The following is a 51,205-nucleotide window of genomic DNA, read 5'->3' as shown; positions in this document are numbered from 1 at the left end:
CTCCAAGGGTCTTTTAGAACCTTAAAATGATGTTTGGAAATCAAAATCAAAAATCAATTCTACATATATCCTGATTCTCAGACATCCCAATTCTACGACCAGCCATATGCAATGTAGCTTTACTAAACACAAAATCCTTCACGTTCCGACTCATGGTGTTTTGATTGAGAATTCCTAATCTGGTAGAACCATACTGCGTGCGGCTCCAAGGGTCTTTTAGAACCTTAAAATGATGTTTGGAAATCAAAATCAAAAATCAATTCTACATATATCCTGATTCTCGGACATCCCAATTCTGCGATAAGCCACATGCAATGTGGCTCTACCAAACACAAAATCCTTCACGTTCCGACTCATGGTGTTTTGATTGAGAATTCCTAATCTGGTAGAGCCGTACTGCGTGCGGCTCCAAGGGCCTGCAAGAACCTTGAAATAATGTTTGATAATCAAAAATCAATTCTACATATATCCTGATTCTCGGACATCCCAATTCTGCGATAAGCATGCAATGTGGCTCTACTAAAACACGGAATCGTTTATGTCCCGGCTAGAGGATTATTCAACTATTCAGTATATCAGCTATTCTTTAAACATCCCGCTGGCAAAAAAAATAGAGCCAGGGCAATGCCCTGGCTCTACGCAGAATCGGATATTAAAAATAACTATTTCTTCCCATCAATCTGCTTCAGCAATTCATCAACCGCTGCTTTCAGTTGGTCATCGGTACCTTTGGCTAGCCAGTCCGGCTGGTTTTCAACAATAATGTCCGGTATGGCAGGCCCTAGTTCCTGATTTTTGTCAGTAGCTTTCGTAAACCACCCACGACCCGGCAGACGCACAAACGAGCCATCCATCAGACTCTTTCCACCTGTTGAAATCACCGAGCCATTGGTTGGCACACCTACCAACTTACCGATACCCAATGATTTATAAGCATGAGAGAAAATCTCGGCATTAGAATAACTACCCTCATTACAAAGCGCAATTGACGGCTTGGTCCAGGCGGCATACACCAGTCGTTCTCCTATCGGATAATAATCCTTAAACTTCAGCTTGTCTTTTTCTAAATTTTCACTGGCACCTCTCGGTATGGTGTAGGCGTGTTGTTTATAGTTCAGTATCGTCATCAGGTAGTCGGTAGTTGAGCCACCACCATTGTAGCGTACATCTATCACCAGCCCGTCTTTTCCAAAACCTGCTGCGGTAAATTCTCTTTCTACCACCTCAAAACTCGGAAAGTCCATACCTTTAATATGAATATACCCCAGGCGACCTTTAGAATATTTCTCTACCAGTTTTCTACGGTTTTCTACCCATTCCTCATACAGGTTATTAAGAATACTGGCCGTCAGGCGAACCACCACTTCTCTGCTATTGCCGTCTGCACCGCGCACATTCAGCAATATTTTTTCGTTCACAAGGCCGTTCAGCAGGTCATAAAAGTTATCGTTATCACTCACGGACCGTCCGTTCACAGCCGTAATTACATCACCTGCATTCAGCTTGCTTTTCTCTTTGTCGGCAGGAGTACCCGGCACCACGTGCGACACCCTCACACCACCACTCACAGGTACCAGTTCAGTACCCAATAGTCCGGTAGCTTCTTTTTGGGTATCGATACGGTCGGTTACGGTCATCCCCATGTGGCTCGAGTTGAGCTCGCCCAGCAAGAGGTTGAACATATCTCTGAAATCGTTGCCCGTGCTGGCGCTGATACTGCGTTCCTTGTATTTGTCATGCAGTTTCACCCAGTCGTTACCATGAAACTGAGGGTCATAGAAACCGTCGCGGATGGTGCGCCAGGCCTCTTCAAATACCTGCGTGCGCTCGGCGTTGTAATCGATTTTCATTTTGGCCTGATAGGGCAGCGCATCAGTTGCACCGGTTTTTATATCTATTCTGCTCAAGGCTCCACCCATACGTGCAAAATACAGGTATTTTCCTTCGCGGTCCATCGTTACACCCGACGGACTGGTGCCGCCTTTGGTAATCTCTTTCAGGTCTTTGCCATCCCATTTAATACTATACAGGTCTCTGCCGCGCGCGGTGTTCGAGTTCGTGGTGTAATAAAACGTTTCACCGTCTTTAGAAATCACCAGGCCACCTTCATCACCGGGAAAACTCGTTACACGCACAATGCGCTCATGAATTTTATCGAAATCAATTTTTATCGGCTTTGGCGCTTTTTTGTCATTAGGTTTGGCGGGTGCCGGTGTTTCAGGTTTATCCTGCTCCTGCCAGTCCTGCGATTCACGCTCCCAGTCTTCTTTTTTCAACCATACAAACCAAATGTCGTCGCTGCGTCCTGCACTGCGACCCGAAATAAATCCGAGTTTAGAACCATCGGCGCTCCAGAACGGACTGTAGTCTGAACGGGGATGCATGGTTACATTCACAGGTTTGGTTGAGTTATCTGCTGCCTGAATGAATATTTCCTCATTAAAGTATAAATCACTGATAGAGTAAGCCAGCCATTTGCTGTCGGGGCTCCAGGCAATGCCACTCGGGCTATCCCAGCTATCGCTCAGTATCTTTTCGTTGCTCAGCTTACCGTCTGCGCTGATATCCGCCACCACAAATGTACCCCGGCCACGCACGTAGGCAATCTTCTTGTTATCAGGCGATACCGTCAGATTCTTTTCATCGCCCGCAGTTTTGGTAATCTGCACGGCACTGTGTTTCATTGATTTAAACAGATTGCGTTGTGTGGTATCAATAGAACGCACCATGTAGATATCAAAATTGCCGTTGGCTCTGTCGCTCGTAAACAACAAGGTAGAGTCGTTCAACCATGTAGGTTCGATGTCTCTGTAGGCATGCTCCGATACATTGATACTCCTCGTTCTTTCTTTATCTGCCTCTTTCAGAAATATCTCTCCTCTTACCGAAAAAGCAAGCAATTTACCATTGGGCGACACCGCAAAACTGGTAGCACCGCTGGTGAAAGTCTTTTGCTCGGTAGCATCCAGACGATCATCGGCACTGATTACCACATTCAGTTTTTGTGCTGAGCCTCTGTCGGTTTTCAAGGTATACAGGTTCATATCTTTTTCAAAAACGATAGAACCGCCATCAGCCGAAACACTGAATGCCCGGATGGACTCATCCTTATAGTTGGTCAGTTTTTCTGGTTTGCCTGTCGCTTTGCCGTTGGTGTCCAGTTTCAGACGATAAATATTATATGTGCCCGACTCACTGCTCAGAAAATACAGGGTACTGCTGTTGCCCCATTGCGGGAAAACATCGTTGGTTTCAAAACCGGGTAACTGATGATACGTTTTGTTTTTGGTATCATAAATCCAGATATCACGATCCGAGCTTCCCTTGTAGGCCTGACGAGCTACCGGGTTAATATCACCACGCACAAAAGCCAGAAAACGACCATCCGGCGACAACACAGGATCGAAACCTACAGCATCCAGCACCCTTGATTCGGTACCTCCTTTCGGGCTGATGCTATACACCTCGGCCGGGCGTTCAATCTGTCTGAACTCCCTGCTGGTCGAAAACAGAATTTTATCGGGCTGGGTCCAGCTTGAAATGTTATCGGCACCTGAGTGGAACGTCAGGCGTTTAGGCATGCTGCCCTCGGCCGACATCACGAAAATATCGTTGTTACCGAAGCGTGCACCCGAAAAGGCAATCTGCTTGCCATCGGGACTAAAAACGGGGTTCGATTCATACGCATCATGAATCGTGAGACGAGTGGCTTTACCACCCGAGGCGGGTACTGTCCAGATATCGCCCTGAAACGAAAAGGCCACCTGTGAGCCATCCTTATTAATGGCCGGCTGACGAAGCAGCAGGCTATTTTGCGCCTGCAGGCATAAAACAGTAAAAAAGGTAATTGTTGAGGTTAAAAGAGTTTTTCTCATGGGCAATAGTTTGCTGATTAATAGTCAGTCAAATTTAATATAAAATGACATTAAGTACCTAAAAATCAGATGATTTCGGTATAAGTGGAGATAAAAGTGGGGAGATGTGGGCAAGAACTCTTACAAGTAACAAAATTATCAATCTTCAAAATCAATTACATATACTATTTGTCCATCAAACTCTGAGCATTGCTAATAGATAGTTACAAACCCTCTCGTGATTATTATTCTTTAGTTTTTGCATGATTTTGAACAGCTTTTGACTGCGTGGTCAGTAATTTCCAAAGGTTATTTGTGCAACATAACCTAATTAATAAAATGTCATATCTATCAATTACCGGAAGGATTTTTTACGGAGCCGGCATTGCCGGTATCGGAATCATGCATTTCTTTTTTAATGGATTCAGGCCATTGTTAGCACCTATTCCTGCTGAAGACACTGAAAGTATACAAGTACTAATTTATGCTATTGGCGTTTATATTATCGCCTCGGGGCTATTGATTATAGCAGGTAAGAGCATCAAAGTCGTAGCAGACTTACTGGGGTTTGTATTTTTTTTGTTTTTTCTACTAGGGCATTTACCAAATCGACTCCGATTCAATCCTGAAATCCTAGGGGCATGGACAGACGCCATCAAGATATTGGCCATCTCAGGTGGTGCATTTATTTTGGCAAATAATGACAATAGTACCAATAACCGCTTGTTTTTACCATTGCATATAGCAGCAAGATCTGGAGTTTACCTTTTTGCTTTCATGCTTGTTGCTTTCGGAATCGACCATTTCCTGTATTCATCATTCGTAAACACACTGGTGCCTGCCTGGATACCTATGCCCGGTTTCTGGACCTACTTTACAGGAGTGGCGCTCATAGTCTCCGGATTCGCCATTGGCTTCAAGTTTCGGGTTCATCTGGTAGCCCGGTTGCTGGCGCTTATGCTATTTCTATGGCTGCTTTTACTTCATATTCCCTATGCCTTTCAACGCCCTCTTAATGGCGGTAATGATATTATCAGTTCCTTTGTATGCCTTGCTTTTTGTGGCATTGCCTTGCTTATAGCCACGCAATCAGAAGATACCGGAATTAAATCTTGAAAAGAATCAGTTCGATGTATACGATGTCTAAGCAGAGTCTCCTGTGTGCGTTTTTGCCTAAACTAAGCAAGGGGCCTCTGCTTCGGCGACAGCCATTCTCCGAACCATAACAAAGTATAATTGGATTAAGAGTACACAGCTATGCTTTACTTAATTCATTTTCATAATTAAGCAGTCCTATTTTTATTTCACCCAACTGAATTTCATCCAATTCATGCCCATAATATTCCTTAATAAGTTCATATTTTAGCTCTGTATCAGAGACATCATTTCCCAAACGCTTTTTTATCCTTTTAATAGCTAATTGGCGGACAAATGACATCATTCCGTCAAAAATTTCAAATCTTTCACGGACACTCTTCGCCTTAATAATCTCAAATTGCTTAGCTGCTATGAATTCCGGTGTATCTGTCATAATTATATTATCTAACGAAAAATAAAACGAGTATTTAAGTATAATTAAGTCCCGTCAGCGTCGGTATATTAGTAGAAAGTAAAGATAAACAAAGAATCTGAGTCCCATCGGGATGGCATACTTAAATATATCGTCCCTACAGGACTCTCGTTTTGCGCTGTTTAAATCTCTACAGATATACCATCACTACGTGATTCAATAACAGATATAGTGGGTTGATGATTTGCAGTCCTGCCAGGGACGATATATCAGTAGAAAGCAAAAATTCGAATGAACTGAGTCCCATCAGGACGGTATATTCAAAATAAGTCTCTCTGAGATTCAATTGAACATTCATTTTTCCCCCAGTTCGGCTGATTCTATAATCAGTCGCTGTGTCAGCCGTTCTCCGAACGGCATTAGTACTTCTACACTTATTATTACAACTATTTAAAGACAGCAAAAACTAAAGCAGAAAAGTATTTTGTTTATTTTTACTTCACTATCTATCAGCCTTCTCAAATAACCGCCATAACAATTACTATGATAAACAATGTAAGAATCGCCGCCGTCTTTAGTTGCATCGTACTGTTCATCGTCTGTGTTTTCGATAATACTACTAACGCGCAGAGCCCCCGTTCGGCTGAATATCTATTCAGTCGGAGTATCAGCCGTTCTCCGAACGGCATTAGTACCTCTGCACTATTATTACAACTATTTAAAGATGGCAAAAGCTAATGCAGAAGCGTATTCCGTTTATTTTTATTTCCCAGTTCGGCTGATTATTCCTCCGCAATGGCCTTGTTAACCAGTGTGTTAGCCTTTCTTAGAAAGGCCAAAAATACTGCGTCATTTGTATTTCTTATACTGCCCCATAAACCAAAAGCCGGAAACAACATTACATATTGTTTCCGGCTTCTGAATTTTCTTTGGCTTAATGCTTTATCAACCCCCTTTAATACGATTCAGTTCATCTTCTGAACCGGTACGACGATTTCTCGCAGCCTTTATTTCATTGCTACCGAAACGGTAAGTGAAGTTGACTCTCAACTGCTGCGACTCCCATTTGAAACGAAGATTAGTGGCCACCCCTGCGTATTCAGAGTGATACCCTCCCCTACCCGTATGCAGCACATCGGTGAAGCTCACTTTCAGAGTGGCGTTGTCTTTCATGAATTTCTTCTGCACACCTGCATCCATGGTTCCCATGCCACTGTTGTAATCAATCCGGCGGTATGGTGAATTATACCAGCCCGATAGTTCTATTGTCCAGTTATTTTTCAATTTAAATGTGCTCTGTGCATTGGCATTGGCGGCAATGGTGCTGTTATTAATCTTCAGGCCATTGTCAAGGTCGCCTCTCCACAAGTTGTTGTATCCGCTCACATTCACATAGATATTCCACCATTTGGTAATATCTGTCGCCAGGCTCATATCCAGACTGAATCCCTGGGTGTAATCCAGGTTTTGAGCGATAAAGTAGGTTCGGCTCGCATCATAAGGCATCCGGAGCCCTACCACCGGGAAGCGCGTACGCCAGTAACCCAATGAAGTAGTCAGTTTGCCTTTGTAAATGTGTGTCAGCTTAAAGTTATTGGCATACTCCGGGCGCAGGAACGGATTCCCTTTCGAATACACCAGCTCATCAACCCTGTATTCAAACGGATTCAGGTTCTGATAACTCGGCCGATTGATACGGCGGCTGTAGTTCAGGTTCAGGTTATGATGCTCCGATACCTTGTAAGAAATCGCCCCACTCGGGAACAAGTTCAGATATGTGGTATCTACCTTGTTCAGGTCATTTTGTTTATAGCTGGTCAGTTCTCCCAACGACTTGGTGCGCTCGGCACGCAGACCCAGTTGTAAATCCCATTTTTTATTCAGCGATACATTATAGTTGGCATACGCTGCATATACACGTTCGGTATACACAAAGTTATTGCTCCTCTCAATGTCTCGTATTTCCACATCGTTCAGCACGTTGAAGAAATCAAAGGTGTTGTCTGATTTCACGTCCGACAGCTTAATCCCATAGCCCAGCTTCCCTTTCTTAAGCGGTTGCTCGTAGTCAACCTTAAACGATTTAATGGTGATATCAGTAGGTGTCTTGCTCACAAAATTACGACTGAACGACGGCCGGTCAGAATTCGGAAACTCGTAGGTATTCGGCTGATAGCTTACCCCGCGTGAGGTAAAAATACCGTAGTCAGCATCTATATTCAACTCGCGTCCGGTAGTGTCGGCATAGCGGTAGTTCAGATTCAGGTTCAGGTTTTTGTTTTTCTCCGGATTCGATGTCCGCGAATTCAAAATCGCTGAATCAGGAACCGCACTGTACCGGTTACCAATCAGGGTCTGGCTTTCGCCGCCTCCGTTGTGGTCGCTTGCTCTGCCGTTGGCGTTAAATCCGATTGTATTTTTTGAATTGATAAAATAGTCCATTCCCACTTTTGCATTGTGAGAAGTATCACGCCAGATACCCCGCCAGGTTTTGTTATAGGCAACCCCATTCAGTATCTGGTCGTCGAGCGTGCGGTTGTGCCACGCACCCTGATTGTAGCTGTAATTACCGAATACATTTACTTTCTTGTCGCGGTGGTTCAGATTCACCGAGCCATTGAATTTAGGCGTAATACCAAACATACTACCCAGACTCACATTGCCGTTGGTACCAATTTTTTTGTTCTTTTTCAAGCGGATGTTGATGATACCCAGGTCTCCTGCGGCATCATACTTGGCTGATGGGTTTGTAATCACCTCAATGGCTTCGATATCAGACGAGTTCATGCTTTTCAGGGTAGATGCCAGATCCCGACCACTCATGGGCGAAGGGCGGCCATCAATAAAGATTCTCACCCCGGCCTTACCTTTCACTAATACGTTTTCGTCTTTGTCAACCTGTACTCCCGGCGATTTTTGCAGCAACTCGAGCGCGTTCTGCCCTGTAGCATTAATACTACCTTCCACATTGAATACAATTTTATCGTTTTGTACCTCAATCAAAGGTTTGGTAGCTACCACCTTTACCTCGCTCAATTGTTTGGTATCTGCCGACAGCGTAAAAGGCTTAAATTCAATATCCTGGTCGATCAGCTCAAATACCGGAGAACTGAACGGACTAAAACCCACGGCGCTTACTTTAACAAAGTATCTGCCTTTTGCCAGATTACCGATTTTAAAACCTCCGTTCTCATCGGCAATATCAGCCTTTGCCAGAGAAGAATCCTTGGCCATGTGAACCGAGATAGTAGCAAACGAAACCACTTCATTCTGTGGATTCTTTACCTGGCCTTTCACCGAAAAAGTTGTATTCTGGGCATGCAGAAGATGCACTACGCCCGTAAGGAGCAATACGAGTAACAGATTTTTCATAATTTTTAAAAATAGCTTTTCAGTAATTTTGTAAATGCCAAAGACACATTGGCTTAATAAACAACATCCGGTTATGCGGTGTGGCTGCAAAGATAAATAATAAAAAAGCAATTTAGAATCACCCAATTTGCGTTTAACATTTTTTTACAATGCTTAACACTTTTTTAACTACGAATAATTTCGTAGCAAATATATTTACCCTTTTCACAATCTCCAAATTAATTACGAAATATTTCGTAGAAGGCACTTTAACATGATAAATGGCTGATGCCCTCTGCCTGAAAACTTCTGTATACAGAAAAGGTTACGGAGAAATCCGGTTATTTTTTTGCCCGCATAAGCAGCTTATCCGAAAGACGATTGAAGAGGTAATACATTACTCCGTAGGGAAGAAACTTTATACCGGTGCCTTCGGCTATGCTCAGGCACCGGAAGTGCTATATCAGATCATTTTATAAACCAGATACCTGATTTTAAGGGTACCGTCTATTTTTCCTAATCCCTGAAAATCGGCTCTTAGTCTGAACGTAACCCAGAATGATTGCTTGTATAAGCCATCAAACAATTCGGGTTGTTCAATTTCCTTCACATCCATAATTTCAACCAACGAATTCGGTACCTCATTAAATAGTTTTACTACTGCGCCATCCTTAGTCTCATATTTCACGGCCACATTCCATTGGTCATGTGTCTGAACACCCACTTTTTTGGTACCCGGCGTTAGATACTCTCTGAATTTGTCAAATCGTTCTGTGATACTAAACTCAGGGTTACCTGAACCTTTCACAAAAAACATTCCCACCAAACCAATATCTATTTTCTTATCTGCGCCATTTAAAACAATAGAATTGGTAATCTTGGTCGACACAAGGTCTGCTTCCGAAAGTACAGTTTTACAATTTTTGTCATTTTCATTGAAATCATACTTTTCGCCCAAAATTGTGCCCTTAAAATAGGCAATGTCTTTCGGAATCGCATTAGTAACTTTTATCGTCTTATGAATCGTTGTAGCCTGCCCGAATTTATCTGTAACCGTTAAAAAAACTGAGTAGTTATCGTTTCTTTCAAAAATAAACTCAGGATTCGCCATACGGCTTCTGTTCTGTGTTTTTGTATCACCCCAATAATATGAGGCAACCGTACCCGGCGATTGATTTTTAAACCTGACTTTACCGTTATCTAACACTTCATATGCAAAATCGGCTACCGGCTCGGGTTCTTTGTTTGAGATTTTCACCTCTGTGTCTACCGAATTGGCTGTTACTGCATTAATAGCCTTAAAAGTGATCTTATAGGTGCCATTAGTAGCATACTTATGCATAAAAGTAAAAACCAGCTTAGCCGAATTCAGCTCCGGATCAAACATTGAGCTTTCAATTTTACCATCGCCCCAGTCTACACTCACTTCAGTTACATGCTTGTACGGAAAAGCCTTTAACGCAATTGATACACTGGCATTTTCGCCATACGCAGTACTTTTGAGCGCCTCAAAAAACGCAGTATTTTCAGGTGAAGGCTCTGTCTGTTTTTTGCATGCAAATGCAATCAAAGACAACGACAGAATAAAAAGTAATTTTTTCATCATAAAAGTAAGTAGTTATAATTCGATACTAAAAATAATGAAAATTGTAAAAAAATAAAAAATTGCACTTTGTTTTTCTTCTTAGCGCTACTTAAGTAACTCCTTTTCCATAAGCACTTTACTCATTTTTCATGCCTCAAGCCCGAAACCAAAACAACCACTCCATCAAACGACAGAATGGTTGCTTCATTTATCTTTACTCTAAGCCAAATCACTAATTCGCTCAATCACTAACTCACTCAATTCTCAAAAATCCGTATTGGCTTCTTTTATGTCAATGCGTTTGATCCAGATGTTGCGGTAAAGCACTTCATGCCCTTCAGCTTGTAGTTTCAGTCCTCCGGGGGTGTCAGTAATCCCTTTGCCACCATCATTACCTCCGTCAATTCCTGAATTAGGCCCACCCCAAACCTGACTGATTTTCTGGTTCACATGCACTTTTTTACCGTTGAAGTACATCGTTACCATCGGTTGCTCTACCAGCTTACCGTCTTTAAAACGGGCAGCTCTGAACACAATATCATACGCATTCCACTTACCGACACCGTTATAGGCATAATAGGGCGACTTCGACTCATTAATCACAGCCGCTAAACCATGTGAGGTTGAGTCACCATCCAGCACCTGAATCTCGTAACGGTTTTGCAGATATACGCCACTATTACCACCGGGCTTGCTGATATAAAATTCCACATGCGCTCTGAAATCACGGAAAGTATCCTTGGTTACAATATCGGCTGCGCCATATTTACCACCGGCACCGGCGGGGTCGTTGGTGTTTACTGCCGTGCCTTTGCCGGCGGGGTCGTCAACTATAAACCATTTAATGGGCAATGTGGCCGCCAGACGCGGGCCTTCCCAGTAAGTCCACTTTTCATCAAGCATTTTGCGGGTGCCATCAAAATAAACCACCGCACCTTTAGGGGCTTTGGTGCCAACACCTGTTTGTGCATTTGCCGTAGTGGCAGCAATAGACAACAAAACAAAAGAACAAACGATACCTTTGTTAATCATACGTTTCATAGAGAGCTGATTTATTATCATTAGGTTGAATACTCCATTTAAATGCCTCAGAAATAACCAGCTCTCTACACACAATCCGTTTACAATCGCTTGATTTCTGATATGTTGATACCGTGGAAACAATCGTCTGCACAGTTATCCGGCACGTAGCCGGCACTCGAAATCATACCGTTATTCTCTGCCTCAAAATATATCGCAGCGCCACTTCTTCTGATAAGCCACTCGGTTCGGGCTATTTCATAAATCTGGTCGAGCGTTCTCACTTCTGCTGCTGAGGTATTCGTAATCTTTCCCAGATTCGCACCCGTTTCTGTCCATCCCAGTGCATCCTCAATCTTTTTACCGAAGTTTTTCTCAAAATCTGCCGCAGATAATTTCATACTGGCCAATATTTTTGCGATGCTCTCTTCGTCCCATCCTCCGTCCGGGCGTCTTACATCATGAAAAGCAGTATACCTGAAACGCCGTTCAGTAACCTGCCCTTTAGTAATCACCAGGTCTGTACTCCAAGACGACCCGATCCATGAACCTTCTGTAACGGTATACTGATATGAGTTGCCGGAAGATTTCTTAAAGTCCTGCCACGCGTCATAGCTTCTGTCGAAATCACGGCCATGCTTTATGTTCAGGTTTTCGCATGCAAATACCGTCAAAAGTAAGATTATACTCAGAATTCTTTTCATTTATTTTAAGTTTTTTTTCTTATTGACTTAGGTAGCCCTCAAATGGTTGTAAGGTTTCAAAAAAATATACGGTCTTTAAATATTATCGCTCACAATACCCTCATTTTAACGATACCGGACCTCAACAGAAAAGTTTTATTGCTTTGCATATATGCCATTTTCTGTCATTTATTTAGTGTCAGTTTTCATTCCGGTTGGTGAAAATTCAAAATAAAGTATAGGTCTTTTAACGAAAATGTTTAATTTTAGTGTATCTTTCCAAATATTCAGGCCTGTTTATGTTGTAACTTTTGTGCCGGAGACAGGATTGATAACGATAGCTAACCCGACTAATAAACTTGAAAACTACATGACTGAACAATATTATCGTATTGCTCTAACCGAAAACGATGAAGGCCTGGAGTTTTTCTTCAAAAAGGAAACCCCCTATTCAATAACACCACTTACGACCGATATTACCCTAAGCGAAACAGAACAGGTATACCGGTTTTCTGATATCCCACCCGCCGACGGTTTCTTCAACATGAGTGAGTTTTTCGAAAAAGCACAGGCAGGTATTGCTGACATGAACCCGGGTGTTGTTTATCTGAACACAGACACAGCAGATCAGAACAAGTGCGTAAACATGGCCAGTGTCAATTCTCCCTTTCAGACCGGAAGCGGGCTGTGTGTTTCGGAGCCTGACACATATCTGAAAATGAGAATTCCGCTGAAGCAGGTTTTTACGCTGCATTACTCAGAATATGAATTGAAAATATATAATCAGGAACTTGTTTTAAAGTATTAAACTTCTGAAGCATGTCTCTAACGAAAGACAAGTCGGCCGAGAACCGTTCTGAAAACCCGGCCTTTAAGCCTGACGCACTGAATTTTATATATTTACCAGCCTATGCTCAATATCTTCTCGACCACAAACTGGAAGATTTCACACAGGCGCTACTTACTATCTCGCGGGAGATAGAAGTACCCCTATTGAGATTCTTCGACAATATGCCGGAAGAAGAACTCATAAAACTGTCGATACAGGGAACGAGCGAATTCCTGAATTACTTTGCTACCAATAAGGTTTCTGAATTTATTGAGTTCTCGCTTAAAAGGTGGACTGAAAACCAGCTGCCGCTGATTCAGAATGATGAAATTGTGGCCCGCGATATATCGACCGTTAATTTTGCCCGTCGAAAAGCCCTCCGGCAATTTCTGTCAGCTTACACTACCGACTTCAACCTGTATGCTGATATTTTAAATGAAGTAGACCTGTTTATATTAACAGTTGAGGACCGGTCGTACAAAACACTGTTCAACCTCAAGCAGCAGCACATAAACGAGCATCTGTACTTTATTGACAAAATCAACAATACGCTGCCGGGTGTTATTTATATATACGACCTGCCAGAACAGAAAGAAATTTATTCAACCAGTAACAATCAGGATATACCGGGTTATGACTCCGGCAAAATTGCCGATATAGATGGGTCAATGTTTACTTCTCAGCTGCACCCAGATGATATCGATAAAAGATTAGACCATCTTCAGAGTTTTGCAAACGCACGCGACGGCGAAATACGGAACATTGAATACCGGATAAAACATAAAAACGGACGTTTCCGTTGGATACGCGCCTACGAAACATTGTTCAAAAGAACAAACGACGGCACTCCCTGGCAGATCATCGGTTTATCTTTAGATGTGCATGATGAAAAGGAATCGACACAGAAACTGCAATTGCGTGAACAACAACTGAGCGAAGCCTACGAAATAGCGGGTCTGGGAAGTTTTGAGTGGGATTTGCAGGGAGGCGAATCGCTTATATCTGACCAGATGATGAAACTATTTGATCTGGAAGAAAGACTTGATTATTTATCATTCCTGAAATATGTACACCCGGCCGACCAGATAAAACTGACAAGCGCCATCAACGAAGCTATAACCGGCGAGGGCAGGTATGAATGTGAATACAGGTATCAGAAAAGTGAAGAGAAAATCATATGGTCGTGCGGGGTGGTTAGTTTCCGCAACGGGAAACCGCTTAAAATGCGGGGCACTGTGATGGATGTAACCGAGAGGCACCTGATGATGCAAAAACTGGAAGAAACCATAGAGTTGCACAAGCAGGCGCAGGCACTGACACACATCGGCAACTGGACCTGGGACATACCCAACAATAAAATTGAATGGAGCGACGAAATGTACAGAATCTACGGGATTGAGCCGCAGTCTGAAGAAATACATTTCGAAAGATTCATCGGCCTGGTGCACCCCGACCACCGCGAACGAAGGCTTGATGAAATCCAGAGGGCTTTGGCTACTCATACAGCCGACGACTACGTTTTACACATCCGGTGGGACGACGGCACTATCAGGATTCTGCAAGGCAAGGGCGAGGTGATAGTAGATGAATTCGGGAATCCCATTAAACTGGCTGGTACCTGCCAGGATGTAACCGAGCAGTTCCATATCAATCAGGAACTGGAGCAAAAGAACATTGAACTGCAACGCCGTAATGAGGAGCTCACGGCATTCAACTACATTGCCAGTCATGATCTGCAGGAGCCCCTGCGTAAAATAAAGCTGTTCAGCAACCGCATTTACGAGAAAGATTTCAACGTTTTACCGCCCACTTCCAAAGAGTTTCTGCCGCGCATTATTTCTTCAGCCGATCAGATGCAAAAGCTTTTCAACGATTTGCTGGCGTTTTCGCGCGCTACGCTTGCTTACAATATCTTTGAAAAAACCAGCCTGAATTATATACTGGACGAGGTGAAGAATTCGCTCAAAGAGAGCATAGAAGAAAAACAGGTCCGTATTGCTTATACAACACTGCCCGAGCTGAACGTGATTCCGTACCAGTTCCGTCAGTTGCTGGAAAACATCATCGGCAATGCCATTAAATACAGCAAGCCCAATGTACCTGTGGAAGTAAAAATTGAATCGCAGACAGTAGCCGGCAAATCCTATTTGAAATTTGGTGCTACCGATGGACAAAAATATCACAAACTAAGTATCAGCGACAACGGCATAGGTTTTGATCAACAATATGCCGACAAGATATTTGAGCTTTTCCAACGCCTGCACAATAAAAACGAGTACTCGGGTACAGGTATAGGTCTAGCCATCTGCAAGAAGATCATTCAGAACCACCAGGGGTTCATGGCCGCCGTCGGAGAACCCGGCAAAGGCGCCACTTTCCATGTTTTTACGCCGGTGGGTTGAAGTCGAAAACATTAGCAGATAAAATAATATAAATAAAGTAGACAGAGCAATGCTCTGTCTCTACCATCAGGAATTCTCTAACCGCACCTACCTACATATCCTAAACCGGAGTCGTCAGAATCACCTCTCTGCTTTCCAGTAGAGGTACAATTTTACCTATAACTATCTCCTGAAAATGCGCCGTGTTACGGTGTTTGGCAACGGCCTCTTCGCCGGTGTATCCTTCAAACAATACAATGATATGCGCATCTGTATTACTCTGATGAACCTGATAAAAGAGATTACCAGTCTCTTCCCTACTTTTTACGGCAACATCTTCAAGCAGATTGAGCACAGTTTCTAACTGGCCTTCTTTTACCTGCCATTTGGCAAATACATGTATGGGTTTTTGGCTCATCTTCTTAATTTTTTTAGATATTATTGATTTTCTGTCAATGTAATCACTGGCCTCTTATGCATATATGCAGAGGCCAGTGATTATTACTATTAAGCTTCTAATATGGCAATCATTTTTTCGGCTACACCCTTGGCCGAAGCCGGGTTCTGGCCAGTTACTATATTACCATCGGCAATACTGTTAGCAGACCACGCAGCAGCTGCATGAAATATAGCTCCCTGATTGGTAAGCGCGGTTTGCAAAAGGAAAGGCACATCTGCGGCAGCATAATTTTCTTCCTCTTCATTGGTGAACGATGCTACGTTTTTACCATTAACGAGGTAAGACCCGTCGCTGAGTTTTACATTCAATAAAGATACCGGACCATGACAAACGGCACCTACCACGCCATTGCGTTCGTATGTTTCAGCAATCACTTTCTTCAAAAGAACATCTTCGGGCATATCTACCATTGGAGCCAGTCCACCCGGTGTAAAAACAGCATCATAAGTGCTTACATCTACGTCTGAAAGTTTGGCCGCTTTTTGCATAGCTGCCCAGCCTCTGCCTGTCAGAAAAGTCAGGTTGTCAGGGTCGTCTGCCAGATGAAGCGCATCCAGATATGGGGTGTCACCGGTTAAACTGGCAAAATCAATTTCATAACCGGCTCTGTCGAATTCAGCATAAGGGTGAGCTACTTCGGGTAAAAATGTACCGGTTCTTCTGTGGTTCGGGCCAATGGCATTGGCGTTTGAAACGATGATTAAAATTCTCTTTTCCATTTTCGTAATTATTTAATAGTAAATGATTTATATTGATTTGATAGAACAAAATTAGTATTGATTACACGATTGGCGAAGGAGCCAAATCACTAAAAAAGTGTGATGCAAATCACAATCAGTGCAGTCCTTTCAGAATACCTCCGTCAGCTTTTATGGCTGCGCCATTGGTTGCAGCAGACCATTCGCTTGACACGAACAGAACCGTAGCGGCCACTTCATCAGGCGTGATGAATCGCTGTAATAAACTATAAGGTCTGGTTTCTGTGAAAAATTGGCGTTCCACCTCTTGGGTTGTAAGGTTTTGCTGTGAGGCAAGGTCTCCGATGAATCTTTCCACGCCTTCAGAGAAGGTCGGCCCCGGTAATATGGAATTAACCGTAACACCTGTGCCTTTGGTCAATTGAGCCAAACCATTGGCAATAGAGAGCTGGGCAGTTTTCGACATGCCGTAGTGAATCATTTCTGTGGGAATCTGAATGGCTGATTCGCTGGAGATAAAAATTACCCGGCCCCAATTTTTCTCAAGCATTTTGGGCATGAAATGGCGGGTCAGGCGAATGCCACTCATCACGTTGACATCAAACATTTTCCACCAGTCGGCATCCTCAGATTCAAAAAAGTTGACTGGTTCAAAAATGCCGAGGTTGTTTATAAGGATATCCACCTCCGGCAGCTCCTGACTCACTTTTTCAAAACCTTCCGCAGTAGCGAGGTCAGCCACAATGCCATGCAACTGCGCCGAGGGGAATTCGGCTTGTATTCTGTTTACGGCAGTTTCAACTTTAGTCGCATCCCGACCGTTCAGGTGTACAACGGCACCTTCTTTGGCAAATCCTTTGGCGATGGCAAAACCGATACCTGCAGTTGAGCCTGATATGAAAACCTGTTTGTTTTTAAGTAGTAAGTCCATGATTGCTGTGTTTTAATTTCTGTTACAAAATTAGAACACAGATGCCCCTCAGGCGAAGGACACAAATCACTATAAACGTGTGATTCAAATCACACGATGGCAGAAGCAGTTCTTATTTTCCGGTAGAATACAAGCGACTGAGTGTCTCACGGCTTACACCCAGATACTCGGCTATAAATTTTTTAGGTATCCGTTGCAACATATCCGGATACAATCTTGAAAACTCTTCGTAACGCTGCTGCGGAGTACTCGAAAGCAGCAGCATGATGCGTTGCTGCAAGGCCACAAAACCATTGGTGAGCTTTACTCTGAAAAAATGCTCCATTTTATGCAAATCAGTTGCCAGCTTCTCTCTTGCATGAAGGTCCATGTAAATCACCTCTCCGTCTTCCATGCATTCAATAAACATTTTGGCCTGCTTTTGTTTGAAATAGGCAGTGTAGTCAGACATCCACCAGTTTTCCTGTGCAAACTGTATGATATGCTCTTTTCCATCACCGTCCACATAAAATACCTTGTATATCCCTTTCAGCACCAGATACTCATATTTTACCGCATCTCCTTCATGCACCAGATACTGATTTTTCCGCACTCGTCTATGCGAGAAAAACGCTTTGATGTAATCAAACTCTTCGTCTGTTAAAGGAGAAATCTCTTCAATGTGTTTACGTAGTCTTTCCATGAATAGCGCAGGTATCTTAATGAATGCATTGCAAGTTTATGAATTAATAGCAAGCAATCAAAGGCTTGGAAAATCAGGAGTAATTTTTAGTCACAATGTACACTAAATGCACAATGGTTCACAATAAGAGTTTCACAGTGAATTAATACCGAGCACCAAAAGAAAAAAATAACAACTAAAATTAAGATACCTTAAAACATCATTTCTTGTCTGAGTACAATTAAAGATTATGCTAAAGACATGAAGACAAGCAGAAGAACATCGAATCTTTAATTGTACGAGTTTAAATGATGCCTGCTTTTTTGGTTACTTTTTTTCAGGAAAAAAAAGTAACAACAGAAGACCAAAAAACTGAAGTAAATCTATTTCAAGAAGATTAGCTACTAAGTAATAAAAAGTATGAAATCATTAAACTAAATCAACCGTTCCTTCATAGCCTTTTCAATAGCTTCAGCTTTCGAATGAACTTCCAGTTTCCAGTAGATATTCTTGATATGCGTGCGCACGGTCTCTTTATCAATAAACAACTCCTCGGCAATATTGCTGTAGCTTTTACCACGCGAAAGTAATTCGAGCACCTCTGTTTCTCTCGATGAAAGCGGAGAATTGTGGTTCTTCTGAAACGAAGCCACCACCAACCGGGCAATGTTGGTACTCATAGGCGCTCCACCATTCATTATCTCCCGTATGGCCTCCACCAATCGCTGCGACGGCATGTTTTTGGTCAGGTACCCTCCTGCCCCGGCACATAGCGCCTTAAACACCAGGTCATCGTTTTCATAGACCGTCACCACGATAATCTGCGCATGCGGATACAGCTTCTTGGTGCGCTCAATGCCTTCAATTCCATTCATACCCGGCAGCTCAATATCCATCAATACCACATTGGGCTTGTCGTTCTGCACATTTTTCAGAAAATCCTCACAGTTATTATAGGCGCTCACCACCTTAAATCCCTGATTTTCGTTTAAAAGCACTACAAATCCTTCCCGAATAATATTATCATCTTCCACCAGGCAGATTCTGATAAGGTTTGTGTTCTGGTAGCTCATTTTCTTATTTTGTTGATGATCAACTGCACAGTTGTTCCTTGGTTGTTTTCTGATACAATCTCTACTTCGGCGCCAATTTTCTCGGCCCTGCTTCTGATATTCCCGAGGCCGTTGCCATTGGTATTCTTGTTGGCTTGTATGCCTATGCCGTTATCCTGCCAGCAGATGCTGATCTGGTTGCTGTCTTCCATAAAACTCAGCTTCACCTCTGTGGCATTGGCATGCTTCAGCGTATTCATAATAGCCTCCTTAAAGAGCATCACCAGATGCCTGCTGGCACCCATCGGTAGTTTTATGGCTTCAAAATCTTCCGATATCCCTTCGCACACAAAGCGTATGTCGCGCTTGTCGAGAATCTCATCACAGAAATCCTTGATTCTGATGGCAATCTCAAACAGATTGTCATGCTCAGGGTTTATGGCCCATATAAAATCTTTGGTTCCCTGATACAAACGCCCGGCGTTATCGCCAATCTTGGCAAGCAATAGCAGGGCTTCATCCTGTTCTGCCTTTTTAAGTTTATTTTTGATTAGCTCTGTGAGCAGCGAAATACGTGTCAATGAATTACCGAACTCATCGTGCATATCCTGTGCGGCTATTTTTCTTACGCGCTCATTTTCTTCCAGTTTCACCCGCTCAATTTCCAGAACGCGGTTTATCCTGATACGATAGAAAGTCATGACCAGAGAACCCAAAACTACTACCGAAAGCAGATAAAACCACCACATTTGCCAGAATGGCGGCGCAATCGAAATCGCTATGCTTAGTATATCCTTTTCGTTCCAGAACCCTTGGCTGTTGGCGCTCTTTACTTTCAGCACATAGTTGCCCGCTTTCAGGTTCGTGAAGTTGATATAACGGCGTGTGCCGTAGTCAATCCAGTCTTTATCAAAGTTCTCCAGCTTATAGGCAATCCGGTTCTTTTCAGGGTTCGTGAAGTCGAGCGAAGCAAAGCGGAAGGCAAAGAAATTCTCATCGTAATCCAGCTTTATATTCCCGTCTTTCATCAGCAGGCTGTCGAGGTTCTGTTCTTTTTCAAACTTCATGAACGAGGTAATCACAGTTTTGGGCAGGTGCCTGTTACTGGTCATCTGCAACGGATTAAAACTGACCAGCACCCCCAGCCCGCCAAAGAAAATCTCGCCCGATTTAGTCTGAAAATAAGCGCCGGAATTAAACTCCCGGTTCGACAGTCCATCGTCCGACGAATAATTCTGAAAGGTTTTAGCCACTGGGTCATAGCATGAAATCCCGTTGTTGGTGCTCATCCACACACGTCCTTTGCCATCGGCCAAAGTGGTATATACAAAACTATTGGGCAGCCCGTCTTTCTCGGTATAATGCACAAAACGCTCTTTGCCGTTTTCTATCACCAGTTTACTCAAACCTTTCGGGCTCCCCACCCATAGCTGATTATTCCTATCGTATAATACCGACAATATCATGTCATTAATCAGGCCTTTGGGTTGGTTCGGGTCACTCTGGTATGTCTTGAAGGTCTCGCTTTTGAGGTTAAACTTTATCAGCCCGTTATAGGTACCAATCCACAGGTTCCCTTTATTATCGGGTTCCAGTGCTGCTACAGACAGAAACAGCCCGTCGGGTGTTTTATCATACTGCTTCAGATTTTTTCCGTTGATGTGCAGCAGATAGCCGCTCGTGCCTATCCAGACCGAACGGTCTTTGTCTTCCATCATTTTCATCACCGCGGGCTCATGCCCCTTCACTTTCGGAATCGGAAAATGGTCAAACTTATCTGTTCTGCGGTTATATCTGAACATGCCCTCGTTGCTCCCCAGCCATAGATTCTTATCCGAATCTTCCAGAATCGCCTGATGGGTATTCATCCGGGTATTAGTCCGGCTTATCGTATACTTCTTATACAGACTGGTATGTGAGTTTATTCTGAACAAGCCATCATAAGTACCCACCCAGATATCGCCATAGCTGTCTTTACATATGCCGAAAACCGAGGTAGACGCAATCGAATTTTCTCTGGCCAGAATCTTATCCCATTGCTTAAAGCTGTTTTTTGAATGACTGAACAAATGCACGCCTGCCTCACGGGTGCCTATCCAGACAATGTCTTCATTTGCCTCTTTGCCTTCATAGATAGAAAAAATGGTGCTGCTCTTCAATCCTTTTTTGCTCAGGCCATCTTCGGCAATGTGTTCAATCAGTGCCAGATTGTTGCCTTTTAAATCGTATCTGAACACTCCCTGGGCAATGGTTCCTACCCAGACGGTGCCGTAACGGTCGAGCATAATGGCCGATATAAACACATCGGGTTCTACCAACTGGTCGGTAAACTCATACAGTTCTGAGGTCTGAATATTCAGTCTGAACAGTTTTTCCTGGGCGGCTATCCACAAATTATTCTGCTTGTCGCAAAATATCCGCTGAATCGGGAAATTCAGTTTTCTGTAAAAATCCTGCGGGGCATTGTTGGCATGCAAAAACTCTACCTGCTGGTGTTCGGGTAGCTTATCAGGATTTTTGATGTGAATTTTGTTCAGCCCGATACGGGTGGTGAGCCATATTCCTCCCTGTTTGTCTTTGATCACATAACCGGCACCATGGCCACCCAGACTTTTATGATTGGTAGAATCATGCTTGTATTGAATCGCCTTATAGGTTTTCCCTTTCGGAATCAGTCGCCAGACACCGTCGTAGGTACTCACCCAAAGCGTTTTCTGCTGGTCTTCCACTATGCCGGTTACTATATACGAGTAATCGGGTTTGTCTTTGCCAAACAAATCGGTGTATCGCTCAAAATCTTTCGAAATCTTATTAAAACAGTTAAGCCCGTGTTTGGTACCTACCCAGAGTTTCTGTTGTGAGTCTTCGTAGAGGAAAGTTACATCGTCATTCGAGAGCGTATTTTTTTCAAACGGATTGTTGTAAAAATGCTTCATCTGGGCGCCATCATAGCGATTAAGCCCGTTTTGCGTGCCAAACCACATATAGCCCTCTTTATCCTGCAGAATGGTACGCACCTCGCTCTGGCTCAGCCCTTCTTTCAGGCCGATCTGGTCAAGCGTTGGCGTAGCCCAAAGCCGAAAACTGAGTAAAAAGAAAAAAACAGATAGTCTTACTAACATACGCCCGAATTGAACCGCTAATGTACGAATATAATGAATTCTGTCATGTCACCCAATTTGGGGGTATTTCAGCAGCCGTTTTTCTGTGCAGAGAACCTATGCGGAACGACGTATTAAAAGCGGACGTTTGCTGTCCATTTTCGGACAAAAGCCAACAATAATATCTCATAAACAATTGACTATCAATTACTTATTCATTTGGTACGATTTTTCGGGTTTATATACTGCCTATCATTTAAACACCTACGCTTATGTTTCGCAATTATATAAAAATCGCCTGGAGAACTCTCTTCAAACACAAATTATACAGTCTGCTCAATATTGCAGGGCTTACATTTGGCCTGATATGCTTCTTTCTTGTTGGTCTGTATGTTTTTGACGAACTCACTTTCGACGAACAACACAGCAACGCCGACCGGATTTACAGACTGATTGAACATAAAAATGTAAAAGGCGAACAAACCATCATTGCAGGTGGAGGCTATAAAGTTGCGGAAGAATCGAAGAAGGTAATCGGCGAAGTTGAAAATGCTACCCGGATGAAGCGGATCGGCAGGGCTAATCTGATTAACCCCGAGAGACCCGAAATCAACTTTCAGGAGGATGTGACTTTCGTAGATGAGAATTTCCTGAAAGTGTTTGATTTTCCGCTCATAGAAGGCAACCGCGAAACGGCATTAAACGAGCCTAATACCATAGTAATAACCGAAGAACTGGCACTGAACCGGTTCAACACCACCAAAGTAGTAGGCAAAACACTTCAGTTTGGCTTTCTTGATGCTCCGCTGAAAATCACGGGAGTTTTAAAGAACCATCCGAAAAACTCTAGTTTTGCCTTCAATAATCTACTGTCGGAAGCCACTAACCGTAATACCGAATATTTTCAGCAATTGATGCAAAACGACTGGCTGTCAACTAATTTCTCGGTTTATGTATTGTTGAAACCACAATCGAACGCCGATAAGGTAGCTGCCAATCTGAAGTATCTGGTATTGAAAAACTATAAGCCGGAGGCCGGAACATCGTTCCGTTTTACGCTCCAAAACCTGAAAGATATTCACCTGCAATCAGAAGGTATTTATGATGGCGCACGCAACTCAAACGTATCAGAAATGGCACAGGGGAATCCACTGTACATAACAATATTCATTTACATTGCACTATTCGTTCTGTTCATAGCGGGTATCAATTACATTAACCTCTCAACTGCCAAGGCGTCAAACCGCAGCAAGGAAATCGGTGTGCGTAAATCATTAGGCGCCGAGAAAGGAAGTCTCATAACCCAGTTTCTGTTAGAAGCTTTTATTATTACAGCCATTTCTTTTGTCTTGTCGGTGCTGCTTTTGCAGTTAATCCTGCCATTCTTCAATCAGTTCTGCAATAAAGACCTCTCGCTTGGGTTCAACACCAATTACAGAATGTGGCTTGTGTCTGTTGGCGCCTGCATTTTTATCAGCCTGTTTTCGGGACTTTATCCGGCATTCCTGCTATCGGGTTTCAAACCGCTGAACCTGCTGAAAGGGCTAAAAATGAAAGACAGCGTCACTGCCAATCTTCGCAAAGGGCTGGTGTTTACACAGTTTACTATTTCTACCATCATGATTATCTGTACGCTGGTGGTTTATGAGCAGGTAAAATTTCTGAACAACAGCAATCTGGGTTTCAGAAAAGACCAGATGGTAGTTATTGATGTCAATACAGGGGCTGCCCGAAAGAATAGGGTGAGCATCAGTAACGAAATAGCTAAAATAAGTGGTGTAAAAAGCGTATCGGCTACCTCAAGAGTACCCGGCGAATGGAAAACCTACAGAAAAGTGAAGGCATATCCGGGCACCAGACTGGATTCAGAAAAAGAATCGTTCTACTTTTCAGCTGATGAGAATTTTCTGGAAACATTCCATGTCCAATTGTTGAACGGACGCAATTTTGAGCAGTCGGCAGACTCAGGAGCTGTGATTCTGAACGAAACTGCCGCCAAAGCATTGAATATCAAAGAAGCCAGTAACCAGTTGGTTACCATCCCCGCTATCTCAAGAGAGAAAACATTCAATACGCTTGATGCTCCCATTACTGTTCGTGTGGTCGGAATCGTGAAAGACTTTCATTTTCAGTCGCTCAAAACCAAAATTGAGCCACTTATATTGGGTTATATTCAGAACCCGATCCATAATGTAGATTATTACACCGCCAGAATCGAAAGCATCAATATTCAGAGTACAATGGAAAAACTGAAGGCGGTCATGCTAAGCAACGATAAAGATGATCCTTTCGAATACCATTTTCTCGACGAGCAATTGCGGCTGTTTTATATAGAGGATGCCCGCAGACAGCAGATTCTTATCTGGGCTTCATTGTCTACCATTTTCATTGCCTGCCTGGGTTTGTTCGGTCTGGCCACTTATGCCGCTGAACAGCGTATCAAAGAAATCGGGGTCAGAAAAGTACTGGGGGCTTCCATATTCAGCCTTACCACTCTGCTTACAAAAGATTTCCTGAAACTGGTAATGGCCGCCATCATTGTGGCTATCCCTGTAGCCTGGTGGGGCGCCAATACCTGGTTGCAGGAATATGCCTACCACATTGATATTGCTTGGTGGATGCCGTTGACAGGCGGATTGCTGGCCATTCTGATAGCCTTGTTTACGGTAAGCTACAATACCATCAGGGCAGCATTGCTGAATCCGGTCAAATCACTTAAAAACGACTGAGTTCAATCCTTACTTTTTGAGAACAGCTTCCTTCTACAAGTCTGTTCGTGTCTGTCTATGGGTAATACACTTACCTCTCAATAATTTTTGTTTTTTTACTTTTATGTATATATTTATGCATTGGGTATTGCAATTACACTAAATCTGACATTTTAAAGCCCTATAAGATTTAACTAAGCACAGGTTACTTGTACATTTGCAATATGGTATTCAGCAACATCTTATTAATAGACGATGATGACGACGATCAGGAAATTTTCCTGACCGCCATTACGCAAATATCTGCTACTGTTCAGTATACCCCCATCAGTAGTGCCAGAGAAGCATTACAAAAACTGTTGAAAGGAGAATTAGCTCCGGAAGTAATTTTCCTTGATCTGAATATGCCGGTGATGAGCGGACAGGAATTTTTACTGCACATTAAACAAAAAGAAACACTTGCCCATATACCCGTTATTGTTCTGTCGACCTCGTCAGACCCCGCTACCAGAAAACTGATAAAAGACCTCGGTGCCTATATGTTTCTCACGAAACCCGGTGATTTTAACCAGCTGGTTGATTTATTGAAGCCCTTAATCTACTGAAACCACCTATGAAAACATCCGAGATTATCCTACACGATTATCCTTTTTTTGATGGAGGTGGTGAGATGGGCACTTTGATGAAACATAAGGACTGGAGCCAGACCCCTATCGGCTCTCCCGGCAGCTGGCCTGTTCAGTTGAAACAATTAACAGCCACAACACTCAACACGCCCTATCCGATTCTGATTTGCTGGGGAAACGAGTTCACTCAATTATACAACGATGCCTTCAGTGCTATTCTGGGCGAAAACAGACATCCGCATGCATTGGGTATCAGCGCCAGTGAAACTTTCAGTGAAGTATGGGACACCGTCTCGGTGCTATTCAATAAAGCGCTGAACGGAAACCCTGTATTTTTCAAGGATTTTAAACGGCAGGTAAACCGCAACGGCTACCCGGAAGACGTTTTCGTTGATTTCTCGTATAGTGCTATCAAAGATGAGAACGGAGACCCGAAAGGTGTGCTGGTAATCTGCAAAGAAACAACCGACAAGGTGATATCTTTCAGGAATCTGTCGGAAAGCGAGCAGCGTTTCAGGGCTTTGGTAGAAGAAGCCCCTATTGCCACCTGCCTGTTTGTGGGCCGAAAACTGGTTATTGAGATAGCCAACGAAAAAATGCTCCATTTCTGGGGAAAAGGTTTAGCCGCTTTAGGAAAACCACTTGCCGAAGCCGTACCAGAGCTGATAGGTCAACCTTTTCTGGATATACTCGACAACATCTTCAATACAGGAATAGCCTATGAAGCCAAAGCCATGCGGGCTGACCTGGAGGTAGATGGTATTCTGGGCACGTATTATTTTGATTTTACCTATCAGCCCCTTTTTACTGCCAACGGCGAGGTATATGCCATTATGGATATGGCCACAGACGTAACCGCACAGGTATTGGCACAACAGCGCATTGAAGAAACCCAAAAAGAACTGCTATCTTCATTTGAAGAATCACCGGTTGCCATTGCCATTATCAGCAAAGAGAACCTGACGTTCAGAAATGTAAATAAGTTCTATGCCCAACTGGTAGGCAGACGACCCGACGAACTGATTAACTGGCCGCTGATGGAAGCCCTGCCCGAATTGAAAGGCCAGGGGTTTGATGATCTGCTTAGAGGCGTAATAGAAACCGGACAGCCTTATATTGCCAAAGAAGTACGTGTAGAAATTGTTCGTAATGGTAATCTTGATACCATTTATGTTGACCTGATTTATCAGCCAAGGCATGAAGGCAGCGATGCTGTGGTAGGCGTGCTCGTGGTGGCCAATGATATAACCGAGCAGGTGGTGTCGCGCAATAAAATTGAAGAAAACGAAACCAAACTGAGCACTATCATTTCTTCGGCACCTGCCAGTATTGGTTTGTATGTGGGTAAAGATCTGGTTATAGAGAACCCCAACCACACTTTTATAGAACTGATGGGCAAGGGTTCTGACATTGCAGGGAAACCGTTGCGGGAAGTAATGCCGGAACTGATTACAGAGAATCAGCCTTTTTTACAGATACTCGATGAAGTATTGGCTACAGGCAGAGAATTCCATTCTTTCGGCTCACTGGCCAAAATAGTTAAGAATGGCATCATGACCAGCAGCTATTACAACATTACCTATACACCTGTATTCAATGCAGAGGGTGAGGTAAGCGCCATACTGGAAATAGCGGTTGATGTAACCGAGCAAATAAAAGCGCAGCAGGCGCTGGAAGAAGCAGAGGCCGACCTGCGAGGTGCCATAGAACTGGCAGGATTGGTTACCTGGAAACTGGATGTTAAGAATCAGACCTATAAGTATTCGCCCCGATTTATGGAATGGCTCGGGTTTTCAGAAGACACCAAAGATCTTGACGGCGCCTATAATCCCCTACCCGGTGACTATCGGGAAATAGTACCGGCGCTTGTTGAAAACGCCATTGCACCCGGTGGAACGGGTATTTATGAATTTGAGCACCCGATTGTAAACCGTATTACGGGGCAGGTGCGAATCATCAGCGCACAAGGGCAGGTGTTTTATGATGCCGCGGGCGCTCCTGCGTTTCTGAGTGGCACTGCGCAAGACATAACCATGCAGCGCGAAATGCAGCTTGCCTTGGAAACCGAAGTAAAACTACGAACCAAAGAGCTGGACGATGCGATAGAAAAGCTACAGTCTACCGTAGAAGAACTGGCAGAATCTAATACCAAACTGATGCATTCCAATGCCGAATTAGCCCAGTTTGCCTACATCGCTTCTCATGATTTACAGGAACCGCTGCGCAAAATCACTATATTTTCACAACTGCTGGAAAGAAGCCTGGGAGACAACGCCGTCAATGAATCAAAGAATTTTCTGGCCAAAATACAGAATTCGTCAAATCGGATGACCGCTCTCATCAGAGACGTGCTGATGTACTCACAGCTGGTAAAAGAACATGAAACGTATGAAGCGGTCAACCTCAATCTGATACTTGAAAATATACTGGCTGATTATGATTTGTTGATAGAGCAGAAACAAGCTACTATCAATCTGGGAGAATTGCCCGTTATTAAAGCCATACCATTACAAATGACCCAGCTATTTGCCAATCTAATGGGCAACGCACTGAAATTTGTACGGGAAGGTGTAAACCCCGTAATCCGCATAAGCACTGAACCTCTGACAGAAGAAGAGATAATCACGCATGGTTTGTCTCCTGACCATGCCTACCACAATATCTGTTTTGCCGATAATGGCATTGGGATTCCGGTTGAATACGCTGAAAAAATATTCCATATTTTCCAGCGCCTTCACCGCAAATCTGAATATGAGGGAACTGGTATAGGTCTGGCCATGTGCAAGAAAATAGCCCAGAATCACCACGGCGACATCAGTGTACAGAACAACATGAATGGTGGAGCCACCTTTCATGTCATTCTTCCGGTCATGACAGCGTAAATCGCGTATTTTATCTGAAATACTTTTTCAAATGCTTGTCCTTTTTCTTCAGCATCAACTCAGGCAACACACCCGACCATGAGTTGGGGATATTTTTCAAACCAAATATATTGGCTACCACCAGCGACGTATTCTTATTGCTGTTAGGGAAATCAACCAACCCCAGTTTTTTAATCTGCGGCCCCGTTGCCGCCCATGGAATCTGCATTTCAGACATTGATACTCCACCATGCCCTGTAGGGATTCCGCCGTGGTCGGTAATCAATAAAAAATGGGTATCGTTATAAAGATTCTCTGCCTTTAGCTGATTCAGAAACTCTCCTATCACCACATCGGCTTCTTCAATTGCCCTGATGTATTCAGGCGACATCCATTTATAGGTGTGTCCGGCGTGGTCGGTGTGTACACTATATAAAAATACCATGGTTGGCGCTTTCTGATTTTGCACAATAAAATTATGTGCTTTCTGGTAATTGCCCTTGTATCCGTAGTCATTTTCAAACGCCACATCGTCCAGATAATTCCTGTTGATTGATTTAATCAGATTACCCCAGTTGTAGTAGTATCCTATTTTAGCGCCTGATACCTGGTCTTTCAGCAATTTAAAGATAGACGGATAATAGCCGTCTTTGTCAACCTCAATGGCCTGTAGTTCATGTTTTTCGAGCGTCCAGGCATTGCTGGTAACACCATGTTCTTCCGGCCCGGCACCCGACAAATGACTGGTCCAGTTCGGCATGGTTACCGAAGGCATTACGGGGCGGGTGGTTAAAGACAACACACCTTCGGCCACCATGGCATCAATGTTAGGGTGTTTGGCGGCTCTGAAACCCTCGGCACCGAAGCCGTCAAGGCCGATAACAACCACTCTTTGTGCGTGGGCATCAGTCAATGAAACTATCAATAAGGCAATCATCAAAAAGTTTCTGATGGATTTCATGGTATAGATGGTTTGATGAACAAAATTATCTTCCGGCAGAGATGCAGTGCATCTACTTCCACAAACATACTTTTTTCATACACACAAATACTATTTACCGAATATTAAAATCTCATAACATACCTTCACGCTATTCGCCGGGATGGTAGGTTTTTTCGGCATGCTGCAGCACATCTTCCTTATAAAATAATACATCCTTAAACAACCCCACGGTATACATTTCTGCCTGATCTTTAAAATGTGACGAAGCAGGGTCTCCACTTTGTCCACCGGCCAGTAGTGACTTAGCCTTAATCTTCGGCCCGAACTCTACCGCACAGATAAAACTATTACCACTGATGCCATATCTTTTTTGCGTACCCGGATACACCCGGCTGTTATAGGAAGGCAGCATCCCCCACAGCGACGAGGCATAAGCCATCGGTAGGCTCGACTGCGCATCATCATATTTCCCCTGTATGTCGCTCGTCAGGCGTTGAAAACGGTTAATCTCTCCCCAGGGTTTCTGCCAGGTTCCGAATCTCTTATTTAAATCGGCAATAGTCTGCGCAAAAGGCTTGAGTAGCTGTTCGGCTGTGGCCACTTCTGCAAATTTCTGCGTACGAGTTACCTGATCGTCCTCACCCTGATCAATGTAAATTTTTTGTATGGCTCCGCTCAACCGCTGTGCCCACTCAATGGCCAGTGTGGTAGGTATCGAATAAAGATTTGTGCGATAATCCCATTTTTTCAGTAAGGCAATCGGCTCAGCCAGTAGTATATACAGTGAATCGGCCGAACGGACATTTTTTTCGAACGAATTCACCAATGCCGGCACCAGCACCTCAAAAGCCGACAGATAGTTGTCATAACCTGCTTCAATTACTTTATCAATGGTATAAGCGCTGCCTTTGCCTAATACCCGCGCAGCATTCACCCCTCTGAAATTCTCACCGTCCGGTGCCATATATGGCGGATAATCCGCTTTTTTCGGACTATTCACTCCCGCTACCGTAAACGGTGTGGAATTGCAGTTCTGCAGCCATCCGCTTACGGGGTTATACGAATGCACGGTTTCATCAACCCCATGCAAACCTTTCCATTCTGTAGCGCTGGTGCTTCCGTCTACTGGTTTAGCCCAGTTCAGTCTTGTATCTCTCACAGGTACATAGTTGCCGTGCCAGTAGGCAATGTTTCCTTTATTGTCAGCAAACACTGTGTTGTTTGAAGTATTGGCTTTCAGATCCATCACTTTTTTGTAATCGTCAAAACCTTTTGCTTTGGTGCGCTTCCAGCTTTGCACCAGACTCACCATCGAGCGGTTATATGATTTCAGGCTCAGCCAGTTATCGTTGCGTTTGGCCATTATAGGGCCATGGTGCGTAAAATAAGTAGTAAACGTGCGGCTTTGCAGTTGACCGTCTTTCAGATACCGGATTGTTATCTTCTTCTCCTGAACGGGCTTGAGTTGGCCGTCATATTCATAGAAGTACTGATTATCCTTTCTGGTAACCTTTTCGGTGTACAGGTCTGACACATCCACGGCGCTTGAGGTATGCATCCAGCCGCAGTATGGATTAAAACCCTGATACACAAAAAACTGTCCCCAGGTTACGGCTCCGTATGCGTTCAACCCCTCTTCACTCACTACATGCACCTCAGGTCTGAAATAGAACGTTACATGCGGATTAATATACAGAATAGCATTGCCTGATGCCGTTTTGGATGGTGCAATGGCAAAACCATTGGAGCCTGTCTGGTGTTCAGGGTCTTTGGGTGGCTCCGTATAAGAAACTTTATCGCCCGAGTAAAAATTCTTCAATTCGGCTATAGTGGCATCAGCCGTACTGATAGCTCCTATGCTCCCGTCTGTCCAGAGCAGTGTATACCAGGGTTTAAAACGCTTCAATAATGCAGGTTTTATTTCAGGATGCTTGTGCAGATAATAATTGATACCGTCAGCATAGGCGTTCATCAGTTTTTTCAGCCAGGGCTCTGCCTTATTGTAGTCGGCAATGGCTTCGGTAGTATCTATGAGCATCCGTATCTGTAAATCATTGTATAACTCGACTTCACCTTTCAGTTCAGCCATTCTGCCCAGCTTCTCCACATAGTTCATCTCTACCCGTTTAAAATCGTCTTCACATTGTGCATATAGCAGGCCAAACACTACATCAGCATCGGTTTTACCGTAGATGTGCGGTATCCCCCAGTTGTCGCGGATAATAGTAACCCGTTGCGCCTGCTGTTCCAAACGCTTGATTTCGGTAGATGAAAACTGCTGGGCAAATAATGAAACCGGTAACAGGAACAGGAGTAGAAGGCGATTCATATAGTATTAGTTTGTTTGGATGATTCTACCTCCGAAAATAGAGAAATAATCTCAGTAAGTCAATCAGGCAAGCAGATTATAGACGAATGGTGGGGTTTTGGTGCCAAAAGTTGTTGATGGTTTGCTGTGTATTTTACATCTATTTCAACCAAATTTCGTAGAGACGCACTGCGTGCGTCTTCAGGGAGTTATCAATTCAGTAAAACTATTTTTTGTAATCATCTCAAAAAAAATAAAATCGTGATTAACTAAATTCAACCATAAGCCACATGCAATGTGGCTCTACCAAATTCGCTATTTAGTGCATCAAACTTAAATAGTCCCGTAAGTACGATACATTAAAATGTAATCATCATTACAGGACTATACATATTGTAATTTACAAACTATTTCTTACACCACCCCACCCATCACAGGATCGGTAAAACTGGCTTTCCCGGTTTCTACGTGGCCGGCAAAGCGTTTTTCAAAGGTGTTATTTCCTTTTACTTTCACACTGAAATCATACCAGTTATGGTTCTTAGAAAGGTCGAGCGCGATGGTAGCGTTGCCCTCGGCAGAAACAATTTTACTATGATTACCTCTTTTATACGACTGGTCAATAATCTCAATCGTAACTGCCTGAGGACCTGTATTCGCAATCTTTAACTCAACATTGCCTGTCAGTTTATCAGTATTTCCTTTTACGCGCTGATACTCACAGCTGATTGTCACTTTAGGGTCTTGTGCGTTACCTTTAAATTCACTCATATAACCGTTTGGCCCATATACAATCAGATGATATTGTTCATTTTCAAAATCTTCTAACAACCATTCATCACTTAAGCGGTCACCGGCCATCAGGGCGTAATTCCAGGTTCTTACACTTTCAAAGCCCGTTTTCTGATTATTCTTATCGCGTACGGCAAACTTGCCCGGCGCATATACAATAAATGGCGCCCCGTCTGATTTTTTACCGAACACCTCAGTTGATGCATGAAGATCAATAACGAAAGTTCTTTTATCGGCACTCAGTTTACCTTTGGCATATAACTGATACGGAATCGGCATCGCTTTTCTGATACCCGGCTCCTGCTTTGGCAATATACCCAGGTCTTTGCCTTCGTTCAGTTGTGCTATTTCGGTGCTACTCAACTCTTTAAAGTTAGAAGGTAACCCTTTAAACTTGGCATTATATACGGTTTTGATAAAAGCCTCTTTCTGCACAAAGGCCGGCAATTTGATTTTCTCGCCATTGTAAGGTTCAAACGAAGAGGTCAGGTCACCACATACAGTTCTGCGCCATTCACTGATATTAGTCTCTTTAATCTCTTTTCCTGTTTTATGTTTCAGGAATTTCTCCAGAAACTGCAGCACCGATGTATGGTCGAATACCTCCGAACAAACATTACCTCCGCGACTCCACGGAGAGGCTACTACCATCGGTACCCGGAAACCCAGTCCGATCGGGCTGGCGCGGGAATCACGCTCTGGATTGGCACGTTTACGTTTCAGTTCCTGCGCCATGCTCACTTGTTCTATTCCGGCATCGATTCCCTTTGAAACCTTGCCTGTATTAGGCACATGCGGATTCGGCGGTACAAATGGTGGCACGTGGTCGAAATAACCGTCATTTTCGTCATAAGTCAGAATAAAGACTGTCTTTTTCCAAACCTCCGGGTTTTTGGTCAGAATCTCCATTACTTCCGACAGATACCAGGCACCAAACCATGGAGCGCCGGGGTGGTCAGAGAATTTCTCTGGCGCAACAATCCATGATACCGTCGGTAGCTTACCTGTATTTACATCTTCTCTGAACTGATGCAACACATCACCTTTAGGCACCTGTAGCTTGCGTTGCACACCGTTGTCTTCGTATTCAAGCGTGGTCAGCTTATGGTAATCCGGATCATTACGGTTGTTAGTAAAGGCTTTTTTGTGAATATTCTTATGGAATTCTGACAGTTTCTCAAAATTCTCCGGTTTGAATTCTTCCAGATCTTTTTTAGCTATCACCAGATACTCTTCCTTCTGTGCTAGTTCTCTTTTGGCCGCATTATGCTCAGTAGTACCGGCGGTCAAGCCTGCTAATTTGGTTTTTACGGCTTCAATAGCCGCTGGCAATTCTTTCGCCGCTTTTTGCAGATATTGGTAGTACTCCGGTGAAAATTTCACATGATATTGCTCAAACCACTCAATCGGATTATCGGTAAAGTTGGCCAGCCATGAGTCTTCCTCGCCTTCAAAACCTGTATCAAGGCTGATTTCATTCTGGTATATTTTCCACGAAATATTGTTTTCCTCCAATCGCTCAGGGTAAGTTTTCCATTTCGCCCATCTGCCGTAGTCTACGTCTTCATTCTTTACATTGGCTTTTGAGTTTTCATTGGCTTCTTCTCTGATTGCACCCGTCCACAGATACAGCCTGTTAGGCGTAGTACCCGTCAGCGACGAACAAAAGTTCTGGTCACAAACGGTAAAAGCATCGGCCAAAGCATAATAAAACGGTATGTCTTCACGGTCATAATACCCCATGGTAAGAGGCATTTTCTTGAAGTCTTTATTCCCCGACTGTTTTACATCCAGCCACTTATCATATTTACCTTCATTTCGGGCGTCCACCTGGTTTTCCCACGAATGCGGCAAGGAGCTCATCCAGGTAGCTTTGGTATCTTTCAGATCAAGCCGGAACGGTGCATAGGTCTGGCCGGAAGCGTTGGGTTGCAACCACACTTTGTTTTTATTGGGCAAGGTAATAGCCCGGGGGTCATTAAAGCCGCGTACACCCTGCAAGGTGCCATAGGAGTGGTCGAACGAACGGTTTTCCTGCATCAGAATCACCACGTGTTCGGCATCCAGATAAGTGCTGCCTGTTTTAGGGTCAATGGCTAAGGCTTTCTGAATTACCGGGGGCAACATGCCTGCAAGGCCTGTTCCGCTAGCCAGCACTGCTGCTTTCTGAATAAATTCTCTTCTTGTCTCCATAAAGGCTGTCGAAGTATAGGGGGAGTTTAGTGTAAATCTGAGCGTAAATATAAAGTTAATAAATACTTCTCAACCTGTCGGAAAGCAATTATTAACAATATCTTTATTTCATAGCTATACTTCATACAAACGGAGATGGACTATTCTTTCAGGAAATCGAGCAGAGGTTTTATGAACCGGTCAAATGTCTCAATATGCGGCAAATGACCTACGTTGCTAATAGGCACCAGTTTGCTGTTCGGTATTTTTGCTTTTGTTTGTTTGCCTAGCTCCGGATAATTCCCCATAGTTGCTTTTACTTCTTCCGGCGCAGTATCTTTACCAATGGCTGTGCGGTCTCGCTGACCAATGATTAATAGTGTCGGTGCTTTCACTTTATCAAATTCATAAACCACCGGTTGAGTTATAATCATGTCAGACGTAAGCGCTGCGTTCCAGGCAATTACGGGGTAGTCTTTGTTGAGTGTCCAGCCTGCCAGTGGTAGCAGCCACTCTTCATAGGCGGGCTTCCATTGATTATCATAATAATTGGTCTGCTGGTATTTTTTGAGCGATTCATACGTTTGTTTCAGTTCTTTCTGATAAGATGCCTCGAGCGACGGATAAGGTATTTTCAGCTTATAGTCTTCCAGACCGATGGGATTCACCAGAATCAATTTCTCGGTCAGGTCCGGATACATCAGCGCAAAGCGGGTAGCCAACATCCCTCCCATTGAGTGCCCCACTACCGATATTTTAGTGATATCCAGCGCATCAAGAATAGATCTGGTATTTTTAGCCAGGTCATGAAACGAATACTGATAATGCAAAGGCTTCGACGACTTACCAAAACCTATCTGGTCAGGAATAATCACCCTGTAGCCCGCCTTTGCCAATGCCTCGGCAGTTTGTTGCCAGTATGCCCCGTTGAAATTCTTTCCGTGTAGCAGCATTACCACCTTGCCATTGGTTTTCTCCGGTTTCACATCCATAAAGGCCATTTCGTAGGTATCATATTGCAAGGTTATCGGCTGATACCGCACCGGGAAAGGATACTTGTAGTTTTCAAGCCTGAGTTCAGATACCGGCACCTGTCCGTAGGCCGATTGCAGGCACAGCAACACCAAAGCAAGTAAAAGGCCAAGTGATTTAGTTTTCATACGTTTCAATTAGTTTAACAATGAAATACTAAAATAACGTACCAGCAAAATCACCGAAACCAAAAAACTCCTCAACCTCAATAGAATACTCTTCCGGTCTCCTTTCTGCTTTCTCCCTTTTCAATACTGCTGCCTTACGCTATCCCCCTAAGCACCAGTTCAAAAACGTAGAATTCGCCGCTGGTGTTTTTTCTTAAGGCGGTAGTAATCACTTTTACCATGGTTTCGATGGAAGAAGTAGAAAAAAGAACTCTCGACGTCTGCAGCAGATGGGTATTAAAACGGCTCTGGTCTTTTTGCTCAAACATGGTCTGATAGATACAATGACAGGCAATTAAGTGATACTTATTGTCTCGCAAATCATAAACCACGATCGGGTTTGAAGGATTGATACCGAAACAGAACAGAAACACGGGAAAATCGAAAAGTCGTAGGCCGTTAAGCGTGTTGATTAAATCGGCGTCAAAGAATTCGTAATACTGAAAAGCACTGGCAACTGCTTCTTCCTGAAGCACTTGTTGCAATTCAAAGAGTTTGATTTTCATCAAATCGAGCGGTATGGCATCATAGCTAAAGTTCTGAATCGGCAGCCATACATCAGTTGCCAGATCAAGGTACTGCAATGCTTTTCCTGACAAATCCAGTTTGTAGTCAAATAGCCGATACCCCGGTGCAAAGTATCCCAGATAGAAAAAAGTGAGTCCCTGTTTCTTCGAAAAATCCATTTTCAGATACATCAGGTATTTACCCAGACTATGCTTTTTGTAGGCAGGATCATAAAAGCAGGAAATTCCGGCAGAGGTATTATCACCCATATCAAAAAAACCACAGGCTATCAGTTGAGGGCCATCATAAATACAAATTTCGAGGGTGTCATAAATATTGTTATCGCCATGTCCATACAACAACTGTTGCAGATTAGGTGCGGTATCGAACGACACATGATTCTGGTATTTTTCAAAAAGCAGTTCTTTGGTTTCGTCCACAAATGCATCGCGGATCTGCACCGTAAATCTTGAATTGAGTTTCTGAAGCTTTAGCTGTGTAGTTGAGGGCTCAAAAGCATTGAGGTCTACCCGAAGCCAGATAGCACTGTAAATTATATCTTTGAATTTCAGGAAGTTAGTGGTAAAAACAGCCTGCCCCATTCTGAACCAGCCATCCTCCAGGTGCGCATCCAAATCGGCGGGTTCTAAGGCGTGCGGGTAATATAATTCTGCTAACATGAGTAGGTAAAACTTTCAGTCCGAAAACTAATCATAATGCAAAAGAATTCAAACTGACCATCGTTATTTTTAATACTTGTAAAAATAATATGATTGCCTGAAAAACCAGAATGAGCAGTCGTAAATCTGCAGGTTATTGTTTCTTGTTATCTCCCAGGTCTGATTCTAAAATTTCATGAGTTACCAGGCAAATATTCTGTTCTGCATTTCTTCTGCCGAATATAATAAACTAATAAATTTAACTCAATCTAAATTATTTTATTCCGGTTGAAATCCAATATGAGTTTTTTGTAATTATATTTGCGCTTGACAATTTGAGCTATTTTAAAGTACTAACAATTTAATAACCTAAAATTACCTTAATGAAAGTTGCTTGCCTAGAAGTAACCCAATGAGTTAATGCAAATGAAACTGTAAATCTAGCCTACGAAGTTTAAATCAATCACACTTCTTTTAAAATTGAAGCTAACTATTTTATTGGGTAATTGTTTCATTTTTAATAGTAAAAGTTGTTACGGTTCGCTAAGAACTTGCTATCAGTTTTTTGCTGATGTAAGATTCAACTTAGTTAGATTGCTGTATAAAAATAAACTGCTTTGTAGAATTGACGTTGTATATGAGCATAGTTTGTTAATATTATGCGTTTTATTGAAACCACAAACCACCATAAAATTTCTTTATACCAATACTTAAATGTAAATTACTAATGAGAACTGTTCAAGAAATAATGTTGTGCTTAAATGTTATAAGCATTTAGTAACTAATCCTTTGAAAATTTCTCGTTAAACTACTAGAATATTATGCAGCGTGTTTTACACATTGTGGGTGGAATGGACAGAGCCGGAGCAGAAACTGTGGTAATGAATCTATACAGAAACATAGATCGTTCTGAAATTCAGTTCGATTTTCTTTATTTTCAGGACAAGATTTGTGATTTTGATGACGAAATAATTGCTTTGGGTGGTATCATTTATAAAATCGATGAAAGTAATACCATAAAACGATTTTATAAGTTACTGAGTTTTTTCAAACAGCATACAGAATACAAAATTGTACACGCACATACACTTCTAAATATAGGTTTTAGTCTGTTGGCCGCCAAGCTGGCAAATATTCCGTTCCGGATAGCTCATTCTCACAATACAAAAAGCCAATTGCATAACTCTCCGCTTTATGCAATATATGAGTACTTGTCGATTTTCCTGATTAACAAAAGTGCTACTCATTTTATAGCATGCGGCAAAGACGCAGCCAAATTTCTTTTCAGAAATAACAAGAATGCACTTGTTATGTATAATTCGATAGATGTCAGAGAGCATTATGCGATAAGCAGGCAATTCAATGACTATATCAGGGATAAGTATAAATTAGATTCGCACTGTAAAGTCTTTGTTCAGATTGGTAGATTAGTATTACAAAAAAACTACCCCTTTTCTTTGAAAATTATGAAAAAATTAAAGGATCAAGGGAGTAATTTTAAGTTTTTCATAGTAGGCCAGGGTGAGTTAGAACATGAAATCAGAAATGAAATTGCTAACCTTGGGTTAACAGATGATATAATCATGATGGGGGTAAGAGATGATGTTCCTAAGATAATGGCAGGCGCCGATGTAATGTTAATGCCCTCATTCTTCGAAGGATTCGGTGTGGTTTTAATTGAAAGCCAGGCGATCGGACTACCCGCGCTGATTTCTGATTCCATCCCACGGGAAGTAGATCTAGGATTCTCTCTTGTCAATTTCATGAGCTTAAACGATGACGCTCAGCTATGGGCAAACAAACTAATGTCAATTGAAGCAAAAACACCCGTTGAGGAAAATATAGAACAGCTGGAAGAACAGGGTTTTGACACAAAATATAATGTAAAAATCCTTACGGAACTATATAATCAAAGCGTAGCTGAAAGCATTCCGGTTCTCTCCTGATTATTCCTTTTTTACAATCACCGACATTAACATTTGTGGTTTTGACCATTGCAGATGGTCGTGTTCAACACGTTAAAGTATCTACCGAAAAGCTCAGTAAATAAAGACTATAATTCCAGATAAGGGGTAAACTCTACTTTCAATGTTGTATTGCCTATTAAAATGATGTCATCAGGAAAAATCGCCAGACCCATAGAATCGACCTTTCTGGCATTTACGTATATACCATTCGTTGACAAATGCCATATATACTGCCCCTCTTTATTTATTCTCCATTGCCCGTCTCTGATAAACCATAGGCCTGTCTTTGTTGAAAACTCTATTGTTGCATGATACCTTGAAATAGTTAGCATATTGTCTATATCGTCAATAGGAATGTCGTTCTCCTGAATAGGTGTATTGGTTTTCCGGCCAACAAGTACAATCCCTTTTTCTAAGATAAAACCATTCAGATCAAAATAACTATTAGCCTCTTTACCTATTAGAACTCCCAATCCCACTGTCCCTCCCCCCCGCCGTATTCACCCCTGTTAATTGTCATTTCCTCACCCTGTTTGATTAGATAACTTTCACTAGTTTTACAAAAAAAAGGCTATGCGAAAAATTATAGTTACCGAATTTATCACCCTCGATGGTGTAGTTGAGGCACCGGGTGGCAATGAAACCCCGCACCCTCATGGCGGTTGGCAAGCTAAATACAGAGCTCCTGAAGGCGGAAAATACAAAATGGATGAGCTTGCCAGTGTAGACACCTTGCTGCTGGGCAAAAACACGTATGAAGCATTTACCAACTACTGGCCCGGTCAGACCGGCAACGAGTTTGCCGATCGTATGAATCAGTATCCGAAATATGTTGTGTCCCGTAGCCTGCAAAAAGCGGAGTGGAACAACAGCCACATCCTCCGCGACGTGGCTAAGGATGTGGCTGAGCTGAAAGAATCTGATGGCGGTAATATCCTCGTCTATGGGAGTGCCACGCTTGTGAAAGCACTACTGCAACACAATCTAGTAGATGAGCTACATCTGATGATAATCCCCGTGGTAGTTGGTGGTGGACTGAGGCTATTTGATGATAATCTGGAATTGAAGAAGTTCAAACTCAAACAATCGCAGGTGTTCGATAACGGCGTTCTTATCCTTGAATATCTGGTGCTTGGCTGATACAATACTGTAAATACTGAGTTTCCTTACCGGGCAAATTCAGTTCATGTATATAGAAAATAAAAGGATTTTAATCAATTAGAAAGCCTTGATTCATTTGTCAAGGCTTTCAGCACCGGTTGATACATCCCAGTGGGCGTCCAGAATTTCGAAGCGCCGGGCTTCTTCTTTTTTGAATCTGGCCTGGTCAGGATAAAGTGTCTTTTTATAAGGCTCCGTTAAATTGGGGTCAAAAGCCGCTTGCACATTCTTAAATACCAAGGTGATTCTGTAGTCCCAGCGGCCTTCCTCAGTGCCATGCTGTAGCGGTTTTTCAAGTTTGATACTTAGCAAGTCGCCTTTTTCGATGGCCTTCTTTAATAAAGGATAATGATTTTTCTTATACAATTCTAAGAATTCAGCCTGATAACCCCATTTGACCCTGTAGTATCCTTCAACCGTAAAGGTTTCCTCCTTTTGTGTTTGTGCAAACAGAGGCAAATTAAGCAAAGTGATTGCTGCAATTAAAATGGCAAGTCTCGTTTTCATGTTTCTGATGATTTAAAGTGATTTTAACGTCTGATTATAATTCTCTGTTTTCAGTAACTTGTAAATAATGCAATAAGAACAGCCGCCTGAATCAAACGGCTGTTTCTGCTTTAAAGTAATCTTCTACTTTAACACCTCACTCTTTTGGTTTTATATGGGCATAGAATAACCTATGTATCTTGTACTACAATACCGCTTACCTGAATGTTTCCGGCTTAAACAAAACGGCACCGTCTTTTTTGATTTGCCAGGCAGTAATCGGGTTCATGTGATACCCGCCTTCGCTGCCTCTTGCTTCATACAATTGTTTCAGTGTTGGTTGAGTGTAACCTGTTTCATCAGTTACCCGGCTCAGAATCTCGGTTTCTTCCCCTCTCCATTGCCATAAATACCTGAACTGCACATGCGCTTTATCTAAAACCGGTTCATTAAGCTGCGCCGGATACCAGTTTTTACCGGCATCGGTACTTACTTCAACCTTAATGACTTTCCCTCTGCCCGACCACGCCAAGCCGCGGATTTCAATCCAGCCTTTTTCGACTTTTTGCGGATACGATGGAAAAGTGATGATAGAACGGGCATCTATATCAAAACTGAAAATACGATATTTGCCATCTTTAATGGGCTCGGTGTATTTTGAGGTTTCCTCGCGGGTATAATAGGGTGCATCAGATAATTCAAGTCTGCGCAGCCATTTTACACTGGTGTTGCCTTCCCAACCCGGTAAGAACAACCTGACCGGAAAACCCTGTTCAGGCCGTAGCGGCTCGCCGTTCTGGGCATAGGCAACAATGGCGTCGTCCCAGCCTTTTTGTACGGGAACACTCCGTGTCATTACTGCCGCATCTCCTCCTTCGGCCAAAAACCAGGTAGCATTAGATTTGACACCCACTTCTCTGAAAATCGTAGATAGTTTTACGCCCGTCCATTCGCTCTGGCTGGTTAAACCGCAAATTTCCTGCGGGGTAAGGTTTTCTTTTCCTCCTCTGAAATTCCCCGAACATTCTAAAAACGCAATACGGGAAACCGAAGGGAACCGTTTTAAATCAGCCAGTGTAAAAATGAGCGGCTTTTCCACCAATCCGTGAATCAACAACTCATGCTTTGCAGGATCAATGGCAGGCACCCCGGCATGATGCCGTTCAAAATGCAGGTCTGAAGGAGTAATGATACCGTAAAAATCCTGCAGTGGCGACCTCGATGAAATATCTGAAGGCTTTTTAACCGATTTCGCAAAAGGCGACCGGGTGCCTAATTCTCCTGCGGGGGTACCAAACCTTTTCGTGGGGTCGTCATCTATTACATTCTCAGCAACCCCTTTTTGTATGGTCTGACCTTTGGCGGTCTGAATAATAGCAACGGCTGCTGTGGCGGCTCCTCCCAACAATTTCCTTCTGGACAATTTCTTCGGAAATCGCTGTGTTATTTCTACAATCTTATCCATTTTCATCTGATTTCAGGCCCTCCTTTGCGGTCGTCGGGTATAAATAAATTTCTGGCTGGCATTTCAATTTTGGGCAAGGTCTGCGCATTAATTACTGTAGTTTCATTAATAACTCCGTTCGCCTGTAATAAATAAGCCGTCAGGTGATATACTTCTTCATTGCTTAAAGAACCCGGTGCATTGAACGGCATGGCCCGACGGATATAATCAAAAACTGTGGTAGCATAAGGCCAGTAATTACCGATGGTTTTTTCTTTGCGCACGTTACTCGGTGCTTTATTGGTTACCAAAGAGCCATTTGGCCCACCGATTCCCCCCGCACCATGGCAAGCCACGCACTTGGTTTCGAAAATGAGTTTACCTTTTGAAGTTATCCCAGAACCCGCAGGCAAGCCTTTTCCATCCGGACGGACATCAATATCCAGACGGTCGATTTCGGCTTGGGTGGCTTTTCTCCCCAATCCGAAAGAGGCCGGAATAGTATCTGCTGGCATGCTTTGATTGAAGGTATCAGTCAGATATTTATCTGCACTTATTTCGTTTTCTCTGGCATGATAACCCACCTTTAAGAAAATGCCACCTACAAGCGGCAATACCAGCTTTATGATTGTTTTTTGTATATAAACCACAGTTTTTGGATTATTTAATTCTCGGAAGATAACACACCACTCAGCGTACTGTTAATCATATTTCCCTGCTTCAAGCGTACTTCTTGTCAAGGCATACGGTTTATTGTATCTGTCCAGAACTACGTGGATTGAATCTTTCTTTTCGTTAATGCCCGATAGAATCACCCGGTCTCCTCCGTTCTGTACAGTATATTTCAAAACCATACGATTACGCTTAGCCGGACGGCTTTCTGCTGCAATGCCCTTGGTACGGCGAGCTGAGTAAGCAATAGGCTCAATTTTAGCATCTTCTGCTCCTATCACGGCCAGTGCTTCTTTCGGAATCCAGTTATCGGTTTTTGCCTTTTCACCTTTCTTGCCTGTCCGGGCATTGGTGCGTCTGTCGCCACCGGAATCTGTTCTATTACCTAAAAACTCGCGTCCTTCCTGCCGGTTGCCCCGGTTTTTATCCTGTAAATACAATACCTGATTCACCGTGTCTGCTTCGTAGTAAAACACCCGCTGGCCACCGGCCACGCCTGTCAGTTCGAATGTCCGGTTAATATCCCGCATCGGGGCGCCTCCCCCATTTGATAAATCCAGCTCGACAGGCTTGTTGGTTTTGAAAGTGAGGGTTGTCCATTTTTCAAAAGTTGCCTGTTGCCATCTGGTGGTGTCCAGCGGCGAATAAGGTATCAGCTGATTATTAAGCTTAAACTCAGTTACCTGATAGTTTCCCCGTAGTTGTCTGATGCCCTTCAAGGCCGGTTGCTTGTAGGGGTCATATAAAAAATTGACAATTGCCAGATAAAGGAAAACCGGTAGAAACAAAACAATGGCCACAGTTTTGAGTGTAACACGGGTTATTTTCTGCCAGGCTTTTGCAAACACCGGATAGTATACAAATGGTACGGTATACTTCTCAAGAATCAGCAGATTGTAGATTCTCGGAATGTAGCCAATCAGCAAAAAGGCTGAAAACAAAACGAAGTATGAGCTGTATACATGAACGCCGCCATCATACTCAAAATTGACATAGACAATATCAGCCAAAGCTCCGAAAAGCAGCACAGCTCCCCAGAATGTGGTAGCTCTGAAAAACAACAATGCACCTGCGGCCACTTCAACAATACCCGTGAAGACCTCGTACCAGGGCACAATACCAATTGACAACCAGTATATTTTTTGTAGGGTTAAGTCACCGAAATCTGTATTCAGAATTCCCCATGACGGATACGGCAACTGGGTTGGGGTCAGCTTTGTGAAACCGAAACCGATAATGCCGATACCAGCACGATAACGCACAATTACGTTCAACCAATAGTAAAGCCAGTTGTATTCTGTGCGTTCTTTCTTTCTGAGTTTCGCAATGGCTGTCCAGACCAGACCGACCGCAATAGCAAAAAGTAAAGTAATGAGCCAGACGGCATAGCCATTGAGAGGAGAACTGAAAAGCCGGTTTCCAAAAAAATTGAGCCCCGAACCAAAGCGGGCAATGTCATACAAGTCGCGATAATGCAGATGCAGCCAGTCGAAACTAAAAATATCTGTATACCATTCAGCCGTATTAGGCAATGTCATGGCCACAAAAAAAACGAAAGCAATACGAAATGCTATTTTCTGCCAGTTTTTCCAGGGCTTAGCCGTGGCTTTTGTTTTATCTTGCGATTGATCGCCGGGCAATGTTGTATCCACGTCTTCCCGAACAATCTTTAAGTTTGAATCCGACATAGTTTTTTTATTTGAATGGGTTAGAATTATAGTTTTAGTGCATTTCTGCGACCTGCTTTTTTCGCCTCAATTGTCAGATACTTTTTATTGATTTTATTCAAAACTGCATAGACTGAGTCTTTTGAGTTGCTTATTCCAGACAACACAATGGTTGAATCGTTCAACTTTTTAAATGATAAAGAGAACTTATCTAATGGATGATTTTTATTGCGGTTTTGCAGCGACAAGGCAGATTTTGTTGAATCGAAATCATAGCTGTAATAATGACGACCCTGTGAGCCCGCCAATTCGTAAATGCGCTCGTTATCGGCTTTATAGATTTCTTCGGTCGGCAGGTTTTCTATAATAACCGGCTTATTTGACTGGATACTCAAGGTATTCCATTTCTCGAATACTACATTCTGCCAGCGGGTTGAATCAGTTTTTGAATACGGAATCACCTCATTATTCCATTTGAATTCACTCACATTATATAAGCCGCTCAGGTTTTCAATTCCTTTTGTACCGGGGAATTGATACCCTCCTTTTTTATAGCCTGCGTAGGTCTTAAAGCCATATAGCACCACAAAGAATAAAATGAAAACCGATTTTAAAGCAATGCGATATTGCTTCCATTTACCATCAAATACGGGTTGAAAACGATTGGGTGCGGTTGGTTTTTCGAGCGACACCAGATTGAACAAACGAACAGCATCAAAAGCAAAAAGATAAAGTGCAAGAGCGACCAGATAAAATGCGTATATATACTCGCCTCCTTCATAAGCAATATTTGAAATGGCTACATTACCGGCAAACGGTAAGATTATCAGCGTGGCAACAGTAGTTGTTTTGCGGTTCAGCAGGAGTAAACCGGCTACGATTTCAACCAAGCCAAGAAAAGACTGGTAGTCGGGTACAACACCTAAACCCAGAGAGAATAATTTCCAGGCGGTAAAGTCTCCATAATCGGTATTCAGATTGCTGATGGAAGGAAACGGCGCCTGAATCGGGAAGAACTTCAGGAAACCATAGGCAATAACCCCCACGGCTAAGCGGTAACGTACTAAAACCCTAACCCAGTAGTAGAGCCGGTCATAATTGATGGCCTTGGTGTACACCTTATCCCAAAGAAAGGTACCTGTGGCAGCCAGCAAAGCAATAATTATCCAGTTAATGAAGCTGTCGTCGCCTGTGAAAGTCGGCGAATACCTTGAAAGATAGAAAATATCGCCATACTGAATCTGTAACCAATTGGTAGAGAACAGATGCCTGAAAAACCGTACATCTATAGGCAACACCTGCAGAAAAAAGTAAATACCGAAAAACCTGAAAACTGTTTTTTCGGTATCACTCCATTCTCTTTGGGGATTAAGTTCATGAATTTTTGACATAATAATTGAATTTAGGTAAGTGTACAAATCATGAGTCAGGCCAAACCTGCAAAACTCAGTTATTCTGCAGGTTCGACCTTTTTTTGCTTAATAGCCCGGGTTCTGAACCAAAGCCTTATCTATCTGGATTTCTCCAATCGGAATCGGCAACAAAAGCCTGTTAGGATCGGTAACACTGAAAACCTGCGTGGCGCGACCCGTGCGAACAATATCAAACCAGCGATGCGGCTCCAACGCAAATTCAACTCTGCGTTCATTTTCAATGGCCAATAGAAGTGACTCTTTTGTAGATGCTGCGCTTAGGTCTATTCCTGCGCGGTCACGCACGGCATTTAAATCGGCAAGGCCATCCGTTATTTTATCCAGATTAGCTCTGGCCTCTGCACGAATCAGATACAATTCTGCAATACGAAAAACATAGCTTGGGTCAGTTGCCGGCGTACGGTAATACAAGTTGCCATACCAGCGGTTCTGATTATCTTTTGCCACAAGCGCGCTGCGCCCACCCCCTACTTTCGGGTCATTCAAAAGGGCAACTAAGGCATCATTAGGTGCCCACTGGCGGGTACCCCCGTTTGTCTGCGGTTGCCACTGGCCTCTGTGTGCATTCTGTTCGTTAGCACTGTAGAAAATCTCAAAAACCGACTCCTGCGTACCTCTGGCATCGTTAGCAAAAAAAGAACTGTAAGGTTTCAGAAGTCTGTAATTGGTATCGATAATCAATTTTGAAGCATATTCTTCGGCTTTTGCCCACTCTTTCAGATACAAGTGCAGGCGCGCACGCAATGCCCATACAGTTTTGCGGGTAGCGCGGTAACGGTCTGTAGTTGAAGGTAGCAGCGGCTCGGCAGTTTCAAGGTCTTTCAGCACCAGGGCATACGTTTCTGCCTGGCTGCTTTTGCTTATGCCTCTGTTTTCGGTAGGGTTCGCTGTTGGCTTGGTAATGATGGGCACGCCTCCCCAGGTACGTGCCAGGTCAAAATAAGACAATGCCCTTATGAAATAGGCCTCGCCCACTATCTGGTTTTTCAGTGCTTCCGTCAGAAGCGGGTCAGTAACAACCGGCACTTTGGCAATGACATTATTGGCGCGATTGACCGTACGGTAGATGGCCGTCCAGGCTCCGGAAATCGTTGCGTTCTCAGGATTCACCTTTTTATTGATAAACTCCTGCACCTGCGACTGCGACCCTGTCCATTGGATATTGTCACCAGACAGATAACCGATTGACTGGAAAGTGGTTCCGTAATAACTTCCGTTGCTTAATGCCGAGTAAATTCCCCTTAGCGCTGTTTCAGCCGAAGTTTTATCAAAGATGGTCTGTGCATCAGAAATCGACTCTGCGGGCTGTACATCCAGAAATTTGCTGCAGGAAGCCGACAAGGTAAACAGACCGACAGATAGTATATATTTTAATGTTTTCATTTGTCTCAATTTTGTTTTCAGAAAAGTTTTGGAGAATCCTTAGAAAGTTATGCTTAGCCCTGCCTGAAAACTACGCGGCTGGGGAGGCGTGCCTAAATCAATGCCTTGTGCGTTCTGCTCGCTGCTGGCACTTGATTCCGGATCAAGACCCGTGTATTTAGTTAATAAAAACAGGTTAGTACCGTTTACGTATATTTTGAGCGCATCGGCCTTTAACTTACCGGCAATTGCTTTCGGAAAATTATAAGCCAGATTCAGGCTGCGAAGGCGCAGAAATGAGCCATCTTCAAGCCAGCGGCTTCCGCCGTCACGATAATTATTGGCGTTTACACCGTCTGGTCTCGGTACGTCGGTAATATCACCGGGCTTTTGCCATCTGGCATTATTACTGGCCAGAATCACACGGGCTGCATCTCTGGCACCACCGCCTTCACCAAAAAATTTGTTGTGGTTATATACTTTGTTGCCATACTGGAAAGCAAGAAATGCCGACAGATCAAAACCTTTATAGCTGATATTGTTGGTAAACCCACCAAAGAATTTCGGCCAGATGCTACCGATAATCTGACGGTCGGCTACTGTAATCTGTCCGTCTTTGTTCACGTCTTCATACACTACATTACCGGTTTCAGGGTTGACAGATAATTGTTTATAGACCCAGAAAGAATACAGCGGTGTGCCTTGTTGTTGCAGAATTAACTCACGGCTGCCGTAGCGAAGCGGATTCTCCAGTTTCTCGATTTTATTGATGTTTTGAGCCACATTCAAGCTGCTTGTCCATCTGAAACCACCTCTTTCGTAATTGATCGTGTTGATGTTCAACTCAAAGCCTTTGTTGCTGATTTCAGCTGCATTGCTCCAGTAATTGGCAAAACCTGTAGTGCTTGGTAATGCCAGCTGCAATAGGCCGTCGCGCGTGTATTTGGTATAATAGTTGAGCTCAAAGTTTACACGGCTATTGAATAGAGAGGCATCAATACCTACATTGAACTGATTGGTGCGCTCCCATTTCAAGTCAGGGTTAGCCAATTGCTGTGGTGCAATACCGGGGCTTCCCTGATACGATGCACCGCCCGTCCAGAGACCCTGAGCCGCAAAGTTTCCGATGCCATTCTGGTTACCGACAATTCCGTAACTTGTGCGTAGTTTTAAATCATTCAGAAACGCGGCATCTTTCAGGAAGCCCTCCTGTTTAATTCGCCAGGCAGCACCTACAGCCGGGAAATACCCCCATTTACGATCAGAACCGAATCTTGAGGAGCCATCGGCTCTCAGGCTGACATTAAACAGGTATTTGCCGTCAAAACCATAATCGGCTTTGGCAAAGAATGAGGCCAGGTTGCTCTTGCTCCAGCTCTGAGAACTGATAGTAGTAGCGGCCGAAGAAATAATTTTGAATGAGTTGTTGGCAAAGCCACGGCCTTCGGCATAGGTTCGGGTTAACACATCGCTTTGAAGCGTGTTTCCGACTACTACACCCAATGCGTGTTTTCTACCGATTTTCTGGCGATAGGTAAGCGTTTGTTCATTCAGTAGAGAGGTGTACTGGCTGATAGACGAGGTGGCAAGCCCGCCTTGTGCACCCAACAGCAGGAAGGTATTCCAGTATTCAGATTCGTTGTAATTGTTGTAATCAGCTCCCCAGCTCGACCGGAGTTTTAAATTCGGCAGCAGCTCGGCTTCTGCATATATATTACCTATATAGCGTAAGCTGGTAGAGTGAACATCGTAGTTTTCAAGCAATAAAGTGAGATTATCGAAACCGGCACGGCCCACCAGTACACCGTTTTCGGTAGGCGACAGATACGTCGGTGTATGCAAGGCAGCCTGTAAGATACCCCCCTGTGGGCCATCACCTGCCCGACCCTGGTTACGGTAAGTGCGGGTAAATGAATTACTTACGCCTATCTGAACCTTGTCGTTTATTTTCTGATCAAGATTTACCTTGAAACTTGCCCTGTCAAAAGTAATGGGTTTCAGGATGGCTTCCTGAGAATTGAAACCGCCACCTATATAGTATCTGGTTGTTCTGGTCCCCCCAACTACCGACACATCATAACTTTGAAGTGCAGCCGTACGGAAAGCTTCGCTCAGCCTGTCATAAGTCTGTTGCTCTTCCGGCAGCCCTCTCCCTCCTTCTGAAACCGGCCTGAACGGACGGTTAGCAGCGGTTCTGTTTAATGAAGGCGTATCTTTTCCTGTGTTTATCCACCATTCGTTAACCAACTGGGCGTGTTCCGGGCCGGTGGTTAGCTCCCATAATTTTACGGCCTTGGCCTGCCCGTAACTCACATTAAAGTTTACTTTAGGTGCCTGCTCAAAGTTTCCTCTTTTGGTGGTTACCAGAATAACCCCGTTTGCCCCTCTTGAACCATACAAAGCAGTGGCTTCGGCATCTTTCAGAATCTCGATACTCTGAATATCTGCCGGATTCAAATCGGCAATCGGAGAAGTGGCCTTACCACCGGTACTGATAGTCTGTAAACTGTTGCTGTTGATAAAAACGCCGTCTATTACATAGAGTGGGTCGTTGTCTGCATTGATGGAAGTAGCACCACGGACTCTCACATTAACGGCCTCGCCGGGTATGCCAGTGGGAGACGAAATCTGTACACCGGAAACTTTGCCCTGTAATTGGGCATCGATGCTTCCGACCGGAATCGCGTTTACCTCTGTCGGGTCAACTTTGGTAATAGAGCCGATCAGGTTTTTTCTTTCCTGTGTGCCGTAGCCCACCACTACCACTTCATTTAATTGCTTAGAGTCGGCATTCAAAGACACCGTAACCGTACTTGTGTTTACCACAACCTCTTTTACCTCATAGCCAATGTAGTTGACAATGAGTATGTAGGGAAACCGCTGGCCGGTCTTGAAGTAAAACTTGCCTTCAGCATCGGTAATGACACCGTGTGTGGTGCCTTTAATCTGAACAGAAGCCCCAATGAGCGGTTCGTTCGTTTTTCCATCCAGAATTTTTCCCGAAAGTGTAGAATTAATTGTGGCATCTGCATTTTGAGCAAAAAGTACAGATGGAATCAGCAGAATAGCCAGTAAAAACTGTACAAGTAAGTTTTTTTTCATTTACTTTGCATTGGTTAAATTAAAAAATAAGGTACCTGGCCGATTGCTCTGCAATCGCCTGAATCATTCCGCAAATGAGCCTTTTTTTTGACCAGCCACTCTTGTTCCCGCAAGAGTGGCACTTTTAGGCTTTCTATAGATATTGTGTGGTATTAAAGTATCACCAGCAATCGTTTCAGCTTTCCTGCCTCCGGTATTCCCAAAGCAACATATTTTATCTGTTCTGATTTTTGATAAAAAGGGTAGTTATTTTGAAATCCTTTAATCAATCGGGTTCTGACTCCCCCTGACTGATTAAACTATTGCCCGAAACAGAATTCGTTTCATTCATTATTCTTCATGGCTATCAATAACTGAAACGTATCTGAAACAAAACTAATATTATTATATATAATCTACCAAACAAGTAGATTAATATTTTTCAAATCTATTGATATACTCATATAAAATATATAAAAAATACAGCAGAATACCGTATGCGGCTATACATTCTACGTTTACCCCTATCAATACTGCTGCCGTCTGAAGGTAAAGGCTGATAATTATTAATCAATAATTAATTTTTTTCTTTATCTGAATTGAATTCAGTTAATTAAATTTGTCTCGTAATTATTACTATCCTATTATTTAAACGTAATCGTATGAAGAATTTACTCTTAATTTCTCCGGGTCTTCGAGAGAAGCACCTGCCTCCGCTCATTCGTTCGAAACAGAACAGATGTCCACAGATTATGCAGACTACAATTTGTATAAGCATTTCCTAGCAGTCAAAATTTTCATGGTTGTTTATTCCTGTTTTTATCAATTACGATAAAGCGCTAAAGCTATGTTTATTGGTTTAGCTGAATGCATTATTGTTTCTGATATGGGGTATTCCTATTAACAGCTCATTCTATCCACATGCGCATCCATTATCTGAACAGATAAGATGGCTATTGTATGTCCACACCTGAAATAATGCGACGCTATGTTTAATTTAATGTACTAACCAAATATGAAAAAAACTACAAATAAAATTCC

Annotated in this window: 34 protein-coding genes (1 of these 34 only partly in view); 9 read left to right on the top strand and 25 right to left on the bottom strand. The window is 43.2% G+C overall.

Annotated features, from left to right (window positions below; translation table 11 throughout):
- Positions 1–662: 662 nt before the first annotated feature.
- On the bottom strand, positions 663–3,875 hold the full coding sequence (locus AC1RRY_RS17495) for a S41 family peptidase (RefSeq protein ID WP_492822234.1): 3,213 nt from the start codon (positions 3,873–3,875) through the stop codon (positions 663–665).
- Positions 3,876–4,193: 318 nt separating this feature from the next.
- Between AC1RRY_RS17495 and AC1RRY_RS17490 the strand changes: the two genes are divergently transcribed.
- Positions 4,194–4,970, top strand: a complete 777-nt coding sequence (locus AC1RRY_RS17490) for a DoxX family protein (RefSeq protein ID WP_492822236.1) — start codon at positions 4,194–4,196, stop codon at positions 4,968–4,970.
- Positions 4,971–5,109: 139 nt separating this feature from the next.
- Here the strand turns inward: AC1RRY_RS17490 and AC1RRY_RS17485 are convergent, their stop codons facing one another.
- The 5 genes from AC1RRY_RS17485 to AC1RRY_RS17465 all read right to left on the bottom strand — a co-directional run bounded on the left by AC1RRY_RS17485 (position 5,110) and on the right by AC1RRY_RS17465 (position 12,024).
- On the bottom strand, positions 5,110–5,385 hold the full coding sequence (locus tag AC1RRY_RS17485; RefSeq protein WP_492822238.1) for a hypothetical protein: 276 nt from the start codon (positions 5,383–5,385) through the stop codon (positions 5,110–5,112).
- A gap of 924 nt (positions 5,386–6,309) precedes the next feature.
- Positions 6,310–8,736 (bottom strand): TonB-dependent receptor domain-containing protein, encoded by a 2,427-nt coding sequence (locus AC1RRY_RS17480; protein WP_492822240.1) that lies wholly within the window; start codon positions 8,734–8,736, stop codon positions 6,310–6,312.
- Between the two features lie 442 nt (positions 8,737–9,178).
- The gene (locus AC1RRY_RS17475) at positions 9,179–10,321 is read right to left on the bottom strand and encodes a PKD domain-containing protein (RefSeq protein ID WP_492822242.1); all 1,143 of its coding nucleotides are present in this window, start codon (positions 10,319–10,321) and stop codon (positions 9,179–9,181) included.
- Between the two features lie 243 nt (positions 10,322–10,564).
- Positions 10,565–11,332, bottom strand: coding sequence for a 3-keto-disaccharide hydrolase (locus AC1RRY_RS17470; RefSeq protein ID WP_492823126.1), 768 nt, complete (start codon positions 11,330–11,332; stop codon positions 10,565–10,567).
- Between the two features lie 89 nt (positions 11,333–11,421).
- Positions 11,422–12,024: a hypothetical protein gene (locus AC1RRY_RS17465; RefSeq protein WP_492822244.1), complete on the bottom strand. Its 603-nt coding sequence runs from the start codon at positions 12,022–12,024 to the stop codon at positions 11,422–11,424.
- Positions 12,025–12,373: 349 nt separating this feature from the next.
- Here AC1RRY_RS17465 and AC1RRY_RS17460 point away from each other — a divergent pair, with 349 nt between their 5' ends.
- Both AC1RRY_RS17460 and AC1RRY_RS17455 read left to right on the top strand, forming a co-directional pair.
- Positions 12,374–12,811, top strand: coding sequence for a hypothetical protein (locus AC1RRY_RS17460; protein ID WP_492822246.1), 438 nt, complete (start codon positions 12,374–12,376; stop codon positions 12,809–12,811).
- An 11-nt stretch (positions 12,812–12,822) separates the two neighbouring features.
- A complete protein-coding gene (locus AC1RRY_RS17455; RefSeq protein ID WP_492822248.1) occupies positions 12,823–15,234 on the top strand; it encodes a PAS domain-containing sensor histidine kinase in 2,412 nt (803 codons plus the stop codon).
- Positions 15,235–15,334: 100 nt separating this feature from the next.
- Here the strand turns inward: AC1RRY_RS17455 and AC1RRY_RS17450 are convergent, their stop codons facing one another.
- The 6 genes from AC1RRY_RS17450 to AC1RRY_RS17425 form a co-directional block, all read right to left on the bottom strand.
- On the bottom strand, positions 15,335–15,631 hold the full coding sequence (locus AC1RRY_RS17450; protein WP_492822250.1) for a putative quinol monooxygenase: 297 nt from the start codon (positions 15,629–15,631) through the stop codon (positions 15,335–15,337).
- Between the two features lie 89 nt (positions 15,632–15,720).
- A complete protein-coding gene (locus AC1RRY_RS17445) occupies positions 15,721–16,392 on the bottom strand; it encodes a type 1 glutamine amidotransferase domain-containing protein (RefSeq protein ID WP_492822252.1) in 672 nt (223 codons plus the stop codon).
- Positions 16,393–16,507: 115 nt separating this feature from the next.
- Positions 16,508–17,302, bottom strand: a complete 795-nt coding sequence (locus AC1RRY_RS17440; protein ID WP_492822254.1) for an SDR family NAD(P)-dependent oxidoreductase — start codon at positions 17,300–17,302, stop codon at positions 16,508–16,510.
- A gap of 112 nt (positions 17,303–17,414) precedes the next feature.
- Positions 17,415–17,984 (bottom strand): Crp/Fnr family transcriptional regulator, encoded by a 570-nt coding sequence (locus tag AC1RRY_RS17435; RefSeq protein WP_492822256.1) that lies wholly within the window; start codon positions 17,982–17,984, stop codon positions 17,415–17,417.
- A gap of 413 nt (positions 17,985–18,397) precedes the next feature.
- The gene (locus tag AC1RRY_RS17430) at positions 18,398–19,036 is read right to left on the bottom strand and encodes a response regulator transcription factor (RefSeq protein WP_492822258.1); all 639 of its coding nucleotides are present in this window, start codon (positions 19,034–19,036) and stop codon (positions 18,398–18,400) included.
- On the bottom strand, positions 19,033–22,137 hold the full coding sequence (locus tag AC1RRY_RS17425) for a ligand-binding sensor domain-containing protein (RefSeq protein WP_492822260.1): 3,105 nt from the start codon (positions 22,135–22,137) through the stop codon (positions 19,033–19,035). Before AC1RRY_RS17425 ends, AC1RRY_RS17430 begins: the two co-directional genes overlap by 4 nt.
- A 251-nt stretch (positions 22,138–22,388) precedes the next feature.
- On the opposite strand from AC1RRY_RS17425, the gene AC1RRY_RS17420 reads away from it, so the two are divergent.
- The 3 genes from AC1RRY_RS17420 to AC1RRY_RS17410 all read left to right on the top strand — a co-directional run bounded on the left by AC1RRY_RS17420 (position 22,389) and on the right by AC1RRY_RS17410 (position 28,332).
- Complete coding sequence (locus AC1RRY_RS17420) at positions 22,389–24,845, top strand: ABC transporter permease (RefSeq protein WP_492822262.1); 2,457 nt, start codon at positions 22,389–22,391, stop codon at positions 24,843–24,845.
- A gap of 203 nt (positions 24,846–25,048) precedes the next feature.
- Positions 25,049–25,429 (top strand): response regulator, encoded by a 381-nt coding sequence (locus AC1RRY_RS17415; RefSeq protein WP_492822264.1) that lies wholly within the window; start codon positions 25,049–25,051, stop codon positions 25,427–25,429.
- Positions 25,430–25,437: 8 nt separating this feature from the next.
- Positions 25,438–28,332 carry a PAS domain-containing protein gene (locus tag AC1RRY_RS17410; protein ID WP_492822266.1) on the top strand — a complete coding sequence of 965 codons (2,895 nt, stop codon included), beginning with the start codon at positions 25,438–25,440 and terminating at the stop codon, positions 28,330–28,332.
- 10 nt (positions 28,333–28,342) lie between these two features.
- Here the strand turns inward: AC1RRY_RS17410 and AC1RRY_RS17405 are convergent, their stop codons facing one another.
- From AC1RRY_RS17405 to AC1RRY_RS17385, 5 genes are all read right to left on the bottom strand, one after another.
- Positions 28,343–29,272 (bottom strand): alkaline phosphatase family protein, encoded by a 930-nt coding sequence (locus tag AC1RRY_RS17405; protein WP_492822268.1) that lies wholly within the window; start codon positions 29,270–29,272, stop codon positions 28,343–28,345.
- Positions 29,273–29,402: 130 nt separating this feature from the next.
- Positions 29,403–31,583: a penicillin acylase family protein gene (locus AC1RRY_RS17400; RefSeq protein ID WP_492822270.1), complete on the bottom strand. Its 2,181-nt coding sequence runs from the start codon at positions 31,581–31,583 to the stop codon at positions 29,403–29,405.
- A 393-nt stretch (positions 31,584–31,976) separates the two neighbouring features.
- Positions 31,977–34,547 (bottom strand): phosphocholine-specific phospholipase C, encoded by a 2,571-nt coding sequence (locus AC1RRY_RS17395; RefSeq protein WP_492822272.1) that lies wholly within the window; start codon positions 34,545–34,547, stop codon positions 31,977–31,979.
- 140 nt (positions 34,548–34,687) lie between these two features.
- Positions 34,688–35,686: an alpha/beta fold hydrolase gene (locus tag AC1RRY_RS17390; protein WP_492822274.1), complete on the bottom strand. Its 999-nt coding sequence runs from the start codon at positions 35,684–35,686 to the stop codon at positions 34,688–34,690.
- Between the two features lie 134 nt (positions 35,687–35,820).
- Positions 35,821–36,912, bottom strand: a complete 1,092-nt coding sequence (locus tag AC1RRY_RS17385) for an arginyl-tRNA--protein arginylyltransferase (RefSeq protein WP_492822276.1) — start codon at positions 36,910–36,912, stop codon at positions 35,821–35,823.
- 800 nt (positions 36,913–37,712) lie between these two features.
- Between AC1RRY_RS17385 and AC1RRY_RS17380 the strand changes: the two genes are divergently transcribed.
- Complete coding sequence (locus AC1RRY_RS17380) at positions 37,713–38,837, top strand: glycosyltransferase (RefSeq protein WP_492822278.1); 1,125 nt, start codon at positions 37,713–37,715, stop codon at positions 38,835–38,837.
- A 107-nt stretch (positions 38,838–38,944) separates the two neighbouring features.
- On the opposite strand, the gene AC1RRY_RS17375 is transcribed toward AC1RRY_RS17380, so the two are convergent.
- Complete coding sequence (locus tag AC1RRY_RS17375) at positions 38,945–39,331, bottom strand: FHA domain-containing protein (protein WP_492822280.1); 387 nt, start codon at positions 39,329–39,331, stop codon at positions 38,945–38,947.
- Between the two features lie 100 nt (positions 39,332–39,431).
- On the opposite strand from AC1RRY_RS17375, the gene AC1RRY_RS17370 reads away from it, so the two are divergent.
- A complete protein-coding gene (locus AC1RRY_RS17370; RefSeq protein ID WP_492822282.1) occupies positions 39,432–39,998 on the top strand; it encodes a dihydrofolate reductase family protein in 567 nt (188 codons plus the stop codon).
- A gap of 93 nt (positions 39,999–40,091) precedes the next feature.
- Here the strand turns inward: AC1RRY_RS17370 and AC1RRY_RS17365 are convergent, their stop codons facing one another.
- From AC1RRY_RS17365 to AC1RRY_RS17335, 7 genes are all read right to left on the bottom strand, one after another.
- Positions 40,092–40,526 carry a hypothetical protein gene (locus tag AC1RRY_RS17365; protein WP_492822284.1) on the bottom strand — a complete coding sequence of 145 codons (435 nt, stop codon included), beginning with the start codon at positions 40,524–40,526 and terminating at the stop codon, positions 40,092–40,094.
- A gap of 196 nt (positions 40,527–40,722) precedes the next feature.
- Complete coding sequence (soxC, locus tag AC1RRY_RS17360) at positions 40,723–41,970, bottom strand: sulfite dehydrogenase (RefSeq protein ID WP_492822286.1); 1,248 nt, start codon at positions 41,968–41,970, stop codon at positions 40,723–40,725.
- A 2-nt stretch (positions 41,971–41,972) separates the two neighbouring features.
- Complete coding sequence (locus AC1RRY_RS17355) at positions 41,973–42,599, bottom strand: c-type cytochrome (RefSeq protein ID WP_492822288.1); 627 nt, start codon at positions 42,597–42,599, stop codon at positions 41,973–41,975.
- 51 nt (positions 42,600–42,650) lie between these two features.
- Entirely contained in the window at positions 42,651–44,309 is a 1,659-nt protein-coding gene (locus AC1RRY_RS17350; RefSeq protein ID WP_492822290.1) for a hypothetical protein, read from the bottom strand.
- Between the two features lie 26 nt (positions 44,310–44,335).
- A complete protein-coding gene (locus AC1RRY_RS17345; RefSeq protein WP_492822291.1) occupies positions 44,336–45,679 on the bottom strand; it encodes a DoxX family protein in 1,344 nt (447 codons plus the stop codon).
- A gap of 87 nt (positions 45,680–45,766) precedes the next feature.
- Positions 45,767–47,104 (bottom strand): RagB/SusD family nutrient uptake outer membrane protein, encoded by a 1,338-nt coding sequence (locus AC1RRY_RS17340; protein ID WP_492822293.1) that lies wholly within the window; start codon positions 47,102–47,104, stop codon positions 45,767–45,769.
- A 39-nt stretch (positions 47,105–47,143) separates the two neighbouring features.
- A complete protein-coding gene (locus tag AC1RRY_RS17335) occupies positions 47,144–50,185 on the bottom strand; it encodes a SusC/RagA family TonB-linked outer membrane protein (protein WP_492822295.1) in 3,042 nt (1,013 codons plus the stop codon).
- A 994-nt stretch (positions 50,186–51,179) separates the two neighbouring features.
- Here AC1RRY_RS17335 and AC1RRY_RS17330 point away from each other — a divergent pair.
- Positions 51,180–51,205, top strand: partial view of a glycosyltransferase family 2 protein gene (locus AC1RRY_RS17330; RefSeq protein ID WP_492822297.1) — the start only. The gene runs 760 nt beyond the window's last position; 26 of the gene's 786 nt are visible here — the first part of the coding sequence; it begins with the start codon at positions 51,180–51,182; its stop codon lies off the right edge, out of view.

The organism is Emticicia sp. GW821-FHT11C11, assembly GCF_058808615.1.
This window is presented reverse-complemented; position numbering and strand designations above follow the sequence as displayed.

Excerpts from the sequence above, each read along its gene's own strand:
- AC1RRY_RS17495 (WP_492822234.1), bottom strand. The coding sequence starts at position 3,875 with ATGAGAAAAACTCTTTTAACCTCAACAATTACCTTTTTTACTGTTTTA.
- AC1RRY_RS17490 (WP_492822236.1), top strand. The coding sequence starts at position 4,194 with ATGTCATATCTATCAATTACCGGAAGGATTTTTTACGGAGCCGGCATT.
- AC1RRY_RS17485 (WP_492822238.1), bottom strand. The coding sequence starts at position 5,385 with ATGACAGATACACCGGAATTCATAGCAGCTAAGCAATTTGAGATTATT.
- AC1RRY_RS17480 (WP_492822240.1), bottom strand. The coding sequence starts at position 8,736 with ATGAAAAATCTGTTACTCGTATTGCTCCTTACGGGCGTAGTGCATCTT.
- AC1RRY_RS17475 (WP_492822242.1), bottom strand. The coding sequence starts at position 10,321 with ATGATGAAAAAATTACTTTTTATTCTGTCGTTGTCTTTGATTGCATTT.
- AC1RRY_RS17470 (WP_492823126.1), bottom strand. The coding sequence starts at position 11,332 with ATGATTAACAAAGGTATCGTTTGTTCTTTTGTTTTGTTGTCTATTGCT.
- AC1RRY_RS17465 (WP_492822244.1), bottom strand. The coding sequence starts at position 12,024 with ATGAAAAGAATTCTGAGTATAATCTTACTTTTGACGGTATTTGCATGC.
- AC1RRY_RS17460 (WP_492822246.1), top strand. The coding sequence starts at position 12,374 with ATGACTGAACAATATTATCGTATTGCTCTAACCGAAAACGATGAAGGC.
- AC1RRY_RS17455 (WP_492822248.1), top strand. The coding sequence starts at position 12,823 with ATGTCTCTAACGAAAGACAAGTCGGCCGAGAACCGTTCTGAAAACCCG.
- AC1RRY_RS17450 (WP_492822250.1), bottom strand. The coding sequence starts at position 15,631 with ATGAGCCAAAAACCCATACATGTATTTGCCAAATGGCAGGTAAAAGAA.
- AC1RRY_RS17445 (WP_492822252.1), bottom strand. The coding sequence starts at position 16,392 with ATGGAAAAGAGAATTTTAATCATCGTTTCAAACGCCAATGCCATTGGC.
- AC1RRY_RS17440 (WP_492822254.1), bottom strand. The coding sequence starts at position 17,302 with ATGGACTTACTACTTAAAAACAAACAGGTTTTCATATCAGGCTCAACT.
- AC1RRY_RS17435 (WP_492822256.1), bottom strand. The coding sequence starts at position 17,984 with ATGGAAAGACTACGTAAACACATTGAAGAGATTTCTCCTTTAACAGAC.
- AC1RRY_RS17430 (WP_492822258.1), bottom strand. The coding sequence starts at position 19,036 with ATGAGCTACCAGAACACAAACCTTATCAGAATCTGCCTGGTGGAAGAT.
- AC1RRY_RS17425 (WP_492822260.1), bottom strand. The coding sequence starts at position 22,137 with ATGTTAGTAAGACTATCTGTTTTTTTCTTTTTACTCAGTTTTCGGCTT.
- AC1RRY_RS17420 (WP_492822262.1), top strand. The coding sequence starts at position 22,389 with ATGTTTCGCAATTATATAAAAATCGCCTGGAGAACTCTCTTCAAACAC.
- AC1RRY_RS17415 (WP_492822264.1), top strand. The coding sequence starts at position 25,049 with ATGGTATTCAGCAACATCTTATTAATAGACGATGATGACGACGATCAG.
- AC1RRY_RS17410 (WP_492822266.1), top strand. The coding sequence starts at position 25,438 with ATGAAAACATCCGAGATTATCCTACACGATTATCCTTTTTTTGATGGA.
- AC1RRY_RS17405 (WP_492822268.1), bottom strand. The coding sequence starts at position 29,272 with ATGAAATCCATCAGAAACTTTTTGATGATTGCCTTATTGATAGTTTCA.
- AC1RRY_RS17400 (WP_492822270.1), bottom strand. The coding sequence starts at position 31,583 with ATGAATCGCCTTCTACTCCTGTTCCTGTTACCGGTTTCATTATTTGCC.
- AC1RRY_RS17395 (WP_492822272.1), bottom strand. The coding sequence starts at position 34,547 with ATGGAGACAAGAAGAGAATTTATTCAGAAAGCAGCAGTGCTGGCTAGC.
- AC1RRY_RS17390 (WP_492822274.1), bottom strand. The coding sequence starts at position 35,686 with ATGAAAACTAAATCACTTGGCCTTTTACTTGCTTTGGTGTTGCTGTGC.
- AC1RRY_RS17385 (WP_492822276.1), bottom strand. The coding sequence starts at position 36,912 with ATGTTAGCAGAATTATATTACCCGCACGCCTTAGAACCCGCCGATTTG.
- AC1RRY_RS17380 (WP_492822278.1), top strand. The coding sequence starts at position 37,713 with ATGCAGCGTGTTTTACACATTGTGGGTGGAATGGACAGAGCCGGAGCA.
- AC1RRY_RS17370 (WP_492822282.1), top strand. The coding sequence starts at position 39,432 with ATGCGAAAAATTATAGTTACCGAATTTATCACCCTCGATGGTGTAGTT.
- AC1RRY_RS17365 (WP_492822284.1), bottom strand. The coding sequence starts at position 40,526 with ATGAAAACGAGACTTGCCATTTTAATTGCAGCAATCACTTTGCTTAAT.
- soxC (WP_492822286.1), bottom strand. The coding sequence starts at position 41,970 with ATGGATAAGATTGTAGAAATAACACAGCGATTTCCGAAGAAATTGTCC.
- AC1RRY_RS17350 (WP_492822290.1), bottom strand. The coding sequence starts at position 44,309 with ATGTCGGATTCAAACTTAAAGATTGTTCGGGAAGACGTGGATACAACA.
- AC1RRY_RS17345 (WP_492822291.1), bottom strand. The coding sequence starts at position 45,679 with ATGTCAAAAATTCATGAACTTAATCCCCAAAGAGAATGGAGTGATACC.
- AC1RRY_RS17340 (WP_492822293.1), bottom strand. The coding sequence starts at position 47,104 with ATGAAAACATTAAAATATATACTATCTGTCGGTCTGTTTACCTTGTCG.
- AC1RRY_RS17335 (WP_492822295.1), bottom strand. The coding sequence starts at position 50,185 with ATGAAAAAAAACTTACTTGTACAGTTTTTACTGGCTATTCTGCTGATT.